32 protein-coding genes are annotated in these 57,671 nt (G+C 74.5%); 16 read left to right on the forward strand and 16 right to left on the reverse strand.

The annotated features are described in order from the left end of the window. The 5 genes from ABEB00_RS34925 to ABEB00_RS34945 all read left to right on the forward strand — a co-directional run. On the forward strand, window positions 1-1,537 hold a 1,537-nt coding region (locus ABEB00_RS34925), incomplete at its 5' end, for a beta-ketoacyl [acyl carrier protein] synthase domain-containing protein (protein ID WP_345624753.1). Between the two features lie 48 nt (window positions 1,538-1,585). After that, entirely contained in the window at window positions 1,586-3,145 is a 1,560-nt protein-coding gene (locus ABEB00_RS34930; RefSeq protein ID WP_345624754.1) for an MDR family MFS transporter, read from the forward strand. A gap of 142 nt (window positions 3,146-3,287) precedes the next feature. Further along, a complete protein-coding gene (locus tag ABEB00_RS34935; protein WP_345624755.1) occupies window positions 3,288-4,187 on the forward strand; it encodes a DUF6039 family protein in 900 nt (299 codons plus the stop codon). Beyond that, the gene (gene fabD / locus ABEB00_RS34940; protein WP_345624756.1) at window positions 4,184-6,550 is read left to right on the forward strand and encodes an ACP S-malonyltransferase; all 2,367 of its coding nucleotides are present in this window, start codon (window positions 4,184-4,186) and stop codon (window positions 6,548-6,550) included. Before ABEB00_RS34935 ends, fabD begins: the two co-directional genes overlap by 4 nt. Before the next feature lie 19 nt (window positions 6,551-6,569). Next, window positions 6,570-7,502, forward strand: a complete 933-nt coding sequence (locus ABEB00_RS34945) for a DUF6039 family protein (RefSeq protein ID WP_345624757.1) — start codon at window positions 6,570-6,572, stop codon at window positions 7,500-7,502. Window positions 7,503-7,592: 90 nt separating this feature from the next. Here ABEB00_RS34945 and ABEB00_RS34950 read toward each other — a convergent pair whose 3' ends face one another. Then, a complete protein-coding gene (locus tag ABEB00_RS34950) occupies window positions 7,593-7,958 on the reverse strand; it encodes a VOC family protein (protein ID WP_345624758.1) in 366 nt (121 codons plus the stop codon). A gap of 114 nt (window positions 7,959-8,072) precedes the next feature. Beyond that, window positions 8,073-8,480: a DUF3224 domain-containing protein gene (locus ABEB00_RS34955; protein ID WP_345624759.1), complete on the reverse strand. Its 408-nt coding sequence runs from the start codon at window positions 8,478-8,480 to the stop codon at window positions 8,073-8,075. Window positions 8,481-8,749: 269 nt separating this feature from the next. Here ABEB00_RS34955 and ABEB00_RS34960 point away from each other — a divergent pair, with 269 nt between their 5' ends. After that, on the forward strand, window positions 8,750-9,463 hold the full coding sequence (locus tag ABEB00_RS34960) for a PIG-L deacetylase family protein (RefSeq protein ID WP_345624760.1): 714 nt from the start codon (window positions 8,750-8,752) through the stop codon (window positions 9,461-9,463). An 81-nt stretch (window positions 9,464-9,544) separates the two neighbouring features. On the opposite strand, the gene ABEB00_RS34965 is transcribed toward ABEB00_RS34960, so the two are convergent. After that, window positions 9,545-10,291 carry a class I SAM-dependent methyltransferase gene (locus ABEB00_RS34965; RefSeq protein ID WP_345624761.1) on the reverse strand — a complete coding sequence of 249 codons (747 nt, stop codon included), beginning with the start codon at window positions 10,289-10,291 and terminating at the stop codon, window positions 9,545-9,547. Further along, window positions 10,288-12,309, reverse strand: a complete 2,022-nt coding sequence (locus ABEB00_RS34970; RefSeq protein WP_345624762.1) for an alpha/beta fold hydrolase — start codon at window positions 12,307-12,309, stop codon at window positions 10,288-10,290. Before ABEB00_RS34970 ends, ABEB00_RS34965 begins: the two co-directional genes overlap by 4 nt. Window positions 12,310-12,648: 339 nt before the next feature. Here ABEB00_RS34970 and ABEB00_RS34975 point away from each other — a divergent pair, with 339 nt between their 5' ends. From ABEB00_RS34975 to ABEB00_RS35010, 8 genes are all read left to right on the forward strand, one after another. Next, on the forward strand, window positions 12,649-12,903 hold the full coding sequence (locus tag ABEB00_RS34975) for an acyl carrier protein (RefSeq protein WP_345624763.1): 255 nt from the start codon (window positions 12,649-12,651) through the stop codon (window positions 12,901-12,903). Continuing rightward, window positions 12,900-14,528 (forward strand): AMP-binding protein, encoded by a 1,629-nt coding sequence (locus ABEB00_RS34980; protein WP_345624764.1) that lies wholly within the window; start codon window positions 12,900-12,902, stop codon window positions 14,526-14,528. The genes ABEB00_RS34975 and ABEB00_RS34980 overlap by 4 nt, the downstream gene beginning before the upstream one ends. Beyond that, window positions 14,525-36,262, forward strand: a complete 21,738-nt coding sequence (locus tag ABEB00_RS34985) for an SDR family NAD(P)-dependent oxidoreductase (protein WP_345624765.1) — start codon at window positions 14,525-14,527, stop codon at window positions 36,260-36,262. The genes ABEB00_RS34980 and ABEB00_RS34985 overlap by 4 nt, the downstream gene beginning before the upstream one ends. Further along, the gene (locus ABEB00_RS34990) at window positions 36,259-37,506 is read left to right on the forward strand and encodes a hydroxymethylglutaryl-CoA synthase family protein (protein WP_345624766.1); all 1,248 of its coding nucleotides are present in this window, start codon (window positions 36,259-36,261) and stop codon (window positions 37,504-37,506) included. The genes ABEB00_RS34985 and ABEB00_RS34990 overlap by 4 nt, the downstream gene beginning before the upstream one ends. 19 nt (window positions 37,507-37,525) lie before the next feature. Then, the gene (locus tag ABEB00_RS34995) at window positions 37,526-37,801 is read left to right on the forward strand and encodes a phosphopantetheine-binding protein (RefSeq protein ID WP_345624767.1); all 276 of its coding nucleotides are present in this window, start codon (window positions 37,526-37,528) and stop codon (window positions 37,799-37,801) included. Further along, window positions 37,798-39,099: a beta-ketoacyl synthase N-terminal-like domain-containing protein gene (locus ABEB00_RS35000; protein ID WP_345624768.1), complete on the forward strand. Its 1,302-nt coding sequence runs from the start codon at window positions 37,798-37,800 to the stop codon at window positions 39,097-39,099. The genes ABEB00_RS34995 and ABEB00_RS35000 overlap by 4 nt, the downstream gene beginning before the upstream one ends. A 193-nt stretch (window positions 39,100-39,292) precedes the next feature. Further along, window positions 39,293-40,534, forward strand: a complete 1,242-nt coding sequence (locus ABEB00_RS35005; RefSeq protein WP_345624769.1) for a cytochrome P450 — start codon at window positions 39,293-39,295, stop codon at window positions 40,532-40,534. 71 nt (window positions 40,535-40,605) lie between these two features. Further along, a complete protein-coding gene (locus ABEB00_RS35010) occupies window positions 40,606-41,907 on the forward strand; it encodes a MalY/PatB family protein (RefSeq protein WP_345624770.1) in 1,302 nt (433 codons plus the stop codon). Here ABEB00_RS35010 and ABEB00_RS35015 read toward each other — a convergent pair. The 3 genes from ABEB00_RS35015 to ABEB00_RS35025 all read right to left on the reverse strand — a co-directional run bounded on the left by ABEB00_RS35015 (window position 41,871) and on the right by ABEB00_RS35025 (window position 44,801). After that, window positions 41,871-42,560: a Crp/Fnr family transcriptional regulator gene (locus ABEB00_RS35015; RefSeq protein ID WP_345624771.1), complete on the reverse strand. Its 690-nt coding sequence runs from the start codon at window positions 42,558-42,560 to the stop codon at window positions 41,871-41,873. The two genes, ABEB00_RS35010 and ABEB00_RS35015, sit on opposite strands and share 37 nt — an antisense overlap. Before the next feature lie 544 nt (window positions 42,561-43,104). Next, the gene (locus ABEB00_RS35020) at window positions 43,105-43,686 is read right to left on the reverse strand and encodes a hypothetical protein (protein ID WP_345624772.1); all 582 of its coding nucleotides are present in this window, start codon (window positions 43,684-43,686) and stop codon (window positions 43,105-43,107) included. 191 nt (window positions 43,687-43,877) lie between these two features. After that, window positions 43,878-44,801, reverse strand: a complete 924-nt coding sequence (locus ABEB00_RS35025; RefSeq protein ID WP_345624773.1) for a LysR family transcriptional regulator — start codon at window positions 44,799-44,801, stop codon at window positions 43,878-43,880. A 163-nt stretch (window positions 44,802-44,964) separates the two neighbouring features. Here ABEB00_RS35025 and ABEB00_RS35030 point away from each other — a divergent pair, with 163 nt between their 5' ends. Together ABEB00_RS35030 and ABEB00_RS35035 are read left to right on the forward strand one after the other, a co-directional pair. Then, entirely contained in the window at window positions 44,965-45,420 is a 456-nt protein-coding gene (locus ABEB00_RS35030) for an ester cyclase (protein WP_345624774.1), read from the forward strand. Window positions 45,421-45,549: 129 nt separating this feature from the next. Further along, window positions 45,550-47,445 carry an ABC transporter ATP-binding protein gene (locus tag ABEB00_RS35035; RefSeq protein WP_345624775.1) on the forward strand — a complete coding sequence of 632 codons (1,896 nt, stop codon included), beginning with the start codon at window positions 45,550-45,552 and terminating at the stop codon, window positions 47,443-47,445. A 153-nt stretch (window positions 47,446-47,598) separates the two neighbouring features. Here ABEB00_RS35035 and ABEB00_RS35040 read toward each other — a convergent pair whose 3' ends face one another. The 9 genes from ABEB00_RS35040 to ABEB00_RS35080 form a co-directional block, all read right to left on the reverse strand. Beyond that, the gene (locus ABEB00_RS35040) at window positions 47,599-48,432 is read right to left on the reverse strand and encodes a PIG-L deacetylase family protein (protein ID WP_345624776.1); all 834 of its coding nucleotides are present in this window, start codon (window positions 48,430-48,432) and stop codon (window positions 47,599-47,601) included. A gap of 5 nt (window positions 48,433-48,437) precedes the next feature. Continuing rightward, window positions 48,438-49,682 (reverse strand): glycosyltransferase, encoded by a 1,245-nt coding sequence (locus ABEB00_RS35045; RefSeq protein ID WP_345624777.1) that lies wholly within the window; start codon window positions 49,680-49,682, stop codon window positions 48,438-48,440. Window positions 49,683-49,726: 44 nt separating this feature from the next. Beyond that, the gene (locus tag ABEB00_RS35050; RefSeq protein WP_345624778.1) at window positions 49,727-50,653 is read right to left on the reverse strand and encodes a sugar phosphate isomerase/epimerase family protein; all 927 of its coding nucleotides are present in this window, start codon (window positions 50,651-50,653) and stop codon (window positions 49,727-49,729) included. Next, window positions 50,650-52,134, reverse strand: coding sequence for a YcaO-like family protein (locus ABEB00_RS35055; RefSeq protein WP_345624779.1), 1,485 nt, complete (start codon window positions 52,132-52,134; stop codon window positions 50,650-50,652). The genes ABEB00_RS35050 and ABEB00_RS35055 overlap by 4 nt, the downstream gene beginning before the upstream one ends. Then, complete coding sequence (locus ABEB00_RS35060; protein WP_345624780.1) at window positions 52,131-52,958, reverse strand: MBL fold metallo-hydrolase; 828 nt, start codon at window positions 52,956-52,958, stop codon at window positions 52,131-52,133. Before ABEB00_RS35060 ends, ABEB00_RS35055 begins: the two co-directional genes overlap by 4 nt. Further along, window positions 52,955-54,097, reverse strand: coding sequence for a Gfo/Idh/MocA family protein (locus tag ABEB00_RS35065; RefSeq protein ID WP_345624781.1), 1,143 nt, complete (start codon window positions 54,095-54,097; stop codon window positions 52,955-52,957). Before ABEB00_RS35065 ends, ABEB00_RS35060 begins: the two co-directional genes overlap by 4 nt. Further along, on the reverse strand, window positions 54,094-55,287 hold the full coding sequence (locus ABEB00_RS35070; RefSeq protein ID WP_345624782.1) for a class I SAM-dependent methyltransferase: 1,194 nt from the start codon (window positions 55,285-55,287) through the stop codon (window positions 54,094-54,096). Before ABEB00_RS35070 ends, ABEB00_RS35065 begins: the two co-directional genes overlap by 4 nt. 77 nt (window positions 55,288-55,364) lie before the next feature. After that, window positions 55,365-56,345, reverse strand: coding sequence for an HD domain-containing protein (locus tag ABEB00_RS35075; protein WP_345624783.1), 981 nt, complete (start codon window positions 56,343-56,345; stop codon window positions 55,365-55,367). Beyond that, the gene (locus ABEB00_RS35080; protein ID WP_345624784.1) at window positions 56,342-57,592 is read right to left on the reverse strand and encodes an inositol-3-phosphate synthase; all 1,251 of its coding nucleotides are present in this window, start codon (window positions 57,590-57,592) and stop codon (window positions 56,342-56,344) included. Before ABEB00_RS35080 ends, ABEB00_RS35075 begins: the two co-directional genes overlap by 4 nt. Window positions 57,593-57,671 lie beyond the last annotated feature (79 nt).

Consider the following 57,671-nt stretch of genomic DNA (forward strand, 5'->3'; position numbering starts at 1 on the left):
CACCCCCGACCCCCGCACCGACGGCAAAGTCGCCGTCATCGGCATCGCCGGGCGCTTCCCCGGCGCCCCCGACGCCGCCGCCTTCTGGCGCAACCTGCTCGACGGCCGCTGCTCCGTCACCGAGGTGCCGGCCGACCGCTGGGACACCGGGGTCCACTACCGGCCCGCCCACGAACTGGGCCGCAGCACCGGAAAGTGGGGCGGATTCCTCGACGGGCTGGACCACTTCGACCCCGAGCCGTTCCAGCTCACCGACGACGAGGCGACCGTGCTCGACCCGGGGATCCGGCTGATCCTGGAGGCCACCCGGGACTGTCTGGCCGACGCCGGCTACCGGGACGAGGAACTGCGCGGCCGGGACGTGGGTGTCTTCGTCGGCGGGCGGATCTCCTCCTACCCGCTGCGCGCGCCCCTGCGCCCCGACGTGCTCCAGTCCGACCAGAACTTCCTGGCCGCCCAGGTGGCCCACCGCTTCGACTTCCGGGGCCCCAACCTGGTGGTGGACAGCGCCTGTTCGTCGTCCCTGGTGAGCGTGCAGTTGGCCTGCCGCAGCGTGCTGTCGGGGGAGGCGGAGGTGGCTCTGGCCGGCGGGGTGGAGATCCTCCTGGACGAGCGGCCCTATCTGGAGTTCAGTGCCGCGCGGGTACTGTCGCCCACCGGCCGCTGCCGCCCGTTCGACGAGCGGGCGGACGGGATCGTGCCGGGGGAGGGGTGCGGCGCCGTCCTGCTCAAACCGCTGGACGCCGCTCTGCGCGACGGCGACCGCGTCCACGCGGTGATCGAGGCGGTCGCCGTCAACAACGACGGCCACACCATGGGCACCACCACACCGAACCCGGCCGCCCAGACCGACGTCGTCGTCAAGGCGCTGGCCGCCGCCGGTCGCCGGGCTGAGGAGATCGGCCTGGTGGAGGCGCACGGCACCGCCACCAGGATCGGCGACCCGATGGAACTCAAGGCGCTCACCGACGCGTTCGCGGACGCGACCGAACCGTACGGCAGGTGCGCCATCGGCAGCCTGAAGGGCAACGTCGGCCACCTGCTCAGCGCGGCCGGTGTGGCGGGCCTGATCAAGGTCGTCCTGAGCCTGGAGCACGGGGTGGTGCCGCCCACCCTGTACTGCGAGACCCCCAACCCGCGCTTCGACTTCGCCCACTCGCCGTTCCGGCCCCCGGCCGGGACCGAGCGGTGGACGGCGCCGCCCGAGCGGCGCGTGGCCGGACTCAGTTCCTTCGGGCTAGGCGGCACCAACGCCCACCTGATCGCCGCCGCCCTCGACCCGGCCGCCCGACCGGCGGGAGTCGCCGTGCGCGAGCCCCTGCCCGCGCCCGTCTACCGGCGACGGCGGCTGTGGCTGGAGCGGAAACCGGACGGCCCCGCCGCCCCCGCCCCCGCCTCGGGACCTCTGGAACAGCCCCGGCCTTCCACCGAGCCCCGGCCGGCCCCCGCCCGCGCCGCCATCCTGGACCTCCGCTTCGCCACCCGCCAGGTGACGGCCGGCAGTCCCGAACCGAGCCCGGCGGGCCGGATGCCGTGACACCCGGCCCGCCACCCGTCACACCTCCCACGGAAGGAAGCACCCGCCATGGACAACTCCGCAGAGGCGGCCCCCGGGCCCGCGGACGCGGCACCGGCCCTGCCCACCCCTCGTCAGGCCACACTGGCCATCGCCGGTGTGATGGCGGGCATGCTGCTGTCGGCCCTCGACCAGACCGTCGTCAGCGTCGCCCTGCCGAGCATCGTCGGCGAACTGGGCGGCCTGGAACGCCTGCCCTGGGTGGTCACGGTCTACCTGGTCACCTCCATGGCGGTCACCCCGCTGTGGGGCAAGGTGTCCGACCTCTACGGCCGTCGCACCGTGGTGCAGTGCGCCATCGGGGTCTTCGTCGTGGGCTCGGTGCTGTGCGGCGCCGCCCAGAGCATCTGGCAGCTCATCGTCTTCCGCGGCATCCAGGGCCTGGGCGCGGGCGGACTGTTCGTCCTGGCGCTCGCGGTGGTCGCCGACGTGGTGCCACCGGAGCGCCGGGGCCGCTACCAGGGTCTGTTCGGCGCCGTGTTCGGCCTGTCGAGCGTGGTCGGGCCGCTGGTGGGCGGCTTCTTCACGGACGGCCCGGGCTGGCGCTGGATCTTCCTGATCAACGTGCCGGTCGGCGTGCTGGCCCTGGTGGCGACCGCCGTCGGCCTGCGCATCCGCAGCCCCCAGCGCCGGCACACCATCGACTTCGCCGGCGCCGCGCTGGTGGCCGGTGCCGTCGTCTGCGCCCTGCTGTACCTGAACTGGGCGGGTGACGAATACGGCTGGGCCGCGCCGGGTTCGCTGCTGCTGGCCGCCGGTGCCGTCGTCCTGGGCGCGCTGTTCGTGTGGGTGGAGACCCGGGCGGCCGAACCGGTCATCCCCATGGGCCTGTTCCGCAACCCGGTGTTCGGCGTCGGGGCGCTGTTCGGACTGCTGGCCGGCGCCGCCATGTTCGCCGGCATCGTCTTCCTCCCGCTGTACTTCCAGGCCGTGATGGGCATGTCCTCCACCCGCTCCGGCCTCGCCATGCTGCCCGCCATGTTCGGGCTGACCCTGACCTCCATCGCCTCCGGCCAACTGATCAGCAAGAACGGCCGGTACAAGGTGTTCCCCGTCTCCGGGTCCGCGCTCCTGGTCGTCACCATGCTGCTGCTGTCCCGGCTCACCGCGGACACCCCCTACTGGCAGATCGGCCTGTACGCCTTCCTGTTCGGCGCCGGCGTCGGCCTGGTGATGCAGCCCGTCATCACCGCCGTACAGAACTCCGTACGGCCCGAGGACATCGGGGCGGCCACCAGCGCCGCCAACTTCTTCCAGCGGATGGGCTCCGCCGTCGGGGTCGCGGTCCTCGGCACCGTCCTCGCCAGCCGGGCGGCGGACCGGCTGGCCGACGTCGGACCGGACGCGGCACGCGCCGCCGGCCAGGGCGTCACGGCCCTGCACCGGCTGCCCGAACCCGTGCGGGGACAGACCCTCGACGGCTACGCGCACGCCATGGGCGACATGTTCCTGGTCTGCACACTGCTGGTCGGCGTCGCCCTCGTGGTGTCCCTGTTCCTCAAGGAGACGCCCCGCAGGACCGACCCGGCCGCCGACCAGCCGGCCAAGGAGGCGTCCGCGCCCGGCTGAGCGGCCCGGGCCGGCGGGACCGCCTCCCGCCTGCTCAAAGTTGCGCAGCCCGCGCACGGCGGTCCTCCTAGTGTGGCTCGCGCCGGCCTCCCCGGCCCGGCACGAGCCACGCATTCTGCGCACTGGAAGGACGGCCATTCCCATGGATCAGCGGACAGCCCGGAGCGCGGCCGGTCTCAGCCCCGCGTCGGCCCAGAGCCCCGTGCCCGCCGACAAGCTGCTGCACTCCGGCAACTCGGGCTTCACCATCGCCCGTAGCGCCCAGTTGAAGTACGAGCACCGCGACGAGGGCCGTAAGCTCTTCGCCGACGTGATCGCCTACATGAACCGCTCCGACCTCAACGGCGCCTCCTTCTACTTCTACGAGGAGGCGTTCGGCAAGCAGGACCGGGTGCACTGGCTGATCCACTGGAAGACCCCGAACGACTACGCCATCAGCCTGCACATGGTCGACCACGACGAGAAGATGATCGACCTGCTGGAGAGCGACCGCGTGGTCGACGACGCCAGCGCCGGTGTGTGGGGCCGTGCCGTCGTCGAGGGTTCGGTGCGCGAACGCATCCTCGTCCCGCAGCACGGACTCGTGCACGAGGAGGACGAGCACGACAGCGGCGAACTCTGGGTGGACCCGGCCAGACTGCAGACCGGCCAGCCCGACACCGAACTGCTGCACTCGGCCAACGCACTGCTCACCCTGCACCGCTCGGGCCAGGCCTCGCACGAGTTCCGCAAGGAGGCCCGGCTCTACGCGTTCGCCTGGCAGAACGAGGTCAACCGCAAGCTGCCCGGCCGCGCCACCTCCTACCTCTACGAGGAGACCTTCGGGGTGATGGACCGGCTGCACTGGCTCATCCACTTCAAGGACTTCGACGCCTACCAGGAGCTGCTCGTGCTCGAACGCACCGACGAGGACTTCCGGGCCCTCGGCGAGCGGCAGTTCATCGCCGACAACAAGGGCGGCGGCACCTGGGGCCGGTCCTTCGTGCCCGGCACCATCGAGGACACCGTGCTGCTGCCGTACCAGCTCCGCCCGGGCGCGTGAAAGCCTGGCTCTTCGCCGGCCAGGGGGCGCAGCGCGCCGGAATGGGGGAGGCGCTCTTCGAGCGCTTCCCCGCGTACGTGGCGGCCGCCGACCGGATCCTCGGCGAGTCCGTGCGCGCGCTCTGCCTGGACGACCCCGACGGCCGGCTGCACCGCACCCGGTGGACCCAGCCGGCGCTCTACGTCGTCAACGCGCTGGCCTGCGCGCAGGCGCTGGCGGAGGGCCCCGCACCGGACGTCCTCGCGGGACACAGCCTCGGTGAGTACAACGCGCTGCTCGCCGCGGAGTGTTTCGACTTCGAGACCGGCCTGCGGATCGTGCGGCGGCGCGGGGAGCTGATGGGCGAGGCGGACGGCGGCGCGATGCTGGCCGTCGTCGGTCTCACGCCCGACGCCGTCCGCGCCCTGCTCGACCGCTGCGGAGCGGCCGACACCGACCTCGCCAACCTCAACGCCGCCACCCAGGTGGTGGTGTCGGGACCGGCCGAGTCGGTGCGGACGGTACGCGACGCCGTACGGGCCACCCCGGGTGCCCGCTGCGTCCCGCTGGCCACCAGCGGCGCCTTCCACTCCCGGCACATGCGCCCCGCCCAGGAGCGCTTCGCCGCGTTCCTCGACACCGTCGAGTTCCGGCCACCGCGCATCCCCGTCATCGCCAACGTGACCGGCCGGCCCTACCCGGCCGACGGGGTCGCGGACCTGCTGGCCCGGCAGATCGCGTCCCCGGTCCGCTGGCACGAGACCCTGCGGGAGCTGGTCCGGCGGGGCGTCACCGAGGCCCGCGAGTTCGGCCCGCGACCCATGCTGCGACCCATGTGGGAGTCGGTACTGGCCGAGCCGGAACCCGTACCCGGGCCCCGCCCGGCACCCGTGACGACAGCAGCCTCAGCCCGGCAGGACGTCACCGTCCCCGCCACCACACCCGCCGCCGCGCCCGAGCCGGAGCCCGTACGCCACCCCGCCCCCGAGCCGGAGCCCGTACGCAACCCCGCCGCCGCCCGGCTCGGCAGCGCGGAGTTCCGGGAGGACCACGGGGTCCGCTACGCCTATCTGGCCGGCAGCATGTTCCGGGGCGTGTCCTCCGTCGAACTGGTCGCCCGGCTCGGGCGGGCGGGTCTGCGCGGCTACTTCGGCGCCGGCGGACTGGACCTCGGCACCGTCGAGAAGGCGCTCACCGCACTCGCCCGCACCCCGGGTCTCGACGGCCGCTACGGCGTCAACCTGCTGCACGACCTCGCGCGGCCCGGCGCCGAGGACGCCCTGACCGACCTGCTGCTGCGGCACGGCGTCCGGCACGTCGAGGCCGCCGCCTTCACCACGGTCACCCCGGCCCTGGTCCGTTTCCGGTTCACCGGCGCCCACCGCACCGCCGACGGCGTCCCCGTCGCCGTACGCACCCTGGTCGCCAAGTGCTCGCGCCCCGAGGTGGCCGCTCACTTCATGGCACCGCCCGCCGAGGAACCGCTGCGGCGCCTGGTGGCGGAGGGCGCGCTGACCGAGGCCGAGGCCGACGCGGCCCGCGGGCTGCCGGTGGCGCAGGACATCTGCGTGGAGGGCGACTCGGCCGGCCACACCGACGGCGGCGTCAGCCTGGCCCTCGTGCCGACGACGGCCGCACTGGCCGAACAGGCGACCGCACGGCACGGCTACGCCCGCCGGCTGCGCATCGGGGCCTGCGGAGGGCTCGGCACCCCCGAGGCGGTCGCGGCCGCCTTCGTGCTCGGCGCCGACTTCGTGGTCACCGGCTCCGTCAACCAGTGCTCACCGCAGGCGGGCACCTCGGACGCCGTGAAGGACCTGCTGGCCGCCCTGGACGTCCAGGACACCGCGTACGCGCCGGCCGGCGACCTGTTCGAACTCGGCTCGCGCGTCCAGGTGGTCCGCAAGGGCACCCTCTTCGCGGCCCGCGCCAACAAGCTGTACCGGCTCTACCGCGCCCACACCGGCCTGGACGGCCTCGACCCGGCCACCCGCACCTGGCTGGAACGCGACTGTCTGCGCGCCCCGCTGGACCAGGCGTGGAGCCAGACCCGCGCCCACTACCTGGACACCGGCCGCGCCCACGAGATCGAACGGGCCGAGCGCGACCCCCGGCACCGGATGGCGCTCCTGTTCAAGACGTACTTCGCCCGCACCAACCGGGCCGCCCAGGACGGCGACCCCACCGAGCGCGCCAACTACCAGGTGCACTGCGGGCCCGCGGCGGGCGCCTTCAACCGCTGTGTCCGCGGCACCGCCCTGGAGCCCTGGCCGGAGCGGCACGTCGAACGCATCGCCGATCTGCTGATGACCGGAGCGGCCCGGGTCCTCGGCGAACGCCTGGCCGCCTATGCCGGCCCGGGCGATGTCCCGCACCACCCATGACACCCACGAGGAGAGCCATATGACCGTGGACAGCGGCACGCCCAGTGTTCCGCCCGCCCGGCACCAGACCGCGCAGCCCGCGGAGCAGATCCTGCACTCCGCGAACGCCGGCGTCGTCGTGGAGCGGGTCGCGCAGATCGCCGCCGGACAGGGCGACAGCGCGCGCCGGATGGCCCGCGAGGCCGCGGAGTTCGTCAACGCCAAGCATCCGGGCCTGGCGACCGTGTTCGTCTACGAGGAGTCCTTCGGCGTCAAGGACCGCCTGCACTGGCTGATCCACTTCCGGTCCCTGGAGGACTACGAGCGGCTGCTGCACATGGGCGGCGCCCGGGATTTCCGGGACGGGGTGCTCGGCGGTCACGTCTCCCACCACCAGGCGGAGCAGTGGCAGGCGGCGTTCGTGCCCGGCACCGTGCGGGAGACCATGATGTTCCCGCACCGCTGGGGCATGTTCGGCACCGCCACCCAGACCATGGCCCAGGACCCGTCGATGAGCCCGCTGGCCGCCGACCGGGACGAGCCCTGGTTCGAGGTGCTGCCCGCCCGGCACCAGACCTCCGTCCCCGCCGGCGAACTGCTCAACACGGCCACCGCCGGTGTGATCATGCACCGGGTGGTCGACTTCAGCTACAAGTACCGTGCCGAGGCCCGGCTGTTCGCCCGTACGGTCGCCGAGAACACCAACCTCAACGCCGGCGGCGACGCCACCGCGCTGGTCTTCGAGGAGATGTTCGGCACCATGGAGCGGATGCACTTCCTCATCCACATGAAGTCGCTGAGCACGATGTACAAGCTGATGGGCATCGACGCCCGCACCGACCCCACCGCGCCGCGCGCCACATACATGCAGGACTGGGTCTCCAAGGAGCAGGGCGGCGGGCGCTGGGACAGCCTGATGCTGGAGGGCAGCGGTCACGACGGCTGCCTGACGCCGCAGTACTGGGGCGACTGAGACCGGCACCGGACTGAGACCGGCACGAGGAGGCCGCGGCACCCGTCCGGGTGCCGCGGCCTCCTCGTGCCGTGTCCGGCGCGGCCGGTGTCAGGCCATGGTGGTCACGCAGAACGGGTGACCGGCCGGGTCGACCAGGACGACCCACTTCTCGCCGCCCGGCTGGTGCTCCGGCCGGACCGCCCCCAGGGAGGTCAGCCGCTCCACCGCCTCCCCCAGGTCACCGACGCTGAAGTCGAGGTGGATCTGCTTGTCGTCACCGGGCCAGGAGGGCTGCTTCAGGCTCTCGACCCGCTGGAACCCGATGCGGCTGGATCCGTCCGGCGTGCCGATGTAGGCGAAGTCCTCGCTGGCGAAGAGTGTCTGCCAGCCGGTCAGGGCGCTGTAGAACTCGGCCAGTGCCTTCGGGTCCGGCGCGTCGAGGGTGACCGCTGCCAGCTTCCCAATGGGGGACATGAAAAGGTTCCCTTCCTCAGGACGATGATCATCTCGGCGTGCAACCTCCGCGTGCACCCGCCGAGTTCGCGAGCCTAGGCCCTGCCCCCTTCGAACGCACGCGGATCGCCGGGACTACTCGAAGGAGTGATCCAGCGTGACCGTCGCGTGGCCCTCCGGTCCCGGATTGTCGCAGAAGTAGGTCCCGGTGCCGCGCAGGCCGGTCAGCCCGCCCGTGCCGGAGCCCTCCAGCACCTCCAGGGTGGCCTTGGCCGTGCCGCCCCCGGTGGTGCCGGTGAGCTGGAGGACGAAGCTGCCCTCGCGGCCGGCGATCCGGCCCGTCACCCGCTCCAGCGCCGTGAAGACGCTCGCCCCGTCGGGGGAGAGGGCGATGAGGACCTGCTGGACACCCTCGCCCTCGATGTGGCCCCGGTAGTGGTTGGCCACCTGGCCGTGCAGCAGCAGCGGAGCGCCCTCCGTCTGCTCGTAGGGGGCCGGCTGCCAGGGATCCCAGGTCATGGTGCTGGTCGACTGCGTCTGCATGCGTTGTCCTCTCGCTCGCGGACCTCGGCGAACCGGTGGCCGGCGCCGCCGACGGGAATCGGTCGGATCCTCGCGCCTCGGCACCGCCGGCTCTGCTCACTTTTGAGCGTTCACCGACCGCGTCAAGAGGTACTTTTCTCAAAGGTCCGGATAACCGTCACGAGGCCCGCGACCGATACCGCAGGACCGGCCGGAGAAAAAGGCATGTGCCCGGAGAAAAGGCATGCGCGGGGTATCGGGACCGAAATGGGCGCTGTTATCTTCGGGGCATGAGCGATTTCCAGGAAATGCCCGACGACTGGACCCGCGCCCTCGCCGTGGTGGCGCACCCCGACGACATGGAATTCGGCGCCGCGGGCGCCGTGGCGAGCTGGACCGCGGCCGGGAAGTCGGTCACCTACCTGGTGGCCAGCCGGGGCGAGGCCGGCATCGACTCGATGGCACCCGAGAAGGCCGCCGAGGTCCGCGAGGCGGAGCAGCGGGCCGGCGCGGCCCTCGTGGGAGCGGCCGCGGTGGAGTTCCTCGACCATCCCGACGGCCGCATCGAGTACTCCGCCGAACTGCGCCGCGAGTTCGCCACCGCGATCCGCCGCCACCGTCCCGAACTGGTCCTCGGCTTCTGCCACCACGACCACACCTCGACGGGACGCTGGAACTCGCCGGACCACCGCAACACCGGCCGCGCCCTGCTCGACGCGGTCGGCGACGCGGCCAACCGCTGGGTCTTCCCCGAGGACGGCCCGGGCCCCTGGCAGGGCGTGCGGTACGTGGCGGTCTCCAACTCGCCCCGGCCGACCCACGCCGTGGACATCACCGACCACGTCGACCGGGCGGTGGCCTCCCTGGAAGCCCACGCGAGCTATCTGGCGGCCATGCGGCCGCCCGTCACCGACGTCCGCGCCCCGCTGCTGGGCCTGGCCCAGGCGACGGGGGCCCGGTTCGGCGGCCGTCCGGCGATCGCGTTCGAACTGATACCGCGCTGATCGGTGACCGGGCCGGCGGCGACCGCCGGGCGGCCCGCCGCCCGCCGTCGCCCCCGGCCCGCGCGGGCGACCGCCGGCGGCTCAGCTCCTGACGTAGACGCTGCGGTGCACGCGCCACCGCTGCGGCCGGGGCCGGTCCGGGCCGGGCAGGGCGCGCAGGGCGGCCAGCGCGGGCTCGACGACCCGGGCCCAGGTCTCGTCGTCCACGTCCCAGAGATAGGGCGGCAGCCGGCGTTCCAGGCTCTCCAGGAGCTGACGGGGGGTCGTGGCCCGCTCGTAGTCCGGGGCGAACTCGTGCCGCAGCTTCCTCAGCCCCGCCTCGCGCGCCGCCGTGTCCAGGCGCTCGGGAGTGTCGGGGCGGGGCGGTTGCAGCACGGCCAGCCGGTCCAGCACGGCGACCAGCTCGTCCGGGTCGGCCGCCGGGTCGCCGTGCACCGCGAGCAGCCGCCCCCCGGGTCGCAGCACCCGGGCCGCCTCCCGCAGCGCCCGGGGCATGTCGCCGACCAGGTGCAGGACGTGCGTGAACACCAGGTTGCCGAAGGTGCCGTCGGCGAACGGCAGGGCCCGCGCGTCCCCGGCGGTGACCCGCCCCGGGAGCCGTTCGGCGGCCCGCGCCAGCATCGGCGGCGACACGTCGACGCCGTGCACCTCGTGGCCCAGCTCGGCCAGTCCCGCCGCCACGATGCCCGTGCCGACGCCCACCTCCAGCACCGGGCCCGGGGCCAGGTCCCCGGCCAACTGTGCCGCGGCCTGCCTGCCGCGCTCCATTCCGCCCCGCATCCGGTCGTAGTCGTCCGCGACCCGGTCGAAGGCCTTGGCTTCGGTCACCGCGCAGTTCCCTCCGTGTCGATGTGCCAGGTGATCTCCGCGTACCGCACGAGGTCGGCGACCTCCCGCGGCGCGCGGACGAACTCGCTGACCAGCTCCGCCACCAGGGCGGGCCGGTCGTGCGGCGCGTAGTGACCGGCGACGGCCAGCTCCGCGTACCGCGCGTGCGGGAAGCGGCGGGCGGCCTCGCGGGCCCGCTCGGGGGAGGAGATGCCGTCGAACTCCGAGCCGACGAACAGCACCGGTACGGTGACCCGCGCCGCCTGGGCCGCCGAGTCCAGCCGCCACAGGTCGACGAGCTGACGGGCGTAGCGCACCAGCACCTCGGCGTCCCGGAAGGGCCGCCGCACCTCGTCGGTGAGCGCCCCGCTGAGCACCCCGAGCACCCCGGCGTCCCGGGTCCCGGGGCTGCCCCTGCCACCCGCCGCGCCCGGGGCCAGCAGGTCCAGCATCCTGGCGGCCTTGTCGGGTCTGCGGTCCAGCGCGCGGCACACCGCCGCGAGGTCGGACTCGTACTTGGTGTCCATGCCGTCCCAGCGGCCGTTCTGCCGGAAGGTGGCGTTCAGGAAGACCAGCGAGGCCACGGCTTCGGGCCGGTGCCGCTGGAAGGCCGTGGCGATCTTGGCGCCGGTGCACCAGCCGAGCAGATGGGCGCGGCCGCCGCCGACGGCCGCCAGCACCGCGTCCAGGTCGTCGAGTTGCCGCCGGGTGTCCCAGGCCGGGTCGTCCCGCTCGGTGCCGCGCACCTGCCAGGTGACGACGCGGTGGTGCGGGGCCAGGTGCGCGCACAGCCGCGACAGGAAGCCCGGACCCTGCCCGAGCGCGTTCAGCACCAGGAGCGGCGGCCCCTCGCCGGCCCCGCCCTCGAACAGCACGAGCGGCCGCCCGGCCACCTCCACGACGCGCCGCCGCAGACCCGCGTCGCCCCGTGCCGGACACGGCGGCGTCCGGCCCGCCCGGACCGAGCCGAACAGCGCCCATTGACCGGCGGCCGAGAGGGACGGGGCGCCCGCCGGCGCCGTACCGGACCCCGCCTGGTCCGGCGCCCGCCCGTCCCCGGACCCCGGCGCCGCGTCCCGCAGCCGCACCGCCTGCCGGCGTACGTCGTCCAGCCGCAGGTCCAGGAGACGGTCGGCCGCGCCGAAGTCCTCGCGGTCCGGGACCGGACGTACGTCGATGCCGTGCACCGCGCCGGCCCGGGCGAGCACGCCGGCCAGCGGGACCGGGGCGGGCCGGGACACCGTCGCGAAGCCGTCGGGCAGGCCGGCGGGCGCGCCGGCCCGCCAGAGTTCCCCGGCGGCCCGCTCCCCGGTCAGCAGGGACAGGCCGAGTCCGGCCACCCCGGTCACCCGCAGCGGATGCCGTTCGAACCAGTCCGGCACCCGGTCCTCGACCTCGGCCCGCACCGAACGCAGCGCCCACAGCAGCCGGTGCGGACCCGGCGGACACTCGCCCAGGTCCGCCGCCCGGCCGTCCACCACCGGCGCCGTGCGCAGCACCCGCCAGGACACCCCGGCGTCCAGGCACGCCTGCACGGCGAGCCGTTCCAGGTCGCGGCGGACCCGGTGCGTCCGGCCCTCCTCCGGTGCCGTGTCCGGGCCCACGTGCACGTACCGGCGGGCCCCGAGGGCGGGCAGCGCGGCCAGCAGCGCGCCGGTCAGCACCGCGTCCGCGCGTGCCGCCCGGGCCGGGGACCGGTCCCAGCCCGGCACCACCCCCCACACCTGGTCCGCCGTCCACGCCGTCAGCTCGGCGGCCGCCCCCTCCGGTTCGGCGCACACCACCGTCAGCCGCCCCGCGCCGGGAACGTACGGTTCCCCGGCGGGCCCCGCGTCGCCCCCGCCGCACCGCGCCACCCACCCGGCCAGCTCCCGCCGGTCCGGCGCCGGCGCCCCCGGCCGGGACACCGCGGCGGACAGCAGCACCACCTCGGTGCCGGCGGCCGCCGACAGGCAGCGGGCGGCCAGCCGGCCCGCGAGGAGCGGTGACGTACCCGCGATCAGCACCCGCTGCGGCATGCGTACCGTCCTCCTGGGCCGGCGGGCATCACCGAACGCGTGCTCACCGGGGGCCTCGAACACAATGAAGACCCCAGAGGATCCGCCCTTTACCAGGCGGAATTCTGCTCAATAGTGCGCACGCCGAAAAAGTATCCGGAAGCCCTTGCGGCGGCGGAAATTCCCTCGTTAGCATCCCCGCGCCGGAATTATCTCGACCGGGCCCGCGCGCCCCTTTCCCGAAGTTCCCCGAAGTTCCCCGACGTTTTCCCGGAAGCGGCCCGCGCGCGTGCTCCGACGACCCGGCTCACCCGGCACACCGGCACCACCCAGGCGACGACGAGAAGGACGAGGCGCACCGTGGCGACGAACTGGGACGAGACCTACGAGAAGCTGGTCAGGGCCGCACTCACCGACTACCCCCCGACCGCTCCGCTGCGCGCCGACGTCCCGTTGCCCGCGCACGGCCTGGACTCCCTCGGCATGGTCGGCCTCTCCACCCGCCTAGAGGAGGCCTACGGCATCGAGTTCCCCGACGGGGCCCTCGTCCCCGCCAGCTTCGCCACCCCGGCCGACCTGTGGCACGTGATCAGCGGCTGTCTGGCCGACCGGTGACGGCCGGCGAGCCGGGCACCCGCCCGGGCGGCGCCAGGATGCTGCACGAGTGGTTCGCCGACGGCCTCGCCCGCAACCCCGACGGCCCCGCCCTGCGCATCCTCGACCGCGCCTGGACCTACACGGAGGCCGACGCGCTCGCCCGCACCTGGGCCGCCGCGATCGGCACCGCCGGCGGCACCGGCGCGCCCGTCGCGGTGCTCGCCTCCAAGACCCCCGAGGCGTACCTCGGCCTCCTCGCCGCCCTCTACGCCGGCGCCCCCGCCGTACCGCTGAACCCGGAGAACCCGGTGGCCCGCAACGCCGCCGTGCTGCGGGCCGCGCGCTGCGGCGCGGTGATCGCCGCCCCGGACGCCGCCGGACAGGTGGCGCGGCTCCTCCGGTCCGCGCCCGTCCACGCCGTACTGGCGCCGCGCACGGACCGCTCGGCGCTGCCCGCGAAGCTGCCCAGCGCGGTCGGCGGGGCCCGGGTCCTGACCGCGGCGGACCTGTCCGGGGCCGGCGGCGGCACCGCCCGGCGCCCGCCCACCGGGACACCCGACGACCTCGCCTACATCCTTTTCACCTCCGGCTCGACCGGCGCCCCGAAAGGCGTCCCGGTGAGCCACCGCAACGTGTCGGCGTTCCTCGCCGCCTCGCGTCCCCGCTACGCCGCGGGCCCCGGGGACCGGTTCAGCCAGGTCCACGAGACCACCTTCGACCTGGCGATGTGCGACATCTTCCCGGCCTGGGCCGGCGGCGCCTGCGTGTGCGTGCTGTCCCGGCTGCAGGCCCTGGACCCGGCGCGCTGGGTCCGCCGGTACGGGCTGACCGTCTGGCACAGCACCCCCAGCCTCGCGCGCGGCCTGCAACGCGCCGACCGGCTCCCGCCCGGCGCCCTGGCCGGTCTGCGCCAGTCGGTGTTCGCCGGCGAACCCCTCCTCCTGGACACCGCGCGCTACTGGCGGCGCGCCGCGCCCGACGGCGTCCTCGACAACATCTACGGCCCCACCGAACTGACCATCGCCTGCACCGCGTTCCGCTGGCACCCGGACCAGGACCTGTCCGATCCGCGGTACGGCGGCACCGTACCCATCGGTGATCCGAACCCCGGCATGGCGGCGATGCTCCTCGCCCCGGACGGCTCGCCCGCCGACGGCACCGGCGAACTCGTCATGACCGGGCCCCAGATGTTCCGCGGCTACCTCGACCCGGCGCAGGACACGGGCCGCTTCCTGCACCACGGCGGCCGGCGCTGGTACCGCACCGGGGACCAGGTGCGTGCCACCCCGCACGGCTGGGTCCACCTCGGCCGCGAGGACGCCCAGGTGAAGATCAACGGCTATCGCGTGGAGGTCGGCGAGGTGGAGGCCGCCCTGCGCGACACCGCGGGCAGCGACGCCGTCGCGTTCGCCCTCGACGCGCCCGGCGGCACCCGCCTCGTCGCCTACCTGCTGGGCGCCCCGGAGCCCGACACCGGGCGCCTCACCGAACGGCTCGCCGACCGCCTGCCGCCGTACATGTTGCCCCGCCACCTGTGGTGGCTGCCCGACGCGCCACTGAACGCCCATGGGAAGACGGACCGGAGCGGCCTGCGCGAGGACGCCGCCCGCCGGCTCGGACACGAGGGGGAAGCCACACCGTGAACGACCCGATCGAGTGTCACCTCTCGCTGCCGCACGACGACTTCATCATGCGGAACCACCGCATCCACCAGGTGTCCGTGATGCCCGGCGCGACCTTCCTCGACATCGTGTACCGGATCCTGCGCGCGCGGGAGCTGGACACCGGGCGGGCGGTGCTGCGCGACGTGCTCTTCGCGGAGCCCCTCGCCACCGCCCCCGGACGCGACCTCGCCGTCCGGGTCACCCTCGGCGCCCCCGACGCCACCGGCGCCCGCGCCGTGGAGGCGGCCGGCGCGGTCCTCGCACCGGGCACGGACCCGATGGCGGCGCCCGACAGCGTCCGGTGGCGGCCGCACTTCTCGGCCCGCCTGGAGTTCACCGACGAACCCCCGCCGCCGCCGATCGACCCCCGCGCCCTGCGCACCCGCGCCGAACGGACCCGGGACATGGACGAGCTGTACCGGCAGGCGCGGGAGGAGGGCATCGAGCACGGGCCGCCCATGAAGGGCTTCGGCAGCGTCCACCACCTGGACACCGGCGGCCTGCTGGCCCGCCTCGAACTGGACGCCGGCTCCCGGGACCAGGAGAGCGCCTTCCACCTGCACCCGGCGAAACTCGACGCCGCCACCCTCGTCACCTTCGGCCACCGGCCGCCGCCCGGACCCGACCCGTTCATCCCGGTCCACATCGCCGAGTTCCGCGCCCCGCGCCCGGTGGCCGGCCCCTGCTGGGTGCACGTGCCCGCCCCCGAGACCGTCGCCCCCTCCGGCGACGTGATGCACAACGATTGCCTGCTCTACGACGAACAGGGCCGCTTCGTCGCCCGGTTCACCAAGCTGAGCTGCAAGCGGGTACGGCACGCCGGGCTCATCACCCGCCTGCTGGACACCCCGTCCGAGCCGGCCGAGCCAGGCCGCACGCCCCCTGCCACCCGCCCCGGTCCCGCCCCCGACGCCACGCCGGACGACGACACCGAGCAGCGGCTCGTCACCCACCTGCGCACCCTGATCGGCGGCCTGCTGGGCCGCGCTCCCGACACCGTGGACCCCCGCCGGGGCTTCTACGAACTCGGCCTCGACTCGGTCGCGCTGCTCTCGCTCAGCGCGGAACTGGAGCAGGCCGTCGACGGCCGCCTCTACCCGACGTTGCTCTTCGAGCACCCGGACGTCGCCTCCGTCGCCCGCCACCTGGCCGGACGGCACACCCTCACGCTGCCGGCCGGCAGCCGGACGCCCGGGACGCCGGAGCCTTCGGCGCACCTGACCGCCGCGGACCCGGCGGCAGCGCCCGCCCCGCCGGCGGCCGACGGCCCTACCTCGGTCGCACCGGAGTCTTCGGTCCGTACCCCGGTCGCGCCGGAGTCTTCGGTCCGTACCCCGGTCGCGCCGGAGCCTGCGGCGCTCCCTCCCGCCACACCCCCGGCCGGACCTCAGGCGGCACCTCGGGCGACACCTCCGGCGACACCCCTGTCGTCCGCCACCCGCCTCGATCTCCACCGTCCGCACTGGGTCCCCCTCGCCGCGGCCCCGGCCCCCGGGCCGCCCGGCGATCTGCTCGTCGTCACCACCGACCCCGCGCTGCCCGACGCGCTGCGTCACCGCGCCGCCCCCGGACGGCGCGTGGTGCACGTGATTCCGGGCTTCGCCCACGAGCGGACCGGACCCGACACCTGGCGCATGCCCACCGGCAGCCGCGCCGGCTTCGCCCGGCTGCTGGACGAACTCGCCGCCGACGGCACCGCCCCGGCGGTCCTGGCGGTCTGCCCCGCCCCCGTGCCCGGCCCCTCGGCCGACACCACCGACGGCTACGACATCGTCTGGGCGCTCGCCGCGGCGCTGGCCGGCCGGCCCGCCGACGCCACCCGCGACCTCCGCTTCCTGTACCGCGCGGACCACCCGGACCACGAGGACGCCGCCCCGCAGCACGCCGCGGTCGGCGCCCTGGCGCGCGGTATCACCGCCGAGAACCCGTCCCTGCGCTGCCGCAGCACACTCGTCGTCGGCGCGCCGGACGCCGACAACCTCGCCGGTATCCTGCTGGCGGAGGCGGCCGACGCCGGCCCGGACAGCGAGAGCAGGCACCGGGACGGCGAACGCCACGTGCGCCGCCTGGCCCCCCACCGCCTCGACGGCCCGGACACCCCGGCCCTGCCCCGGGGCGCGGTCTGCCTGGTCACCGGCGGTGCGGGCGGCATCGGCTCGCTCCTCGCCGCACACCTGGCCGCCACCCGCGGCGCCCGCCTGCTGCTGTGCGGGACCCGCCCGCCCGACGCGGCGGTCACCGCCCTGCTCGACCGCTGCGCCGCACAGGGCGGCGAGGCCCACTATGTTCAGGCCGACGTCTCCCGCCGCGAGGACGCCGAGGCCGCCGCGGCCCGCTGCCGCGCACTGTGGGGCCGTATCGACGCCGTCCTGCACTGCGCCGGCCGCACCGACGACGCCCTGCACTTCCGCCGGGACCCGGCCGAGACCCGCGCCGTACTCGCCCCGAAACTGGCCGGCACCGTGCACCTCGACCGGGCCACCGCCGACAGCGACCCCGCCCTGTTCGTGCTGTTCTCCTCGCTCTCCGCGGCGCTGCCCCAGACCGGCCAGTGCGCCTACGGCTACGCCAACGCCTTCCTCGACGCCTTCGCCGCCCACCGGGCGGCCGACCCCGCCCGCACCGGACGCACCCTGTCCCTCGCCTGGCCCTACTGGGCCGAGGGCGGCATGCGCGCCGACGCCGCCGCACTCGCCCGCTCCGCCGATTCCGGGATGCGGCCCCTGCCCACCGGGGCCGCGCTGGATCTGCTGGACCGCTGCCTGGCCGGGGCGGGCACCCCGGCCCGGCTGGTGGCCGTCCACACCGAGGGGAGCGCGACCGGACCGCTCACCACCGGACTGTTCACCCCCGCGACGGACCCGACCGCGACGCACCGCGTGGCCACCGCGACGCACCTGGCGCCCACCGCGGCACACCACGACGCGCCCGCCGACGCCCCCGGCTCCGGCCGGAGCGCTGGTACCACACCCGAACCCGTCGCCGTCGTCGGTGTCGCCGGACGCTACCCGGGGGCCGTCGACCTGGACGCCTTCTGGGCCAACCTGGCGGCCGGCCGGGACTGCGTCACCGAGGTGCCGTCCGACCGCTGGGACCACGACGCCCTGTTCGACCCCGAGCCCGGCCGGCCCGGCCGCACCTACGGCCGCTGGGGCGGCTTCCTCGCCGGTATGGACCGCTTCGACCCCCTGTTCTTCGGCATTTCCCGCCGTGAGGCCGAACGCATCGACCCCCAGGAGCGGCTCTTCCTGACCACGGCCTGGCAGACCCTGGAGAACGCCGGCTACCCGCCGCCGTCCCTCGCCGCCGAGCGGGTCGGTGTCTTCGCCGGCGTCATGTGGAACCACTTCCAGTTCGTGACCGACCCCGACGACCCCACCGCCCCGGTGGCCCTCCACTCCTCCGTGGCCAACCGCGTCTCCTACACCTTCGACCTGCGCGGCCCCAGCATCGCCGTCGACACCGCGTGCTCCTCGTCCCTGACGGCGGTACAGCTCGCGGTGGAGAGCCTGCGCCGGGGCGAGAGCACCCTCGCCCTCGCCGGCGGCGTCAACGTCATGCCGCACCCGCAGAAGTACCTCCAGCTCGCCCGCGGCCGCTGGCTGTCGAAGGACGGCAGATGCCGTGCCTTCGGCGCGGGCGGCACCGGTTACGTGCCCGGTGAGGGCGTCGGGGCGGTACTGCTCAAGCCCCTGGACCGGGCCCTCGCCGACGGCGACCACATCCACGCCGTCATCCGCTCCGCCCGCCTCAACCACAGCGGCCGTACCAGCGGGTTCACCGTGCCCAGCCCGGCCGCGCAGGCCGCGCTCGTCGCCGACGCGGTCCGCGACTCCGGCGCCGACGTGCGCGCCCTCGGCTACGTCGAGGCCCACGGCACCGGCACCTCCCTCGGCGACCCCATCGAACTGGAGGGCCTGCGCACGGCGCTGGAGTCCTTCACCCCCGGGCCGGAGCACGTCGCCATCGGGTCGGTGAAGACCAACATCGGCCATCTGGAGAGCGCGGCCGGCATCGCCGGACTCACCAAGGTGCTCCTGCAGTTCCGGCACGCCGCCCTGGCCCCCTCGCTGCACGCCGGCACGCTCAACCCGCACCTCGACTTCGGGGACGGCCGACTGGCCGTGCAGCGCACCGCCGCGCCCTGGCCGCGCCCGTCCGGTGGCCGGCGCCTGGCCGGGATCAGCGCCTTCGGCGCGGGCGGCTCCAACGCCCATCTGGTCCTGGAGGAGGCCCCGCGGCCCCCGGCCCGGCCCGCACACCGCGGGCCCGAGCTGTTCGTGCTGTCCGCCAAGGACGACGAGGCACTGCGCGAGCGGGCGTCCGCCCTGCTCGCCCTGCTCACCCCGGACGCCGGAGGGCCCGAGCGGGCCGTTCCGGCCGAGCCCGCGCCGGTACGGTCCCTCGTCGCCCGGCGCCTCGCGGTCCCCGAGGCGTCGCTCGGCGGCGGTGAGACCTTCGAGGACCTCGGCCTGGACCCCGCGGCGCTGCTGGCCCTGGCAGACGACCTGGCCGCGCACTGCGGGCCCGGGGACACGCCCTCCGCCGAGCGTTTCGCGGCGGCCGTGCACTGCGGCACCACGCTGGACGAGGCCGCCGAGACCTGGGCCGGCCTGGCCGCGGCGGCCCGCACCGACGAACCGGGTTTGCCGAGGCTCGACGACCTCGCCCACACGCTCCGCGTGGGCCGCACCGCGATGCCGGTCCGGTTCGCGGTCGTCGCCGACGGCCTGCCGGACCTGCGCGCCGCCCTGGAGCGCCTGGTGAAGGCCGCCGAACCCGGGCCCCGTGAACACCGGGGAACGGCGCCGGCCTACGGCCCGCCCGCCCGCGCGGCGACGCGGACCGGGCAGACCCTGGAGGACCGGGCGCGCCGCTGGGTCGCGGGGGAGACCGACGACCCCGGTGGTCCCGGGCCGGACGGGGGCGACGGCCCGCGCCCCCGCCGCGTCCCCCTGCCCGGCTACCCCTTCCGCGAGGAGCGCTGCTGGCCCGGCGGCTGGACGGCGACGGCGACGGCGACCGCGACCGCGACCGCGACGATGACGGCCACGGGTCCCGGACCCGAGCCCACGCCGCTGACCCTCGCGCCTCCGGCGGAGCACACCCCCGACGTCACCACCGTGGCCGCCGCCATCGCCACCACCGAAACCCCTCCTCCCGCTCCCGCCCGGGACGACGGCGCCGAACTCACCGTCCTCGACGGCGGGATCGGCCTGATCCGCATGAACTCGCCCATGTTCACCGAGCGGTTGCTGCGCGACCTGCGGGAATCCTTCGACACGCTCACCACGCGCCCGGACGTCAAAGCCGTGGTGATCACCGGCTCCGACGGCGTGTTCAGCATGGGCGGCACCCCCGAGGCCCTGGAGTCACTGGCCGGCGGCGACGGACGCTTCACCAGCCAGTCCTTCGTGTACGAGGGGCTGCTGCGCTGCCCGCTGCCCGTGGTCGCCGCGATCGACGGGCACGCCTCCGGCGGCGGCCTGGCCTTCGGGCTCTACGCCGACGTGGTGCTGCTCGCCGAGGAGAGCGTCTACAGCGCCAACTTCGTCGCCTACGGCTTCACCCCCGGCATGGGGGCGACCTACGTCCTGGAACGCCGCTTCGGCTCGGCCCTCGCCGACGAGATGATGCTCACGGGCAGGCCCCTGACCGGCGCCGCACTCCACCGCCACGGCGCCATGGTGACCGTCCTGCCGCGCGGCGAGGTGCTCCCGGCCGCGCTGGACCGTGCCCGCGCGCTCGCGACCCGCCCCGAGGGCGCCGTACGCCGCCTCAAGCAGGAGCTGGCCGGGCGGGTACTGGCCCGGCTGGACGAGGTGGTCGGGCGCGAGGTCCGGATGCACGAGGAGGTGCTCGGCACCGAGGCCCGCGACCGGGTCAGGGACCACTTCGCCCGGGTGGAGGCGTTCCGGGGGAGCGCGACCACCGCGACCGCGACCCCGACGGCGGATTCGGAACCGGAGCCCGAACCTCGCCCCGACCAGGCGCCGTTGAAGGGGATCGAGGCCGGGCCCTCCGAGGCCCAGGTGCGGGCGGACGTCGTCACCTCCTTGGCCGAGGTCCTCTACCTGCGCCCGGAGGAGATCGACGACGAGCGGACCTTCGCCGAGATGGGCCTGGACTCGATCGGCGCCGTCGAGGTCGTCCGCGACCTCAACGAACGGCACGACGCCGGTCTGGAGGCCGTCGCGGTCTACGACCATCCGACCGTGCCCGCGATGACCGCCGCCCTCCTGACCGCCCGCCACCGGAGCGCGGCCCTCCACCGAGCGGCCCGTGCCCCGGAGACACCGGCCGCGACCGCCTCCCGAGAGACCACTTCCCGGGACACCGCCCCGCAGGAGACCGCACCCCGGGAGGTCGTCCCCGGGGCAACCACTTCCCAGGACACCGCGGCCCATGACGCGCGGACCGCGGCCACCGCCGGCAGCCCGCACACCAGCACCTCCGCGGCCCCCGCGCCGGAACCCACCCGGCCGCCCGCCCCGCCGAGCAGGCCGGCACCGCCCCGCGCCCCGGCACCCGCCCCGGAGACCGGCCCCGCCGCGTCCACCACCCCGGTCGGCCTGGTGGCCCTGCGCCCGGTACCGCGCCGTACCCGGGCCGCGGCCAAGGACGTACCCGGTGAAGAGGAGCAGGGCCCCGACCCCGAACCGGCCGGCCCGCCGGGCGGAGCGGACGTCGCCGCCGCCGACATCGCGGTGATCGGCATGTCCGGCCGCTTCCCCGGCGCCGACGACCTCGACGCCTTCTGGGAGAACCTTCAGGCCGGGCGCAGCGAGATCGCCGAGGTGCCGCCGGAACGCTGGGACGCGGACCGCTGGTACGACCCGGACCGGTCCGCCGCCGACCGCACCGACAGCAGGTGGGCCGCCCTGCTCCACGGGGTGGACATGTTCGACGCGGGGTTCTTCCGGCTCTCCCCGCTGGAGGCGGAGGCCATGGACCCGCAGCAGCGCCTCTTCCTCCAGGAGGCGTGGAAGGCGCTGGAGGACGCGGGGTACGGCGCGGGCGCCACCGACCGGCCGCCCCGGCGCGGCACCCGCGACTGCGGGGTCTTCGTGGGCTGCGGCGCCGGCGACTACGAGGACCTCCTGGCGGCGGCCGGACAGGCCGGCACCGGACATGCCTTCCTCGGCTCCTCGCCGTCGGTGCTGGCCGCGCGCCTCTCCTACTTCCTCGACCTGACCGGCCCCACCCTGGCCGTCGACACCGCCTGCTCCTCCTCCCTCACCGCCGTCCACCTGGCCTGCGAGAGCCTGCGCCGCGGCGAGTGCCGTACGGCTCTGGCGGGCGGTGTCGCCCTGATGCTCACCCCGCGCCTGCACATCCGCTGCAGCAACGCCGGAATGCTGTCCCCGACCGGCACCAGCGCCCCCTTCGACGCGCGCGCCGACGGCATCGTGCTCGGCGAGGGCGTCGGCGTGGTCGTACTGAAGCCGCTGGCACAGGCGCTGGCGGACGGCGACCACATCCACGGCGTCCTCAAGGCCACCGGCGTCAACGGCGACGGCCGGACCAACGGCATGACCGCGCCCAGCGCCGCCGCCCAGAGCGAACTGCTGCGCCGCGTACACCGCGCGGCCGGCGTCACGGGGGCGGACATCGGTCTGGTCGAGGCACACGGCACCGGCACCCCGCTCGGCGACCCGATCGAGGTGAAGGCGCTGCGGGACGCGTTCCGCGGCGACGGCACCGTCCCCGACGAGCCGACCGCCCTCGGTTCGGTGAAGGCGAACATCGGCCACACCACCATGGCCGCCGGCATCGCGGGACTGCTGAAGATCCTGCTGGCGCTGCGGCACCGCCGGATCCCGCCCACCCCGCACTTCACCCGGGCCAACCCCGAGATCGACCTCTCCCGGGGCCCCTTCCGCGTGCCCACCCGCACCACCACCTGGCACCCCAATCCCGGAGGCACCCGGATCGCCACTCTCAGCAGCTTCGGGTTCAGCGGCACCAACGCGCACGCCGTCGTCGCCGAGGCGCCACCCCGCGAGTGGGACCCCGCCGATACCGGCCGGGCCCATCTGATCCCGGTCTCGGCACGCGACCAGGACGCCCTCACGCGCGCCCTCACCCGGCTCGCCGACGCCCTCGACACCGGCGACGCGCCGGCGCCCGCCCTCGCCGACGTCGCCCTCACCCTGGGCGTCGGCCGCACCCACTTCCCGCTGCGCGCCGCGTTCGTCGTACGCGACCGCGCCGAACTCCTCCGCGCGCTGCGCGCCGCCGCCGCCCGCCGCGAGGCGCCGTACGTGCACCCGGCGGCAACCGGCGAGCCGGACCTGCGGCGCCTCGCCGAGACCTACGCGCACGGCGGCAGTGTCGACTGGGCGGCCCTGCACCCGCCCGGCAGCGCCCGCCGGGTGCCGCTGCCCCCTTACCCCTTCGCCCGCGACCGCCACTGGGTGTCCGGCGCCCGACCGGACCCCGGCACACCCCCGCGCCCCCAGGACGCCGGGACAGCCGGGCCGCCGGCGGACGCCGGTGCGCTCACCCAGCCCGTCGACCCCCGCGATCCCGTCGTGGCCGACCACCGGCTGGCCGGCCACGCCGTGCTGCCGGGCGTCGCCGGCCTGTCGCTCGCCGTGCGCGCCGCCGCCCGGCACGGGATCACCGGGGCGGTCCGCGTCTCGCAGGTGCAGTGGCTGCGCCCGGTCGAGGTGACCGCCGCCCGGGACCTCCGGATCACGACGGAGCAAGACCCGGCGGACGCACCGGGCTTCGCACTGAGCTTCACGCTGACGACCGGCGACGGGCAGCGGGTGCCCTGCACCCGGGGCCGTGTGGGCCCCCTCACCGGTGACGCCGGAACGCCACGCCCGCTCCCCGTGGAGGAGGTGCGCGACCGCTGTCCCCGCTGGCACCCGGGGGAGGAGCTGTACGCCGCCTTCGCCGCCGGAGGACTCGCCTACGGGCCCGCCTACCGGGCGCTGGACGGGGTGTGGGCCGGACCCGACGAGGCGCTCGGAGTGCTGAACGCCCCGGACACCGCGGCGGGGGAGGAGTCGTCCTGGCCGCTCGATCCGGCCGTCCTGGACGCCGCCCTGCAGACGCTCACCGTGCTGGCCCCCGACACCGGCGGTGACCCGCTCGTCCCCTTCGCGCTGCGGGCGCTGGAGGTGGTGCGGACCCCGCTGCCGAGGCGGGGCCACGCCCACGCCACCCGGGACGGCGCCACGTTCACGGTCCGGGTGACCGACCCCGAGGGCCGCGTGCACGCGACCTTCGTGGGGGTGGCGCTACGGCCGCTGCCGCTGCCGGTACCGGACGACAAGCGTGACCGGACGCCCGAACGACCCAGGACCGAGGTCCTCGTCCCGCGGCTGGAGGAGGCCGGCCCCCTGGACCGGGCGACGCCCCCGCACGGGCGGACGACCTGGGTGTTCCACACGCCCGCCGCGCGGCCCCTCGCCGAGGCACTGACGGGCGCCGGGGAAACGGTGACGACCGTCGCCCTGCCGGCCGCCGGCGACACCGCGCCCTTCGAGGTGCCCGACGGCCTGCCCGACACGGTCTACTGGCTCGCCCTGCACGACCCCGCCGAACCCGTCCCCGTACGAGGACCGGACGCGGCCACGCTGGGACTGTTCCGGTCGTTGAAGACGCTGCTCGCCCGGGGAGCCGGCAGCCGGCACCTCACCCTGAAGGTGGCCCTGTGCGGTGCGGTCGCCGACGACGAACAGGGGCCCGCACAGCCGCACAGCGCCGGTCTGATCGGCCTGACCCGGTCGGCCGCGGCCGAGTATCCCAAGTGGCGCGCGGGCTGCGTCGACCTGCCCCCGCCGCCGTCCGCACCGGCCGGCGCCGCGGCGCTGCTGCGCGCCGAGCCCTGCACGGAACCCCTCGTGGTGCTGCGCGGCGACCGCCGGCTGGTGCGGCGGCTGGCACCGGTGCGGGCCGGGCGGACGGCCGCCGGGAACGACGCGTTCCGCAGTGGCGGCGCGTATGTCGTGATCGGCGGCACGGGAGGCATCGGCACGGCACTCTGCCGCCACCTGGCCCGTACCCACCAGGCACGTCTGATGCTGGTCGGCCGCCGTCCGCAGGACGACACCGTACGGGCCCGGCTCGCCGCACTCGACGCGCTGGGCGGGCAGGCCGTGTACGTGCGCGGCGACATCGCCGACCCGGCCGACGCCCGGCGGATCGTCGCCCGGGCACGCGACTGGGCGGGCCGCGTCGACGGTGTCTTCCACAGCGCGCTGGTACTGCGTGACCGCACGCTCGCCGCCATGGACGAGGAGACCTTCCTGGACGTGCTGGCGGCGAAGACGGGCGGCCTGGTGGCGCTGGCCGCCGCGCTGGCGGACGAGCCGCCCGGCTTCCTGGTCTGCTTCTCCTCGGCGACCTCCTTCGCCGACGCACCGGGGCAGGCCAACTACGCGGCGGCCAGCACCTTCGAGGACGCCTTCGCCGGACACCTGCGCGAGCGGTCCTTCCCCGCCTCGGTGGTCAACTGGGGCTTCTGGGGCAGCGTCGGCGCGGTCGCGCAGGAGCGGCGCGTCGAACGGTTCGCCGAGCTGGGCATCGGGTCACTGGAGCCCGCCGAGGGCATGGCGGCGCTCACCGGCGTGCTCGCCGCCGGTCTCGCCCAGGCGGTCGTCGTGAAGGGCACCCGGAGCGGACTCGCCCTCCTCGGCGCCGCACCGGACGACCACGCCGACTCCCCGGAGCGGTCCCGCGCCGCGTTCGCCGAGCTGGAGCGGGTCGCCGCGACCCTGCTGCGCGCACGGCTCCCCGGCACCGACGGTGCTGCCGACGCCGCCCTGGCACGGTGGACCGGACGGCACCCCGAGACGAGCGCCGGTGCGCGGCTCCTGCGGGCCGTGGCGGCTCTGCTGCGCAGGCCCGGGCACCAGGACCGCTCCCCGGCGGAGCTGGTCGCCCGCCACCCGGCCATGCGCCCGCACGTCACCCTGCTGCGGCGCTGTGTGGACGCCCTGCCCGAGGTGCTCGACGGCACCCGCCCGCCCACGGACGTGCTCTTCCCGGGCGGGTCCGTGGAGCTGGTCGAGTCCGTGTACCGGGGACAGCCGCTGTCCGACCACCACCACCGGCTCATGGCGGCGCAGACCGTGGCCGCCCTCGGCCGCCACCGGCCGGCCGACGGTACCGCGGGTCCGCTGCGGATCCTGGAGATCGGCGCGGGCACGGGCGCGGGCACGGCGTTCGTCCTGGACGCCCTCGACGAAGCCCTCCGCGACGCCCGCGACGACGCCCCGCACGGCTCGGGCGACGTCCCGCCGCTCTCGTACACCTATACGGACGTCTCACCCGCCTTCCTCGCGCACGGCGAACGCGAGTTCGGGCCCGGCCGCCCCTACCTGTCCTTCCGCACCCTCGACATCGAACGCCCGCCCGCAGCGCAGGACTTCACCCCGCACGGGTACGACCTGGTCCTCGCCACCAACGTGCTGCACGCCACCGCCGACATCGGGCGGACCCTGGCACATGTGCGCGAACTGGTGGCACCCGGCGGCAGCCTGCTGGTCAACGAGGTCACCCGGGCCGCCGACTTCCTCACCCTCACCTTCGGACTGACGCCGGGCTGGTGGGCGTTCCAGGACGCGGAGCGCAGGCTCCCGCACGCGCCTCTGCTGGGTCCGGACCAGTGGCACCGGGCGCTCACCGCGAGCGGTTTCGGACCGGTGCGGACGCTGGGCGTGCCGGGCACCCCCGTCGAGCGCCTGGACCAGTGTGTCTTCGTGGCCGGACCGATCCCCGGACCGATTCCCGGAACGATTCCCGGGCCGGTCGCGACGGCCGCCGTGCCCGACGGCACGCGGGTGCGCGGGTATGTGCGCGAGGTCTTCGCCGAGGTGCTGAAGTTCGACCCCGACGCGCTCGCGGACGAGGTCACCTTCGAGAACTACGGCGTCGACTCCCTGGTCAGCCTGCGCATCATCAACCGCTTCGAGGAGGACTTCGGGGAACTGCCCGCGACGCTCCTCTTCGAGCGGCTGACGATCGCGCGCCTCGCGGACTACTTCGCCGACGAACACGGGCCGGCGGTCGCCGCACTGCTCGGCTCCGGGCCCGCAGGCACGGGTGTCTCGGAGCCTGAGGTCCCGGACCCCGAGGTCCCGGAGCCTGAGGTCCCGGAGCCTGAGGTCCCGGAGCCTGAGGTCCCGGACCNCCCCGACGTCCCGGGCGCCGGAGTACCGGCGCCGGACGTGGTGGTCCCGCGACCGGACCCCGCACCGCTGCCCCTGCCGCCGCCGGCACCGATCGCGTCCCGCGACATCGCCGTGATCGGGGTCAGCGGACGCTACCCGGGCGCGCCCGACCTCGACACCTTCTGGCGCAACCTCGCCTCGGGAACCTCCTCGTTCACCGAGGTGCCGGCCGAACGCTGGGACTGGCGGCCGACGTTCGACGCCCGACGCGGCACACCCCAGCGCACGTACAGCCGCTGGGGGGCCTTCCTGGACGGCATCGACCGGTTCGACCCCGCGTTCTTCGGCATCCTGGGCCGCGACGCCGCCCACATCGACCCGCAGGAACGCCTGTTCCTGGAGACCGCCTGGAACCTGCTGGAGGAGAACGGCCACCTCGGCCCGGACACCCACGAGCCGGACACCGGTGTCTTCGTCGGCGTCATGTACGGCACCTACGGACAGCTCGCGGCCACCGGCTGGCCGCAGGGCCGTCTGTCCGGCGCGCACTCGGCGCACTGGTCCGTCGCCAACCGGGTCTCGTACTTCTTCGACTTCCAGGGCCCCAGCATCTCGGTGGACAGCGCCTGCTCGTCCTCCCTCACCGCCGTCCACCTGGCCTGCGAGAGCCTGCGGCGCGGCGAGTGCCGTACCGCCGTGGCCGGTGGCGTCAGCCTGATCCTGCACCCGGCCCACCATGTGTCGCTCAGCGCCCTCAACATGCTCTCCGCCGACGGCAGGTGCAAGGTGTTCGACGAGAACGCGGACGGGTTCGTGCCCGGCGAGGGCGTCGGCGCCGTCCTGCTCAAACCGCTCGCACGCGCCGTCGCCGACGGGGACCGGATCTGGGCGGTGATCAAGGGCGGTGCCATGAACGCCGGCGGCAAGACCGGCGGATACACCGTGCCCAACCCCAACGCGCAGGCCGACCTGGTCCGCCGCGTCCTGGACCGTTCCCAGGTGCCGCCCGAGACCGTGTCGTACGTCGAGTGCCACGGCACCGGCACCGCACTCGGCGACCCGATCGAGATCGCCGCGCTCGGCAAGGCGCTGGGCGGAACGAGCCGGCCGAACCCCTGCGCGGTGGGCTCCGTGAAGTCCAACATCGGGCACCTCGAAGGCGCGGCCGGCATCGCCGGGCTGACCAAGCTGCTCCTCCAGTTGCGCCACCGCCGCTGGGCGCCCTGCGTCAACCTGGACCGGCTCAACCCCAGGATCGACTTCGAGACGGCGGCGTTGGAACCGGTCCTGACGGCGACCGACTGGCCCGCCCCGCCCGACGGCGGCTCCCGGCGGGCCGGCGTCAGCTCGTTCGGAGCGGGCGGCGCCAACACCCATCTGATCCTGGAGGAGTACCGGGAGCCCCAGAGGTCCGAGGGGTACGGCGAGGCGGACGGGACCGCTTCGCGGCCCCCTCGGCAGACTTCCGGACCGCAGGTCTTCCTGCTGTCGGCGCGGTCCGCCGACCGGCTGCGGGTCTACGCCCGCCGCGTCGCCGACCACCTCGCCACCCCGGACGGCGCCGCGACCGCCCTCGCCTCGCTCGCCCGGACCAGCCAGACCGGACGCCGGCACTTCCCGGAACGGCTGGCGGTGGTCTGCGAGGGCACCGACCGGCTCGCGGTCCTGCTCCGCTCCTACGCCGACACCGGCCGCGCCGAGCTACCCGGCCTCGTCCTCGGCAGGGCCGCCCGCGGTCAGGGCGGCAGGCGCCACGGCCCCGGCTCCGCCCTGCTGCTCGACGCCCGCGGCAGCGACCCGGCGACCGCGCTGGCCCGGCTCGGCGGAGGCTGGGCGAGCGGTGACGAGGTGGACTGGGCCGTGCTGTGGGAGGGGCGCCCGGTGTGCCGGGTGCCGTATCCGACGTATCCCTTCGACCGGTCGCGGCACTGGCTGGACACGGGGGTGACGGACCCGGCCATGGCAGGCCCCGACACGCCGCCCCCCGCTCCGCGCGACGACTCCGGCACCCTGCGCCGCCTCACCCCGACCCTGGAGCCGCGCCCGCTGGACACGTCCGTGACGGCCGTTCCCCCGCGCCGGGTCCTGCTGCTCGGGCCGGACTCACCGGTGCGCCGCGCCCTGGCCGAGGAGTTCGCCCGCAGGGGCGTCGCCTGCCACCGGGCGGGCCCGGGCGGGCCGGGGACCGACAACGCCGACAACGCCGAGGACACCGAGGGCACGGACACGGACAACCACACCGGCGGCACCGGGCCGGTCACTCCCGAGGCCTTGCGCCGGTACGTGGACGGGCTCGCCGGCCGCGACGAGCTGCCCGACGCCCTCGTCCTGGCCTGCCCGCCGGCCGCCGGACCGCCCGGACCGGACACGCTCGCCGACGACCTCGCCACCGGCCCGCTCCCGCTGCTGTGGACGGCGGCGGCCCTGCTCGCCCGCGAGCGGCGGGTGAACCTGCGTACGGCCGTGGCCCACGGGCCCGCCCGGCGGCAACCGCAATTCTCCGCGACCGGCGCCCTGCTCAAGTCGCTCGCCCTGGAGCACAGCGGCTGCACCGCGGTCACCGTCGGCTTCGAGGACTACGCGGACGCGGCGGGCGACGGCGCCGCGGCCGACCGGATCGCGACCGTGGTCGCCGACGAACTGGAGCGCTGCGGCGACGGTGTCACCGCACTCGTCCACGACCGCGACGGCCGGCGCCACCTTCGCCGGCTGTCCGAGCGGCCCACGCCGGCCGGGACACCGGACGCGCCGCTGCCGGTGCGGGCCGGCGGCACCTATCTCGTCACCGGCGGCGCGGGGGCGCTCGGCCGGATCCTCGGCGGATTCCTCGCCGACACCGAACCCGTCAACCTGGTGCTCGCCGGGCGCTCGCCGCTCGACGAGGAGATCGAACGGCGCACGGCGGAACTGTGGCGCGGCGGCAGCACCGTCTGGTACCGGCGGACCGACCTCGCCTCACCGGCGGACGTCACCGCGCTGATCGCCGACATCCGCACCCGCTACGGCACGCTCGACGGCATCGTGCACGCCGCCGGTGTGCACCGGGACGCCCGCGCCGTGCTCAAGACCGCCGAGGAGGCGGCCGAGGTGCTCGGCCCCAAGATGACCGGCACCGTGCTGCTGGACCACGCGACGCGCGACGAGAAGCTCGACTTCTACGTCCTGTGCGCCTCCCTGGTGGGGGAGACGGGCAACCTGGGGCAGACCGACTACGCCTACGCCAACGCCTTCCAGTTGGACTTCGCCGAGGGCCGGGAGCGGCTGCGCCGACGCGGTGAGCGCGAAGGGCACACCGTGGCGATCGGATGGCCCCTGTGGGAGGAGGGCGGCATGGACGTCGACGACGTCACCCGCCGGCTCTTCGCCCAGCTCTGGTCGATGGCACCGCTGCGCACCGAGACCGGCCTCGCGGTCTTCCGCGCCGCCCTGACCGGCGCCGACACCCGGTGGCTGCCGATGGAACGGACCGTGCCCCCGGCCCCCGCCGCACCGCGAGAGGAGACACCCACGGACACCACGACCGGTGCGCGGCACCCCGGCACCGCCGCCCTGACCGAGGCGATACGGCAACAACTGCGCGTCTTCACCGCGGAGTTCCTGATGGTCGACCCGGACGAGGTGGACACCGCCGCCGAGCTGATGGACCTCGGCTTCGACTCCATCTCGCTGAGCGAGCTGATCGTCCGCGTCAACGACCACTACGGACTCGAACTCCTGCCGACGGTCCCGTTCGAGCACCCCACGCTGGCGGACGTGGCCGCCCACCTGAGCCGGGAACATCCGGCGGAGACAGGTGCCGTACACCTGCCGCCGACGGCAGCGCCCGCGCCGGTGCCGGTGCCGGTGCCCGAGACACCTGAGGAGGCGGAGAACACCGCCGACCCGGTGCCGACGCCGGTGCCGACGCCGGAGCGGGCACCGGCATCGCGGTCCGCCCCCGCCCCCGCCCTTGCCCCCGCCCGCCGTGGTCGTCGGGAGGTGGCCCTGATCGGCATGGCGGGGCGGCTTCCGGGATCGCCGGACCTGGACGCCTTCTGGCAGCACCTGAGCGCCGGTGACGATCTGATCGTGCCCGTGCCCGCGGACCGGGCCGACCTGCTCGCGGACCCCGCCACGGCGGGCCTGCGCGGCGGGTTCCTCACGGACGTGGCCGACTTCGACGCGGCGTTCTTCCGGATCTCCCCGGCCGAGGCCCGGCTGATGGACCCGCAGCACCGGCTCTTCCTGGAGACCGTCTGGCGCGCCTTCGAGGACGCCGGACACCGGCCGGAGGACCGTGCGGGCACCGCCACCGGCGTGTTCGTGGGCATGGCCACCTCGGACTACGGTGAACTGCTCACCAGGTCCGGCGCGGACACCGAGGCCCACATGGCCACCGGGGTCGCCCGCTCCCTGGTCGCCAACCGCGTCTCCCACCTGCTCGACCTGCGCGGCCCCAGCGAGACCGTCGACACCGCCTGTTCCAGCTCCCTGGTGGCCCTGCACCGCGCGGTCGGTGCGGTGGCCGACGGCGAGTGCGACGAGGCGATCGCGGGCGGCGTCAGCCTGGCGCTGAGCCCGGGTCTGTTCCGGGTGTTCGACCGGTCCGGCATGCTCAGCCCGGCCGGACGCTGCCGCACCTTCGACAAGGACGCCGACGGGTACGTCCGCGGCGAGGGGGTCGGCGCGGTCCTGCTGAAGCCGCTGGAGCGGGCGGTGGCCGACGGTGACCGCATCCTCGCCGTGGTCCGGGGCAGCGCTGTCAACCACTGCGGCCGGTCGCCCTCGCTGACCGCACCCAACCCGCGCGCCCAGGCCGAGGTGGTGGCCCGCGCCCACCGGGCCGCCGGCGTCTCCCCGGCCACCGTCACCTACATCGAGACCCACGGCACCGGCACCCGGCTCGGCGACCCGATCGAGGCCGAGGGCCTCAAGGACGCCTTCGCCCGCCTGTACGGCGACACCGGTGAACCGGTGCCCACCGAGCCGCACCTCACCCTCGGCTCGGTGAAGACCAACATCGGCCACCTGGAGGCGGCGGCCGGTATCGCCGGACTGCTCAAGGTGGTGCTGGCCATGCGGCACCGCACCCTGCCCGCACATCTGCACCTGCGGGAGACGAACCCCTACCTCCGGCTGGACGGCACCCCGTTCCGTATCGGCACCACGACCACCCCGTGGGAGGGCGCGAAGGACGAGCACGGACGGCTGTCCTGGCGGGCGGGGGTCAGCTCGTTCGGGTTCGGCGGCACCAACGCCCACGTCGTCCTGGAGGCATGGACCCCGCCCGACGGCACGCACCGGCCAGCCGCCCGCGCCCACCCGCTGCCCAGGGCCGAGTTCCAGCCGCGCCGCCACTGGTTCACCGCCCCGACCGCTCCCCGGCCAGCGAAGACGGAGTCCCCCGTGTCGCACCCCGATCAGGCACCCACCCCCCGCGCCCGCGTCCGGCTGACCCCGCTCGACACGCCCGCGCCGCCCAGGCCGCCCCGGTCGACCGAGCCGCCCACCCGTCCCACACCATCCACACCATCCACACCTGCCGAACCCGCCGCCGAACCGTCCGGTTCCCGTGAACGCGAACCGGACAAGGAAGCCGCTGCCCCGCAGCCGCCCCCGACGGAGGTCCGCGCCACCGTACGGGGTCTCGTCGCCGACGTCCTCGGCCTGTCCGCCACCGATCCCGCCGACGACACGCCCTTCGCCGACCTCGGCCTGGACTCCATCTTCCGTATGGACGTGGCCCGCGCTCTGAACGACCTGTACGGCCTCGACCTCCAGGGCGCCGACCTGTACGAGCACGACACCGTCGCCGCACTCGCGGACCACGTAGAAGCGGCGGCCGGGGCCACCGCACCCCGACCGGCGCCAGGCGAGATCCCGTCACGCGAGATCCCGCCAGGCGAGATCCCGTCAGGCGAGGTCCCGTCAGAAGAGATCCCCCCGCCCGCCCCGGAGGGCAAGGCACCGGACGCGGACGGGCCGGCGGCGGACCGGGACGGGGCCCGTGCCGCCCTGCGCCGCCTCCTGGAACAGGTCCTCGGCCGGCCCCTCGATCCGGCGGTCACCTTCGAGGACAACGGCTTCACCTCCTTCGACATGCTCCGGGGCGTCAGCGCCCTGGAGACCGGCCTCGGTGCCCTGCCCAAGGCCCTCCTGTTCGAGCGGCCCACCCTGGACGCGCTCACCGACACCCTCTGCGGGACGCACGGCGAGGCGACCGTCGCGCGCGTACGGCCCCCGGCCGCCGGGGAACGCGCCCCCGCGCCCGTGCCCGCCCCCGCGCCCGGCCCCGCCACCCGGGCCAGGATCCTCACCCGCACCGAGGCGGCCGCCGACCTCGAACTGGGCCCGGTCACCGCGGAGCTGGAGCGGCGGCACGGAAAGGAGAGCGGGCTCGGCGGCCGTGACATCGCCCCGCACCTCTTCGTGGGCGCCGAACGCCGGGGTTTCTTCGCTCTGTCGAAGCAGGCCGGGGCCATGCTCGTGTGGAACTACACCGGCCCGCAGGACCACTTCGCCGAGCTGGCCGCCGAGTACTTCGGCCATGCCCGGCGCGAGGGTCTGAAGCCCAACCTCCTGTCGCTGGTCCGGCTGGAGGAGCTGGGCGGGGCCCCCGTCACCGCGACCCCCTTCGGCGCGCTCCAGCGCATCGAGGACCTGGGCTCCTTCAAGCTGTCCGGCGGCCGGATGAGCCGGCTGCGCTACATGGTCAAGCGGTTCGAGAAGGCCGGTGACTGCCGTACGGCCGAGTACCGCAGCGGCGACGATCCGGCCGTGGACGCGGAGCTGGCCGCCCTCGTGGACGGCTGGGCGGCGACCAAGCAGATGGTCAACCCGTACGTCCGGCGGGTGCGCGAGGAACTGGCCGGCGGCCGGCTCGACACGCGCCACCGGCTCTTCCTGACACGTCTCGACGGCGAACTGGTGAACGCCGTGGTGATCACCCGGATCCCGTCCGAGAACGGCTACCTGCTCGATGTCGAGTTCTATCCGGACCGGATGCCGCTCGGCGGTCTGGAGTGCGCGCTCGTACGGATCCTGGAGCGGCTGCGCGAGGAGGGCTGCGAGGTCTTCAGCTTCGGCGCCAGCTTCGGCGGCGAGACGGGCACCTCGCCCAACGCGTCCGAGGCCGCCGAACGCGCCCTGGCCGAACTCCGCGACGCCGGCGTCTTCGGCGGCGGCAACTACCAGTTCAAGAACAAGTTCCGGCCCGAGAACCGGACCCTGTACCTGATACAGCCCGTGGGAGAGGACGCCAGCGAGGTCAGCGACGTCATCCTGATGATCGCCGACCCGGTGGCGCCCACGCCCGCCACCACCGCCCCCCGAGCATCCGCCACCGACACCGCCCCCCGGGCGCCAGCCGCCACCGCCCCCCGGGCGGGGGCGCCAGCCGCCACCGCCCCCCGGGCCTCCTCCGCCACCACCGAACCCCGCACGCCCGCCCCTGACCGTGCCCCGCGTCTGGCCCGGCTCGCCGCGCACGGCCACAACCCCGTCCGGCTGCCGCATCTGGACGTCGGACTCGACCTCGTCACGGACTCGTGGGCGGACCGCGCCGACCCCTGGCAACGGGAGCGGGCAGGGGCCCTGGCCGAACAGGCCGACGCGGCCGGGATCACGGGGGAGGAACCGCCGGCCGTGCCCTGGCTGCCGTTCGCCCACCGGTTCTTCGCGGCGTCGGGCCGCACGGCGGAGGAACGGCTGTGCCGGGCCTGGCCGGGGCCGCGCGGCCGGGTCCTGCACGGCTCGGCCTTCCCGACCTGGCTCGGCGCGCTGACGGAGCACGGCTTCGACCCCTCGGCCGCCCTCCCCGCCGTCGGCGGCGGCCCCTTCGCGGCGGACCTCGATCTCGCGGCGCTGGACAACGCCCTGGAACGGCACGCCGGGGACGTCTCCTTCGTCCTCGTGGAGGCCGCCACCAACGCCCACGGCGGCGCCCCGCTCTCCCCGCACAACCTGCGCGGCGTCGCGGAGCGGACCCGGGAGCGGGGCGTGCCGCTCGTGCTGGACGCCACCCGGCTGCTGGACAACGCGGTGCTGGTGGCCGGCACCGAACCGGGCCGGGACCCGTGGCAGGTGGCCCGGGAGATGCTCGGCCTCGCCCAGGCGGTGACGTTCAGCCTGTCGAAGGACTTCGCGGTCGACGGCGGCGGACTGATCGCCACCAGCGACGAGCGGCTCGCCGAACGGCTCACGGAACGGACCCTGGAACGCGGACGGGAACCGGGACTGACCGCGCGCCGGCTGCTGTCCGCCGCCCTCCTCGACCAGCGGTCCGCGACCAGGCTGGTGACCGAGCGGGTGGCGAACGTGGCCGCCTTCCGGCAGCGCCTGGAACTGGGCGGGGTCCCGCTGCTGCCCGGCCCCTCGGCGCACTGCGTGCTCCTCGACGTCGACAGGGCGACCGCCGACGCGAGGCTCCGCCACCCCGTCGCCTCCTTCCTGGCCGGCCTCTACGCCGCCACCGGCGTACGCGGCGGCCCCCACCTCACCCCCGGCGTCCCCCTCGCCCCCCTCGCCGACGGTTCCGCGCCGCCGCGCCGGAACCTGATCCGGCTCGCCGTACCGCTGGGCATGGACCGCGCCACGCTGGAGCGGGCCGCCGGCCGGATCGCGGCGCTCGTCGACGACCCGGCGGCGGTACCGGACCTCACCGAGGTGCCCGGACCCCGCGGACCCGCCGCCCTGCGCTCCTACCACCCCACGAACACGCTGCCCGCCGACATCCGCGAGGCGTTCGAGAGCGGACCCGCGCCCGCGGCCCCGGTCTCCGAGAACTACGAGGTGCTCAGGGAACGCGCCCCGAAGGTCCGGCGGCACCTGCTGCCGACGACCGGCGGCGCGGTGGAGGTGTTCGACTGCGGCAGTGGCCCGGCCGTGCTCATGCTGCCGCCGTTCAACCTCGGCGGCGGTGTCTTCGCCGACCAGGTCGCCGGCCTGGCCGACCGCCACCGGGTGCTCGTCGTCCACCACCCCGGCGTCGGCGCCACCACCCACGCGGACGACATCTCACTGCCCGGCATCGCCGGCCTGTACCTCGACGTCCTGGACCGGCTCGACGTGACCGGACAGGTGCACGTGGTGGGCACCTCCTTCGGCGGGCTGCTCGCGCAGAGCTTCGTCCTCGCCCACCCCGGCCGCGTCGCGTCGCTGGCGCTGGTGTGCAGCTCGTACCGGTACGCCAACCGCGTGGGCGAGGTGAACCGGCTGGAGGACCTGGTCGCCGAGGATCTCGACGGGATCGTCGCGGCCGGCGCCGAGGACGTGGCGCGGCGGCGGGCCGAGTACACGGCACGGCTGCTGCGCTGCGAGAGCATGGCCCCCCACATCGGGCTGCGCTACCTGGACGTCTTCGCCCAGCAGCCCGACCTGCTCGGACGGCTCGGCGACATCGCCGTACCCACCCTGATCGTGGCCGGCGGCGTCGACGCGGTCGTGCCGCGCAAGACCTCGCACCTGATGCACGGCGCCATCCCCGACGCCCGCTACCACGAACTGCCGCTGGCCGGGCACTTCCCCACCGTCACCGACCCCGACGGGGTGACCGCCGCGCTGGCCGCCTTCCTCACCGAGACCGGCACCACCGGGGAGACCCGGTGACCGGCGCCGACGCCCGGTACGGCATCGAGGCCCTGGACGTGTACGCGGGCAGTGCCGCCGTCAGCGCCCGAGCGGTGTTCGACGGGCGCGGCCTCGATCCGCGCCGCTTCGACAACGTCGCCTCCGACCGCCGCGCGGTGGCCCTGCCCTTCGAGGACCCCGTCACGCACGCCGTCAACGCCGCCCGTCCGCTCCTCGCCCGGCTCGCCCCCGCCGACCGCGACCGGATCGAACTCCTCGTCACCACCAGCGAGTCCGGCATCGACTACAGCAAATCCATCGCCTCCTACGTGCACGGACACCTCGGCCTTCCGCCGGGCTGCCGGCTGCTGGAGATGAAACAGGCCTGCTACGCGGCGACCGCCGCGCTGCAACTCGCCGTCGGCTACCTCGCCGCCGGCCTCTCACCCGGCGCCAAGGTGCTCATCGTCGCCACCGACATGTCCCTGGCCGACGAGCGCGCCCAGTACGCCGAACCGGTCACCGGTACCGGAGCCGTGGCGCTCCTCGTGGGCGAGCGCCCCCGCGTCCTCACCGCCGACCTGGGCGCGTTCGGCGTGCACAGCTTCGAGACCATGGACTCCGCCCGGCCGCACCCCGACCTCGACATCGCCGACGCCGACCGGTCGCTCATGGCCTACCTGGAGTGCTTCTCGCGCAGCTTCGCCGACTACCGCTCCCGCGTCGAGGGCGCCGACTTCGCGACCACCTTCGACCTGCTCGCCCTGCACACCCCGTTCTCCGGCATGGTCAGGGCCGCCCACCGCAGGCTCATGCGCGAGCTGTACCGCGGCCCCGCCGACGCCGTGACCGAGGACTTCGAACGCCGGGTCGCCCCCTCCCTGATCCACCCCGGCCAGACCGGCAACCTGTTCTCCGGCTCGCTCTACCTGGCCCTGGCCAGCGCGCTGGACCACACCCCGCTCGACGGACCCGCCCGGGTGGGACTCTTCTCGTACGGTTCCGGATGCTCCTCGGAGTTCTTCAGCGGCGTCGTCGGACCGGAGTCCGCCGCCGCCGTCGCCGAGGCACGCATCGGACCCCGGCTGCGGGCCCGCGCCGACCTCGACTTCACCGAGTACACCGGGCTGCTCGCGGAGAACACCGCCTGCCTGCGCCCGGTGGCCGACCGCGACGTCGACCCCGGCCGCTACGACGCCCTGCTGAGCCGGGCCGAGGACCGCCCCGAACTGCTCGCGCTGACCTCGGTCCGCGCGCACCACCGCCAGTACGCATGGATCTGACGAACCGGAGGTACCCCCAGTGAACGGATCGGCCGAGCGCGTCCCCGGCACGGACAGCGCCGAGGAACGGGTCCTGGCGCTGCTGCGCCGCGTCACCCTGGAGATCGTGCCGGAGGTCGAACCCGCCCGGTTCACACCCGACCGGACCCTGTCCGACCTGGGCTGCAACAGCATCGACCGGGCCGAGATCGTCACCCTGGCCATGGAGGAGCTGGACGTCGCGGTGCCCGTGCACGAGTTCCACCAGGGGATGGACATCGCCACCCTGGCCGCCGTCCTGCGCAAGCGGCTGTGAGCGGACCCGCCGGCGGCGGGCGCGCCGTGGTGGTGACCGGGCTCGGTGTGCTCGGCGCCGTCGCGGCCGGCCCCGGGGACCTCACCGCCGCGCTGCGCGCGGGACGGTGCGCCCTGACCGCGCCGCCCCCACCCGACGACGCGGACCGAACCGGTGTGTCCTGGCCCGCGTGCACGGCCGACCTCGCGGCGGACGACGTACCCGACCGGGCCCTGGACACGCTGCCCGGCCTGCCGGAGGAGCTGCGGACCGCCGCCCGGCGGACCGCGCTGCGGGCACCGGTGCCGGTACGGGCGGCCGTCGTCGCCGCGCTCCAGGCGTGGCTGGAGGCCGGGCTCGACCGCACGGCGCCGCCGCCCGAGCGGGTCGGCGTCGTGGTGGCCGGGAACAACCTCACCGAGCGCGTCACCGAGGACGGCCGCAGCCGCGCCGCGCGCAACCCGGCCCACCTGCCCGCCCGTTACGCCCTGCAGCAGCAGGACACCGACCACGTCGCCACGCTCAGCCGCGTCCTGGGCGTGCGCGGGGAGGGCTGCACGGTCGGCGGTGCTTCGGCGAGCGGCAACCTCGCCCTCGCGCACGGCGCCCGGATGCTCGCCGCCGGGGCCGCCGAGGTGTGCCTCGTCGTCGGCGCCATGACCCGGCTGTCGCGGCTGCAGACCCGCGGCTACCTCGCCCTCGGCGCGATGGCCCCGGCGCACGGCGCGCCCGCCCGCCCCCCGGCACCGTTCGACGTCGCCCACCGCGGCTTCCACCCCGGCCAGGCGGCGGCCTGCGTGGTCCTGGAGACCACCGCGTCGGCCCGCGCGCGCGGCGCGCCGGCGCTGGCCGGGTTCGCGGGCGCCGCCGTCGTCCTGGACGGCAACCACCTGGCCGACCCCTCGGTGGACGGCGAGGTCCGCGCCATGGAGGGCGGCCTGGCGCAGGCCGGGGTGGGCCCGGCCGACATCGGCTGGGTCAGCGCCCACGGCACCGGGTCACCGCTGGGCGACCGCACCGAGGCCGAAGCCCTGCGCCAGGTCTTCGGCACGGGCGGCGACGGCCCCTGGATCAACGCCACCAAGTCCCTCTCCGGCCACTGCCTGAGCGCGGCCGGCGTGCTGGAGGCCGCGGCCGCCGTAGTGCAGTTGCGGGCCGGGTTCGTCCACCCCGACCCGGGGCTGCGCGACCCCGTCGACGCCGGACTGCGCTTCGTGGGCGACGAACCGCGGCGGGCCCGCGCCGGGTTCGTGCTGTCGAACGGATTCGGGTTCGGCGGCATCAACTCGGCGGTCGTACTGGCCCATCCGGAGGTGTGAAACGCGGACTTTGTGGCATCAGGCGGATACCGGGTACGGCGGCAGGGCCGTCCCGCCGCACGGGGCGCCGGGCGACGTCGACGCTCAGAAGTGAGCCGATGCTCAGAAGTGAACAGAACCGGGGACCCGCCCGGACGTAGCGTCACAGTCCGTTCCATGAGCGGAGCCGCGGGGCGACGAGGAAGGGTTTCCCATGACGGACACGACCGACACCACCGGAGTGCCGCGCGATCCCGACGCCGAACCTCCCGCCTTCCCGCAGGAGAAGGCGCCGGGCTGCCCGTTCGACCCGCCCCCCGGATACCGCCGGTTCCAGTCCGGGGAACCCTTCGTCCGGGTCACCCTGCCCAGCGGCCAGCACGCCCGCCTGGTCACCCGGCACCGGGACGTACGGGCCGTGCTGGACGACCCGCGGTTCAGCGCCGACAGCTCCCACCCGGACTTCCCGCGGATGTTCCCGCGCCCCGTGCCCCAGGTGCTGAAGGGCACCTTTCCCCGGCTCGACGGCGCCGAGCACCTGCGCTACCGCCGGATGCTGGCCCGGGACTTCACCGGCCGGCGGGCCGAGGAACTGCGGCCCCGCGTCGAGGCGATCGTCGACGCCCGCCTGGACCTGATGGAGGAGACGGGCGGCCCGCTGGACCTCATGGCGGCACTCGCCTACTCCGTGCCGTCCACCGTCGTGTGCGAGCTGCTCGGCGTGCCGGCCGAGGACAGCCCGCTGTTCGAGTCCCGCACCCGGATCCTGATCAACGGCCGCAGCGGACCCGAGGAGATGGGGCGGGCCAAGGACGACATCCTCCGCCACCTCGAAGGGGTGGTGGCCGCCAAGGAGAAGCAGCCCGGGGACGACCTGATCAGCCGGCTGCTGGTCGACCAGGTGGCCCCCGGGCTGCTGGACCGCGCCGAGGTCGCCGTCATCGCCTGGCTGCTGCTCGCGGCCGGCCACCACACGACCGCGACCATGATCGGCACCGGGACCATGCTGCTGCTGGAGAACCCGGAGCAACTGGCCGCCCTGCGCGCCGACCCGGCACTGATCCCGGGCGCGGTGGACGAACTGCTCAGGCACCAGACGGCCATGCAGATCGGCATGAACCGGATCGCCACCGAGGACGTCACCACCGCCGGCGTGACCGTGCGCGCGGGCGAGGGCGTGGTGTGCCAGTTGGCGTCCGCCAACCGGGACCCCGAGGTCTTCCCCGACCCCGACCGCCTCGACGTCACCCGCACCGGCCGCGGCCATCTGGCCTTCGGGCACGGCCCCCACCAGTGCCCCGGCCAGTCCCTGGCCCGGGTGGAGCTCCAGGTCACCCTGGAACGGCTGTTCACCCGGCTGCCAGGGCTCCGGCTCGCCGTCGCGGCCGCCGAGGTGCCGTTCTGGCACCACCTGTTCGGCATCCACGGCGTCAAGGAACTGCCCGTCATCTGGTGAACCGGGGTGGTCCGCCGCCCGCGTTTGGCGGGTGGCCCCGCGGGACCGCCCCGCCGACGCAGGAGGAGTCGATGTCGGAGGTACAGCAGGAGCTGATCCACCGGATCGACGGGCTGCGCCCGTCCTCGCTCGCCACGCGGCGCAGCGAGAAGTGGCGGCGCTACCCGCCGAAGATCCTGCCGGCGTTCATCGCCGAGATGGACTTCCCCGTCGCCGAGCCGGTGATCGACGCCATCCGCGCGCACCTCGTCGAGGGCGGCGATCTCGGCTACGCCTACGCCTACACCACCGACGCCCCCGTGCAGCGCGCGTTCGCCGCCTGGGCACGGGCGAGCTACGGCTGGCGGGTGGAGCCGCGGCAGGTGGTGCTGTTCCCGGACACCATGCGGGTGATGGAGGTGGCGCTGGAGCGGTTCACCGAGCCCGGCGACGGCGTCGTGGTCGACGTGCCGGCCTACCCGCCCTACTTCGAGGCCATCGCCGCGGCCGGCCGTCAGGTCGTCGCCCGCCCGATGCGGCTGCGCGGGGGACGCTGGCGGCTCGACCTGGAGGGGCTGGCCCGCGCCTTCCGGTCCGGGGCCGCCGCGTACTTCCTGTGCAACCCGCACAACCCCACCGGGCGCGTCCTGACCGCCGAGGAACTGCGCGAAGTCCTGGCGCTGGCGGCCGAGTTCGACGTGGCGGTGATCTCCGACGAGGTGCACGCCCCGCTCACCCACCCGGGCCACCGCCATGTGCCGCTCGGCTCACTCCCGGAGGCGGCGCGGGTGACGACGGTGACGGCCGCCTCGGCGAGCAAGGGCTGGAACCTCTCCGGCCTCAAATGCGCGATGGCGGTGGCCGGCCGGCCCCGGGACCACGACCGGCTCATGGAGATGCGACCGAGGGAACGGGACGGCGTGGGCATCCTGGGCGTGAGCGCGAGCGAGGCCGCCTTCACCCGGGGCGATCCCTGGCTGCGCACCGTACGCCACTATCTGCACGGCAGCCGGCGGATGCTCGTCGAAATGTTCGATTCCTTCGCCCCCGACCTGGTGCTGGTGCCGCCCGAGGCCAGCTACCTGGCGTGGCTCGACGGGCGACGGCTGGCCGACCGGCTGGGCAGCGACGATCTGGCCGGGTTCTTCCTCGGCCGGGGGAAGGTCGCCGTCAGTGACGGCAGGGAGTACGGCAGCGAGGGCTTCATCAGGCTGAACTTCGGCACCTCCCAGCGGCTGCTGGAAGAGATGGTGCGCCGTATGGAGAAGGCCGTGCGGGAGGAGATCCCGGATGCGCATGGCGCCGGTGGAGCGCCGCCTGGATACGTCCCGGGATATCCCGCGCCGGTGTCCGGGACCTACAGGCCGGCGGACAAGGAGGAGTTTTCCAGATAGTCCGCCAGCTCGGTCAGGTGAATGCACAGATGTGCATCCTCGGTGCGATGCACCACACCCGCCACAGAGAATCGCTTGAGGAAGTAGCCGACGCGGGAACGTGTCGTTCCCACCATTTCCGCCAGCTCCTCCTGGGTTATTCGATCTCGGATCAGGGCGGTCTGGTCCCGGCGTTTGCCGAATTTGTTTCCGAGATTCACCAGAAGTGCTGCCAGCCGGTGTTCGCTGTCCATCGTCACCAGATTGGCGATGACCTGCTGCTGCTCCAGCAGCCGGTTCGCCATGTGCTTGATCAACGCCTCGTGGACCTGTGGGTCGCAGTCGCTCAACAGTTGCGCCACACGAACCTTCAGCAACGCCGTGACCTGCATGGCCTGTGCGGTCTCGGTGCGGTCGGCGGCCAGTACGCCGGGCTCCCCGAACACGTCGCCCGGCCCGTGTATCGACAGCAGGCACTGCTTGCCGTCACGGGTGTGGGTCAGCGTTTTCACCTGGCCGCTCTCGACGAGATAGAGGTGCGCGTCGGGCTGCCCCAGATTGTAGACGTGTTCTCGCCGGCCCACCTGAACCCACGTCCCCCTTATGGTGCCTCTCCTGGCCGCGTCCTGAATCGCCTGGGCCAGGCTCCGCTCGGTGCTACAGAAGGGTTCCATTCCGCTCCCGATGATCGACTTCGACCCGCAAAGCTGCTGGTGATAACCGTTCGTCGTGATCGAATTTCACTGCCGAATCTAAGACATCGACACCAGGTCAGGGTAGTACTACGGGCCAGGTTGGCTGCAATTGAACGTAACCTCACGGAAGGCTTTGCCGGGCGTCGCGGAGCATTCGGTGGAATCAATTAGTCCGATTTCCCGCGGGGGGTTCGAAAGACGTGAACGCCCGCTAACATGGCTGGTAAAGGCCCGAGTGCCGGAGCGGGGCCTCCCGGGCCGCCGACCGCGTTGATCCCACTTTGTGGCGGATTACTCGTGGACTGCACACACGATTTTGCGCCACTTTCTGGATCAAGGGCGCGATCCGGTCGCTTCCGCAAGATCCACGCGGGTCCGCCGCGGGGCGCGCCGGCTGAGCCGCAGGTCCCCGCCGGGGCGCGCCGGCCAACTCGTCGACGAGCTGATCGGCCCCCCCTTCGCGGGCTGCGGCTCAGCGGTGCTGCCGGACTTCCTTCGCGCCCACCGGGCGTGAGCCGGTCCCTCAGGAGCGCTGCGGGACGAGCGGGGTGGCGGCGGAGCGCGCGCGCTGCCACATGCCGGGCAACTGCTCCTCGGGGCGCTGTTGCTCACCGTGCAGGGCGTTGAGCACCACCAGACATCCGGTCAGGGCCGGCACCGCCCACTGGACGAGGGCCAGGTGCCGCTGGGCGCTGTCGAGGTCGATGGGGTGCTGGGCCGCCTTTTCGGCGTCCTGCGGGTCGGGGGAGGAGGCCAGCTCGACCTTCTTGCCCAGGACGCGTGCGTAGGCGGTGGCGGCCAGGGCGGCGGCGGTGACGAGGGTCTTGGCCGTGGTGGAGGCCCCCACGCCCTTCTGGGCGGCGACCCGGTGCGCGTTCACCGCGAGCAGTCCGCCGCCGCCGAACAGGTGCGCGCCGATGGCCGCGGCGTTCACCGGCGTCCACTTCGACCACCCCGACGAGGCGATGCGAGCCCCGGCCCTGGGTGTCTCACCTTGATCCTTCGCGGCCCCGTTGAGACCCACCGCGCCCATGAGGGAGCCGCCGAACCAGGCTGCCAGACCCACGTCGTGCAGGCTGCGGATGAGGGTGTTGCGATCGGACATGACAGTGCTCCTCGGAACAGGGGACGGGTGCCGACCGGAACGTCGAGCCCCACCCCACCCTCCCCGGAGCCTTCAGCCGCCGCCATCACGACTGACCCGGACGGATGGACGTCCCGGCGCGGGACGCCCGAACGGTCCGGTCGCCAGGCGGGACGCGGCCCCCGTGACCCCGGCGGCACGGGCGAGGAGGATCACGGCATGGAACGGCCATGTGAGATGTCTTCTCCATGGGATTCCCGCAGCACCCGGACGATGATTTCATGCGTTTCCACCCCGTCATTCCTGGTGACCGCGGAAATACGCCGTCCGAGCCAGTTCGGGTCGTCCACGCGCACCAGGGCGATGTTCTGCGGGACGACCGGGGCGAGAATTCCCGGGACGACACAGATTCCGAGACCGGCCGCGACGAGTCCGAACCGGCTGTGCCAGGTCCGGGTGCGGAAGGCGACGAGCGGATCGGCCAGCGTGGGCCAGGCGCCGAACTGCGGTTCGTCACCGGCGCCCTTGCCCACGATCCAGGACTCGTGGGCGAGTTCACGCACCGGGACGGGGCCTTCCACCGCCGTGAGCGAGTGCCCGCGCGCCACGCCCACCAGCATCTCGCTGCCCGGCAACGGGGTGATGCGCAGCCCCTCCAGGGCCGGCTGCGGCAGACCCGGCCCGGAAGCCACGACCGCGACGTCCAGCCGCTTGCTGAGGACCTGGTGCACGAGCTGGGGCGAGGATGCCTCGGTGAGCGCGAACGTCAGCCTGGGGTGTTCCTCCAACGCTCTGGCCAGCGCGAAGGGGAGCAGGGCGCCGTTCGCGGCGGGGAAGCCTCCCACCCGGACCAGTACCTGGGGTCCGGAGGCCAGCTCGTCCAGCCGTTCGTCCAGCCGGTCGAGGCCGGCCAGGGTCTCCGTCGCGAACCGGGCGACGATCTCCCCCGCGCGCGTCGTCCTGACACCCCGCGCGCCGCGCACGAAGAGCGGCTGCCCCGCCGCTTTCTCCGCGGCGGAGACCTGGCGGGAGACGGCGGGCTGGGAGTAGCCGAGGGTGCGCGCCGCGCCGCTCAGGGAGCCGTGCGCGGCCACCGCGCGTACGACGCGGAGCGCGGTGATGCTGAGTTCGGGCATGACGGCATCGTAGCCATCCGAGCCGCCCGAGCCATGCAAGGAAGTCATGGAAGCGGATCACTCCTTGCATATGACGCAGGGCCGAAAAGCAGCTCTCAGGGTCTACTGTCGAAAGCGGCGGCAATGTCATGGCCGCCGATAAACCCCCTGAAAGGCCTTTCGCATGAGCGAGTTCATTTCCCCTGACGACACCCGGTACGACGAGCGGGCGCGGGCCCTGGTGCGCATCGGACGCGAGGCGATCGCCGTGGCCGACGACGAGAAACTGGACGCCTATTTCGCGGACGATTTCCTGTTCCACGGCCCCGACGGCGACCTGACGTACACACAGCTTCGTTCCTTCTTCGCCGCCATGCGTGCCGCGTTCGAGGACTTCGCGTGCGAGCGTCGCGCCATCATCAGCGAGGGCGCGTACATCGGCGCGCGTACCTGCATGTCAGGGCGTTTCACCGCACCCTTCGAAGCCTCCCCGATCGGCACGATCGCCCCCAACGGGCAGCCGATGCGCCTCGAACTGATCAACCTGTTCCGCTACGACGAGAACGGCCGGATGGCCGAGGAGTGGGTCCAGTACGACAACCTCGGCCTCCTGCGCCAGCTAGGCGCCGACCGCCCGTGACGGCGGCGACCGGGCCGAACCCCGGTGAAACGGCCCACAGGCGTCCGATTCTCGCCCGTCCGAGGTAAATGCCTGGACTGGTGGCCGCTCGCGTAGGGAAACTTCCGAGTCTCGACCTCCGGGAGTGAGATGGGGCGGACAGGCACGCACGAGACGGCTCCGGGCCGGGGCGCGGTCGTCCTCGCCCTGCGTCGCTACGGCGCCGAGCTGTACCGGCTACGACGGCTGGCCCTTCCCGCGCTGCTGCTGCCGGCCGTGGGCAACATCGGCATCCGCTACGTCGCCCCCCTGCTGATCGCCAGGCTGGTGGGGCGGGCCGCCGAGGGCGGCGGTCTCACTCTCGCCTCGGCGCTGCCGTACGTGCTGGGCTTCGGTGTGGTGCTGCTGCTCGCCGAGACTCTGTGGCGGATCGGCCAGCACTGCCTGAACCGCGTGGACGCCCGCGGCACGGAGCACCTGTACGTCATCGGCATGGACGAACTCTTCGCCCGGGACGCGGCGTTCTTCCACGACAACTTCGCCGGGTCACTGACCAAACGGGTGCTGAGTTTCGGAAGGCGCTTCGAGGACTTCGTCGACACGGTGACGTACCGGATCGTCGGCAGCCTCGTCCCCCTGGTGTTCGGCGCGGTCGTGCTGTGGAGCTACGAACCGCTGCTCGTCGTCGGTCTCCTGCTGATGATCGCGCTGACCGTGGCGGGTGCCACCCCCCTGATCCGGCGCCGGCAGGCACTCGTCCACGACCGGGAGGCGGCGATCGCCCGGGTCTCCGGCCACGTCGCCGACAGCCTGGTGAACATGGAGACCATCCGGGCGTTCGCCGCCGAGCGGCGGGAGGCCGACGAGCACCGCCGCCGTGTCGCGGAGTCCCGGCGCCTGACCTTGCGCTCCTGGGACTACGGCAATCTGCGCGTCGACACCCTGGTCGCCCCCATGTCCGTGCTGACCAACGTGCTGGGTCTGCTGGTCGCCGTCGCCTTCGGCGGCCCGGGCCTGGGGGTGGAGGGGATCGTGGTGGCCTTCACCTATTACTCGAACGCGACCCAGATCATGTTCGAGTTCAACCAGATCTACCGGCGGCTGGAAAGCTCGATGACCGAGGCCGCGCAGTTCACGGAGCTGCTGCTCGACCCGCCCACCGTGCTCGACGCGGCGGCACCGGAACCGCTCGCCCCGCGGGACACCGGCATCCGCTTCGAGGCGGTCACCTTCGCCCACGCGGGCGCGAAGCCGATCTTCGAGGGTCTCGACCTGGACGTGCCCGGCGGCGCCCGGATCGGGCTGGTCGGCAGGTCCGGTGGCGGCAAGACCACGCTCACCCGTCTCCTGCTGCGGATGGCGGACCTCGACGCGGGGCGCATCCTGATCGGCGGCCAGGACATCAGCCGGCTGCGCCAGAGGGACCTGCGCTCACTGATCGCCTACGTTCCGCAGGACCCCGCCATGTTCCACCGCAGTCTGCGGGACAACATCGCCTTCGCCAGGCCCGACGCCACCGACGAGGAGATCCACGCGGCGGCCGCCGCCGCCCACGTCACCGAGTTCGTGGGCCAACTCCCCGACGGCTTCGCCACCCTGGTGGGGGAGCGGGGCGTGAAACTCTCCGGCGGCCAGCGCCAGCGGGTGGCCCTCGCCCGGGCACTGCTGCGCGACGCGCCCGTCCTGCTGCTCGACGAGGCGACCAGTGCGCTGGACTCGGAGAGCGAACTCCTCGTCCAGGACGCCCTGTGGCGCCTGATGGCCGGGCGTACCGCCCTCGTCGTCGCCCACCGCCTGAGCACCGTCGCCGGCATGGACCGTCTCGTCGTCCTCGACCGCGGAACCGTCGTCGAACAGGGAACCCACGCGGAACTGCTCGCCGCGGGCGGCGCCTATGCCAAGCTCTGGCAGCACCAGTCGGGCGGTTTCCTCGGCGAGAACGCCGACCCGGCCCCGGCCCGTACCCGGGTGGGCCGCACGGCCGGCCGCGGCCGGCCCACCGGCTCAGCGGCGCCGGTACCGTTCAGCGAACGGCCCCGGCGCTGAGGCGCAACATGACCTTGCCGCTCCCGCTCGCCGGGCCCGCGGCGACGCCGAGTGCCTCCCCGGCCTGTTCCAGCGGAGAGCGACGGGTGAGCAGCGGAGTCTCCGCCGGCCCGTCCCGCCGCTCGCCGCGATTCTGTCCCCGGCCGCCACGCGTCAAGCGGTTCCGGCCGGGTCGGACAGCGCTGCGCCGACCGCTCCCAGAATTCGGTGGGCCGTGTGTCCCGCTTCCAGCGCTTCACCGAATGCGTAGGACGCTGCGGCGCCGAGGGCCGCGGCGCGGGCGGTCGCGGACAGTGTCTCACCAACCCGCTCGACGCCGCCGAACTGGAAGCCGAGCTGGGTCGGATAGCACTGTGCCGCGGCGGTCTTGTCGGCCAGGACGGCGCCGATGTCGACCGTCACCTCCCGCGTCGCGCCGCGTCCGTCCGGTGGGACCGGCGCCCGTGCGGAGGGTGCGCGGATCACATAGGGAGTGTCGCGCCACCACGCGATGCGCGCGTGCGGCGCGGTGGCGGCGACAGCCCGGGCGGTGAGGAGGTGATCGACGTGATCGCCGATGGCTTGCGGAGCGAGAACGAGGTCCGCCGACACCAGACGGCGGCGCAACTGCCGCCGTAGCCGGGTACCCACCGTGTCGTCGGGCCGCGGCGGCTGGAAGAGTGCCGCCGGGCTGTCGTAGCCGCGGTGCGGGGCTTCGGGCAGCGGCAGGTGGACCGGGGGGAGGAGGCCGAGCCGCCGCTGGGCCGCACGGTCCTCGGCGCGTCGCAGTGCCATGTAGTCCACGTCGGCGGGCAGCCCCTTGTCGAGTTGTGTGGAGAGCGCGAAAGGGCGGGGATCGGCGACGGACGCGGTGAAACAGGTGAGGACCCGGACCTGCCAGCCCGCTCTCGCGAGCAGGGCCAGCACGCCTCCGGCCGAGAAGACCGCGTCGTCCAGGTGGGGGCTGACGGCGATCGCGGTGGGCAGCTCCGTGCCGGCCTGCTTCACCGCAGTCACAGCAGGTGAGGCGCGCGGCGGAACCGGCAGGACAGGTCGACCGGGAAAGCCGCGCCCCGGCCGTCCCCGTCCTGTCCGCGCGGGTTCCTCGGTGGCCCCGCCGGTGGCCGTGCGGCGCGCACCGCCTCGTACACGGAGATGATCCGGGCGGCGGCCACCGGCCACGACCACTGGGTGCGTACCTGTCGCAGCGCCGTGCGGGCGAGGCGGCGGCGCAGGGGCGGATCGTCCAGCATCCGGCCGACGGCCACCGCCAGCGCGCCGGGGTCACGGGGTGGCACCAGCAGTCCGTTGTGAGCGTCGCGTACGCAGTCCACCACGCCGACGACCTCGGTCGACACGACCGGAAGCCCGCTGGCCATGGCTTCGAGGATGGTGTTGGAGAACCCTTCGGCCCAGGTGGGACTGACGAAGACGTCCCCGGTGCGGTAGACGGCGGGGGCGTCGTGGTAGCCGGCGGGGCCGAGCACCTCCACGGTGTCGGCCAGGCCGCGCCGTCTCACCTGCTCGGCCAGCCGGTCCAGGTCGGGGCCGGTGCCCGAGACGCGAAGCCGCGGGTTCCTTCCCCCGGCGCGCAGGAGCCGGACCGCTTCCAGCAGGTCGAGGACGCCTTTACGGACATCGATCCGGCCGTGGTACAGCAGCACCGGCGGATCGGCGACGTCTCCGGGCTGTCGTCGCGGCGCCGGGCTGAACAGAGCGGTGTCGGTGGCGCCGGGGACCACGGTGAACCGCTCGGCCGGGATGCGGTGCCGGGCGGCGACCGCGTCCCGGAACGAGTCCGAGCCGATCAGCAGGGCCGCGGCGTCGCGCAGTACCCGGCGGATGGCCGTGCGGTGGGTGGTGCAGCAGGTGCCCACCCAGTGGCCGTCGCCGCCCTGGATGGACACCACGGCCGGAAGGGACAGCCGCTCGGCGGCTTCCAGCACGGCCAGCCCGGTCGGATAGCCGTACTGGGCGTGCAGGATGTCGAAAGGCTCGCGGGCGTGCAGGTCGGCGATGGTGTCGCGCAGGGCGGCGACATCGGCTTCGAAGTCGGCCGGCCGTCCGTCGCTCACGGCCTGTTCGCCGTGGGATTCGAGGGCGATCAGGCGTACGCCGTCCGGGACCCGTCCAGGTGGTGGCGGGCCGCCCCCGTAGACGGCGCGGCCTTCCCGGTCGCCGCGGTACTGGGACACCAGGACGGCCTCGTGGCCCGCCGCGGTCAGCGTCCGCAGCAGGTTCTCCGCGTAGGCGCTCATGCCGGACACGGCCGGCCAGTACCGTCGTGAGACGAAGCAGATCCTCATCGTGTTCGTGCCCCCTGGGGTACGTCGGTGCCGTCGGTTCCGGGAGGAGACGGCGGGCGGCCGGCTCCGGCCCGCTCCGCCGCACGCAGCGCCTCCAGCGCGGTGCCCGTCAGGGTGTCGGCGCGGTGGGCGTCGCGGGACAGTTCCAGGCTGACCAGCCCGCCGTACCGGACGGCGCGCAGCGCGCCGAGGACGGCGGGCAGATCCATGTCGCCCTCGCCCGGGGCGCGGTGCTCGTGCCGGCCGTACGGCATGTCCTCCACGGCGACCGCGCCGAGGTCGCCGGCGTGCCGCTCGACCGCCTCGCGCGGTGTCAGTTCCCCGCTCACCAGGCAGTGCCCGGTGTCCAGCGCCAGGCGCAGGCCCGGGACGTGTGCCGCGAGCCGCGACCAGTCGGCGCAGTCCTGGACGAGCATGCCCGGTTCCGGCTCGAAGGCCGCCACCACGCCCTGCCGGGCCGCGTAGGCCGTCAGGGCCCGCACTCCCGCCACCAGGTGGCCCCACGCCGTTCCGCCGGCGGAGGTGTCCGTGCCCCTTGCCGGGACGCCCGCCCAGAACGAGACCGCCTCGCTGCCCAGGTCGGCGGCGATGTCCACGCACAACCGCAGGAACGCCAGCCGGCGGGCCCGGCCGGCCGGGTCCGCGGTGACGAGTGTCGGTTCGTGCTTGTGCCGCGGATCGAGCAGGAAGCGCGCCCCGCTCTCCACGGTGCTGCCGAGGCCCAGGCGGTCCAGGCGGCAGGCCAGCGCCGCCGTGCGGGCGGCCAGGTGAGGCGCGAACGGGTCGTGGTGGGCCACGTCCACGGTGAGCGCGACGCCGTCGTAACCGGTGTCGGCCAGCAGCGCCAGCGCGTCCTCCAGCCGGTGTGAGGTCATGCCGTTGGTGTTGTAGGCGTAGCGCAGCCGGCCGGCGGGAGAGGTCATCGGCGGGCTCCTGCGCTCGTGCGGGCCAGTGCGTGTCGGTCGGGTTCGCGGTAGAGGGGATACAGGGCGCCCACCGCCGCCTGCGCGGCGTCGGCGTCGAACCAGGCGGGGCCGCCCAGGCGGTCCTGTGCCTCGGGAGTGAGACGCACCGGTCGAGCCCCTGGGCGGGGCGGGGGGCCCACCCCGGCCAGTGGGTGCTCGCGCCGCAGGAGGCGGCGGACACCGCGTTCGCCGATGCGCGCGTAGGACATGGTCTCCACCTCCATGCCGGGGACGATCACCTTGACCGCGTGCGCCGCGGGACCGCCCGCGTCGATGACCAGGACGTCGAAGTCGGCCAGGCGCAGGAGCAGGTCCTGAAGGAGGGCGGCGGGGTCGTCGAGTGCCCCGGGCGGCACGGTGGGCAGGGAGGAGAAGGGCACGGTGGAGCGGCGGGACAGGACGGTGGGTTCGAGCAGCTCCCGGAGCCGGCCGGCGTCGAGTGCGGCCCAGGTGCGCATCGCGGCGAGTGCTCTGGGTTCTTGCCGGGCCGGTGGCGAGGACAGTTCGCGGTCCAGGTAGCCGGGCGGGGCGATGCGGGCGACGGTCGTCAGCGGGCCGTGGGAGAAGATCTTGCGTGCGCGGGAGGAGACGTACTCCACGAGTGCCTTGCGCAAAGCCGTCTCGCGGTCCGGGTGTGCCGCCTCGCCGCAGGCGGTGAGCGCGAGCGCCGCTGTGTCCTGGTGCGGTGACGAGGTGTCGTCCGTGCCGACGACGTGGACGTCGCTCAGCCCGAACTGGGTGGAGGCCAGCTTCGGCAGCACCTCGACACCGGCCGCGCGAAGCCGGTCGAGGACCCGGCGGGTGACCGGGTCGCGCACCTCGTCCAGGCCGATGACCACGCCCTGGTCCATCGCCCGGTGCGCGGTGGCGTTGCCGTCGCGCTGAAGTATCTCGAGCAGGGCGTGGGCCAGGGCCCGTTCGCGGGTGTCACCGGCTCCGAGTCCGTTGGTGACGGGCGTGGTCAGCCAGCCGCCGGGCGGAGGGCCGCCGGACAGGTCCGAGCCGCAGCAGGCGGCGAACTCGGCGGGCACCATCACCTCCTCGCCGGTGCGGAGGCGGCGGGCGGGCACCCAGTCCAGAAGGCGTTCGGGGTGGTAGTCGGAGCCGGCCGGCAGCACGAGACCGACCGGGTCGGCGACCCGGTCCCGGCCTCGTTCCCGGATCAGTCCGGTGTAGGAGGCACGGTGGCGCGGGGTGCGGGCCATGTGCCGTGCCATCAGCACTGTCTCGGTCAGTTCGCCGTAGGCGCCGATGCGGGCCTGGGTGAGGTCCGCGCCGTATCCGTACGAGCCCTTGCGCACACCGGCCGCATCGAGGTGGTCGGCAGCGACGACCGGTAGCCCGGTGCGGTCGGCCGCGCTGACGTCGAAGTCCTGCTGCCGCCCCGGCGCGAGTGCCTGCCGGTAGGCACTGACCACCCGGTGCTCGGCGGCGCTCACCGGCCGGCTCCCAGCGGCAGGGCGGCGGTGTCGGGCGGGCCGGCGAGCTGGTGGTCGAACAGGCGCAGGGCGTCCGCGGTGGTCACGGGGGCGGCGTACTCGAAGGGGGTGGCCACCGCCTCGAACTCCAGTGCGCCGATCACCGACCGGTAGCGCCGCACTTCGTCGTGGGAGAGCGGGATGCGGGCGTGGTAGGCCTTGTGGCAGGACAGGCCGCGCGGACGGGTGCCGTCCAGGTCGACCTTGAGGGCGTCCCCGCAGAACAGGATCTTGCGGTGTTCGTCGTGCAGTACGCAGTGGCCGGGGAAGTGGCCGCCGGTCCGGTGCACGGTCAGGCCGGGGGCCAGTTCGAGGCGTTCGTCGACCGGCCAGGTGACCCGGAACGCCTTCGTCCACGGCAGATCCTGCACACCGACGGCCACCACGGGCGGGGCGAAGTGGCGTTGCAGTTGCCACAGTGCCCCGTAGCCGTGGACGTGACTGGCGCCCAGCCGGGTGACGCCGCCGAGCCGTTCGATCTCCGCCAGCGCCTCGGGCGGGTAGTACGGGGCGCCTTCCCAGGCGATGTTGCCGTCCGCCGCTTCGATCAGCCAGCCCGTGGAGCCCAGGCCGAAGGAGGGCAGGGTGCGGAAACCGGTGATGCCCGGGGCGGGCCGGTACCAGTGCGCGACGAGGCGGGACTCGACCGTCTTCTCCCCGGGCAGGTTCCAGCCGTCGTCGGGCAGGGCGTTGCGCACGTCGCTGCAGACCGGACAGGCGGGCGGGGTGTCGAACCACTGCTGCCAGTGTCCGCAGTTCTCACAGGCGTGCATCGTCAGGGTCATCGTCGGCCTTCCTCGACGAAAGACGGGACCGGCCGTGGCCACGCGCCCGGCGCGGACGCCCGGTGGGTGCGGGACAGCGCCTCCAGCAGCAGCCGGTGCAGGGCCAGGTCGCGGCGGAGCGGCCACGGCCAGGCCCGCCGGGGCGGGGAGCCCTCGCGTACCGCGACCGCGGCCGCGGAGAACTCCGCCACCTGCCGGGCGAACGGGGAGACGTCGGTGTCGAACGGTACGGCGACGCGGTGTGCGGGGTGCGCGCCGGTGAGCCACAGCCGCCCGCCGGCGTCCTGGCCGAGTGTGTCGACGGCGGTGAGCTGACCGAGGGTGCCGGCGATCTCCAGCCGGCGGCGGGGCAGCGCGTCGGGGGTGTTGTAGGCGACGTGCAGGCCGACCAGGACACCGGCACCGGTGCGGCCGGACAGGACGGCGCCGTCGTCGACCCGGTAGGCGTGCACCCGGTGCTGCACCAGCGCCGACAGCTCCACCACGTCGTCCCCCGCGAGCAGGACGCCCACCAGGTCCAGTGCGTGCGGAGCGAGGTCGAGGGCGGCCCCGCCGCCCGCCCGGGCCGGATCGGCGCGCCAGTTGTCGTAGCGGCCGCCGTCCGGTGACCAGGTGGGCGGGAGCCAGCAGCCGTAGGTGATCCGCACCGCGGTGACCGTTCCCAGTTCCCCGGCCGCCACCAGGTCCCGCGCGGTCCGGTGAGCGGGGTGGAACCGCTGGTCGTAGGCGGTCGCCGCCAGGATTCCCGCCCGGTCGCAGGCGGCGACCAGCCGCTCCGCGTCGGGCAGGTCGGCGGCCAGTGGCTTCTCGCACAGCACCGCCGCCCCCGCCGCGGCGGCTGTGGCGGCCGCGGCGCGGTGGGCGTGGTTGGGGGTCGCGACGTACACCGCGTCCGGCTGGTGGACGGCCAGCAGGGAGGTGAGGTCGCCGGCCGTGCGGCTGCCCGGTGCCCGCAGCGCGAGCCGGACGGCCGCCGCCGGGTCCGTGTCGGTCACGGCGACCAGACGGGGCGCCGCGCCGCCGCCGGCCGCGGTGGCGAGGAGGCCGGGCAGGAAGTGGTCCCGGGCCACCCAGCCGCAGCCGGCGATGGCCCACCGGCACTCGGGAGCGGCGCCGGCCGGTCCGCCCGCCGCGTTCACCAGCGCTCCGGGAGGTCGAGCAGGACGCGGCGCCGGGCCAGTTCGGCCACCTGGGGTGTCAGCCGCCCGGCGCGGGCGTCGGCGAGCAGCGCGGGGGAGGGGTCGACGCGGGCGGGCAGGTAGGCGCGCGCGCCGGGCCCGTACTCCTCCCGCCAGCGCTTCCCGGGCCAGCGCAGAGCGCCGTCCGCGTAGAGCGGGTTGAGGCGCAGGGGACGTCCGGGCACCGGCCGTGCCACGGACCGGGGACCGTGTCCGGGCGCCGGGGGAGAGGCGCTGACCAGGGCCATGGCCTCGCAGCCGGCCAGTGCCGCGGTGGTGCGCGGGCGGGGCGGGGTGCCGTCCAGCGCGGCCCGGGTCAGGTCGGCGTCGTCGTAGCAGAGCGCACCGGGCAGCAGGGCACGCCACCCGGCCGGATCCCGGGGAAAGCCGGCCGCCGGCCCGTCCACGAGCGCGTTGTGACAGTGGCCCAGCACCACACCACCGCCGCCGGCGTACACCACCGCACGGCGCACCACCTCTTCCTGGCGCGGCAGGAAGTACAGGGCGTCGTGGCAGGCCACGTAGGCGGGACGGCCGGGCGGGCGCAGCGGCCACGGCGCGGTGACGTCCGCGCACACCAGCCGCGCGGTGGGGGCGACGAAGCGACGGGCCAGCCACAGTTTGGCGAAGACCACGTCGGTCCCGGTCACGTCCCGGTGCCCGCGCAGCAGCAGCTCCCGCAGCAGGTGTCCCGCGCCGCAGGCCAGCTCCAGCACCGGCAGGCGGCCAGGGGAGTGCCGGGCCGTCAGCGCGAGCACGGCCAGCCAGGTGGGGTCGCTCCACCGGTGCAGGAAGTACTCTCCGACCCGGCCCATGCCGAGCAGCGTCACCGCCCGGTGAAGGGTGGCGGCCCCCAGGGCGGCACGCAACGCGTCCCGGGACGGGGCCGGGCCGTCCCACCAGTCGTCGTTGTCGGCCAGCAGCACCAGCGCGGCTTCCTCGTGATCACCCGCCTCGATGCTGCGCACCGCCCGCCGGCGCAGGTCCTCACGGCCGGTGCGCAGCCAGGGAATGCCCGCGACGACAGGCCAGCGGCGTTCGCCGTCGCACAGCAGCCCAGGACCGCAGGAGCGCAGCGCCGCCCCGTTGCGGGGACTGAGCAGGGCGCCGGGTTCCGGCGCGCAGACACCCGAGCCCCCGTCGGCCCCCACCGGAGCGGCCCCCACCGGAGCGGCTGACGCACGGCCGGCCGTCCTGCGACCGGCCGCAGCCTTGCCCGCCGGGCCCCTCACGCCATCTCCGCGGCGTCCAGCACGGCCCGGTGGAAGCCGGACACCGCGCACGGGTGCACCAGGTTCAGGTCCTCCAGCGCCCGCTGGGCGGTGAAGGCGGCGGCCCTCGCGTGGTGGCGGACCTGCAGTACGCGGTCGAGGACGTCGGCGGCGTGGAAGGCGCGGGCGGCCGGATCGTCCGCTCCCTCACGCAGCGCGAGCAGGTGGTCCACGCGCGCGGCGAGGGCCTCCGGCAGGACCGCGAGCCGCTGCCGCGTCAGCCGCGCGAGCACCGCGGGCAGGTGCCGGCCGAGCAGTTCCTCACCGGCGAAGCCCGCGTCGGGCAGCACGGCATTGTGCAGGTGGTGGGTCAGACCGAGCAGGAACACGTCGCCCGGAGCGGCACCGAACGCATCGGCGAGCAGCACCCCGTAGACCGCCACCGCCCAGCAGTGGTCACCGTGGCTCTCGGGCGGCTCGACCATCCACCGAGGCCGCCCCGGGCGGGTGGCGCCGGCCCGGGGCTGGCCGCACAGCGCCGCCGCGACCTCGGGTACGGCGACGGCGTCCTCCTGCGCGTCCTCCACCGGCTCCGGCGGCTCCGGAATCCCCACCAGTTCCGGCAGCGCCTCGGCCAGCAGACGGGCCGTCGCCGGAGCCACCCGGTCCGCGTGCTGGGCGACGGAGCGCTCCAGTACGGCCACCGCCTCGCCGGCCGTCAGCCCGCACCGTCGTAGCACCGGACCGTCGATGCCCGCCAGCCGCGCCCCGGCCACGGCGGCCGCGCACTCGCGCACGGCGATCCGGTCGGGATCTCCGTTTCGCACCAGCTCCGCCCAGGACCGGCAGAAGGAGCGTTCGGCCATCGAAGCGCTGCTGCCGGCCGTACGGACCCGCTTGAGATCGCCCATCTCCCGCAGCAGCGGAACGATCCCCCGCAAGACCGCGCGCGGCACCTCCCCGTCCCGCCGTACGGGACGGGGAGCGGTCTGCGTCACGACCCCGCGTCCGACGCGGCCCGGCTCCTGCCGTCCAGCCAGTCCGACAGCACTTGCTCCTGGCGGTGCAGGGCGTGCTCCGGCACGCTCGCGTCGGCGGTCACCGGAGCCTTGAAGAAGAACCCGAACTGTTCCTGCGCTCCCCGCTCACCGCGCCGCCGTGCCTCGGCCAGCAGGCGGATCAGCTCCAGCACCAGCGGAGCGGCCAGGACGGAATCCCGGCACAGGAAGTCGATCTTCATCTGCATGCGGCGGCCGAGGAAGCCCACGAGGTCGATGTTGTCCCACGCCTCCTTCTCGTCGCCCCGCGGACGGTAGAACTCGATGCGCACCTGGTGGTCCTCCACCGGGTAGCCGAGCACCGCGTCCAGCACCGACTCCTTGGTGGCCATCTTGCTGGCCAGCGAGTCGGGATCCTCCAGCGCCCGGCCGTCGCGGTTGCCCAGCAGATTGGTGGAGTACCACCCCTCCACCCGCAGCGCACGCGAGCGCAGCGCGGGGGCGAGCACCGTCTTCACCATGGTCTGCCCGGTCTTGCCGTCCTTGCCGGCGACCGGCACACCCAACTGCTCGGCCAGGCGCAGCAGTGCCGGCACGTCGGCCCCGCTGCTGGGGGTGAAGTTCAGGTACGGCATGCCTTCCCGCAGGGCGGCGTAGGCGTAGAGCATGGCGGGCGTGATCGACTCGTCGCCCGAGTCCAGCGCCGCCTCGAACGCCTCGGGCGAGGCGAGAGCGGGCGAGGCGGGGTCGGGCAGCCGTTCGGTGGAGGCGAGGTTGACCACCACCACCTCGTCGAGGTGCTGCTCCGCCCGGAAGCGCCGCAGGTCCTCCCGGATGCGTTCGGTGCGCTCGCGCGGGCTGTCCACCGGCACGACGTTGGCGCCGGTCACCGCCCGGCAGTAGGCCGGATCCGCCACCGCGGGCCAGGGCCGCAGTTGCTGCAGCCGAGCGGAGGCGGCCTCGATCTGAGCCGGTTCCAGCACGCGGTGCAGGTGAGCGGCCTTGGCCAGGTCGTCGGCCGAGAGATCCCAGCCCCCGAACACCAACTCCTCGTAGGGCACGAGATCCGTACGCGACGCCAGCGGAAGACCGTCCCGCCCGCAGATGCCGAGCCGCAGCAGTTCCACTCCGGCCACGGCGGTGGTCGCGACGGCCCCGCCCAGACCCACGACGGCGGCCCCCAGCCGGCCCGTCGGCGTGTCCGCGTGCTCCTGCGGGGAGGACTTGGTTCCGGTCGGTCGATGCATCGCTCTCTCCGTTCGCCTCGCCACGCGGACACGACCGCCCCGTACCGCGGTGACGGGGTAGGGGCGACGGTCCTGCACG

Origin of the sequence: Streptomyces ziwulingensis (genome assembly GCF_039542605.1) — a bacterium.
Taxonomy (GTDB): domain Bacteria; phylum Actinomycetota; class Actinomycetes; order Streptomycetales; family Streptomycetaceae; genus Streptomyces; species Streptomyces ziwulingensis.

Excerpts from the sequence above, each read along its gene's own strand:
- ABEB00_RS35020 (WP_345624772.1), bottom strand. The coding sequence starts at position 43,686 with ATGTCCGATCGCAACACCCTCATCCGCAGCCTGCACGACGTGGGTCTG.
- ABEB00_RS35015 (WP_345624771.1), bottom strand. The coding sequence starts at position 42,560 with ATGGAACCCTTCTGTAGCACCGAGCGGAGCCTGGCCCAGGCGATTCAG.
- ABEB00_RS35045 (WP_345624777.1), bottom strand. The coding sequence starts at position 49,682 with ATGAGCGCCTACGCGGAGAACCTGCTGCGGACGCTGACCGCGGCGGGC.
- ABEB00_RS35080 (WP_345624784.1), bottom strand. The coding sequence starts at position 57,592 with ATGCATCGACCGACCGGAACCAAGTCCTCCCCGCAGGAGCACGCGGAC.
- ABEB00_RS34935 (WP_345624755.1), top strand. The coding sequence starts at position 3,288 with ATGGATCAGCGGACAGCCCGGAGCGCGGCCGGTCTCAGCCCCGCGTCG.
- ABEB00_RS35005 (WP_345624769.1), top strand. The coding sequence starts at position 39,293 with ATGACGGACACGACCGACACCACCGGAGTGCCGCGCGATCCCGACGCC.
- ABEB00_RS34960 (WP_345624760.1), top strand. The coding sequence starts at position 8,750 with ATGAGCGATTTCCAGGAAATGCCCGACGACTGGACCCGCGCCCTCGCC.
- ABEB00_RS34955 (WP_345624759.1), bottom strand. The coding sequence starts at position 8,480 with ATGCAGACGCAGTCGACCAGCACCATGACCTGGGATCCCTGGCAGCCG.
- ABEB00_RS34950 (WP_345624758.1), bottom strand. The coding sequence starts at position 7,958 with ATGTCCCCCATTGGGAAGCTGGCAGCGGTCACCCTCGACGCGCCGGAC.
- ABEB00_RS35010 (WP_345624770.1), top strand. The coding sequence starts at position 40,606 with ATGTCGGAGGTACAGCAGGAGCTGATCCACCGGATCGACGGGCTGCGC.
- ABEB00_RS34945 (WP_345624757.1), top strand. The coding sequence starts at position 6,570 with ATGACCGTGGACAGCGGCACGCCCAGTGTTCCGCCCGCCCGGCACCAG.
- ABEB00_RS34970 (WP_345624762.1), bottom strand. The coding sequence starts at position 12,309 with ATGCCGCAGCGGGTGCTGATCGCGGGTACGTCACCGCTCCTCGCGGGC.
- ABEB00_RS35060 (WP_345624780.1), bottom strand. The coding sequence starts at position 52,958 with ATGACCCTGACGATGCACGCCTGTGAGAACTGCGGACACTGGCAGCAG.
- ABEB00_RS35050 (WP_345624778.1), bottom strand. The coding sequence starts at position 50,653 with ATGACCTCTCCCGCCGGCCGGCTGCGCTACGCCTACAACACCAACGGC.
- ABEB00_RS35030 (WP_345624774.1), top strand. The coding sequence starts at position 44,965 with ATGAGCGAGTTCATTTCCCCTGACGACACCCGGTACGACGAGCGGGCG.
- ABEB00_RS34930 (WP_345624754.1), top strand. The coding sequence starts at position 1,586 with ATGGACAACTCCGCAGAGGCGGCCCCCGGGCCCGCGGACGCGGCACCG.
- ABEB00_RS35025 (WP_345624773.1), bottom strand. The coding sequence starts at position 44,801 with ATGCCCGAACTCAGCATCACCGCGCTCCGCGTCGTACGCGCGGTGGCC.
- ABEB00_RS35035 (WP_345624775.1), top strand. The coding sequence starts at position 45,550 with ATGGGGCGGACAGGCACGCACGAGACGGCTCCGGGCCGGGGCGCGGTC.